A 57671-nucleotide genomic window follows, 5' to 3' on the forward strand; every position below is an offset into this window, starting at 1 on the left:
GATGGTAGTTGGGACACGCGTCCCTGTGAGAGTAGGACGTTGCCAGGCTGTTATAGTATTGTTCCGCAGTAGCTCAGTGGTAGAGCTATCGGCTGTTAACCGATCGGTCGTAGGTTCGAGTCCTACCTGCGGAGCCATTTTTATGTAAACTAATATTTAGCTATGCTTCCATAGCTCAGTAGGTAGAGCACTTCCATGGTAAGGAAGAGGTCAGCGGTTCGAGCCCGCTTGGAAGCTTACCTATTTTAATAATAGTATGGCCCCTTGGTCAAGCGGTTAAGACACCTCCCTTTCACGGAGGTAACACGGGTTCGAGTCCCGTAGGGGTCACCAAAGTTTTTTACGTTAGTAAAAATAACTTTCATTTTTGTGGAGGATTAGCTCAGCTGGGAGAGCATCTGCCTTACAAGCAGAGGGTCGGCGGTTCGATCCCGTCATCCTCCACCATAATCTTATTATGTTAACTACATGTTGACGTTTCATGTATAAATTTAATATTTTTTATACCTATTTGCCGGGGTAGCTCAATTGGTAGAGCAACTGACTTGTAATCAGTAGGTTGGGGGTTCAAGTCCTCTCGCCGGCACTTTCTTTTTTAAAATTAATATGGAGGGGTAGCGAAGTGGCTAAACGCGGCGGACTGTAAATCCGCTCCCTCCGGGTTCGGCGGTTCGAATCCGTCCCCCTCCACCATTATATTTTTAAAAGAGTTGGACATACTAGATATTATCATATAATTATTGGGCTATAGCCAAGCGGTAAGGCATCGCACTTTGACTGCGACATGCGTTGGTTCAAATCCAGCTAGCCCAGCCAGAGAGCCATTAGCTCAGTTGGTAGAGCATCTGACTTTTAATCAGAGGGTCGAAGGTTCGAGTCCTTCATGGCTCATATAATAACAGCAAAGGACTTTGGATATATTATCCAGGGTCCTTTATTCTTTTCGCTATTTAACCTTAAGCCAATCATTGGTTTAAGGTTTTTTTTGTAGAAAATTATGAATTAATTTATTGTGGAAAAATTAAAATAGTTTTCTGAATCGGCTCCAGCCCTTGTACAAAGCGCTTCTGCTTCTGGGTCCGTATATATATACATAATTTTGTCGAGTTGAGTCATCAGTATGAAAGCGGTTAAAATAGGATACATAATGGGGTAGGAGGAAATAATATGAACAAGCTTTCAATAATTGGGATGCCGATGGATTTAGGTCAAATGAGACGTGGGGTTGACATGGGGCCGAGTGCTATTCGTTATGCTGGGATGGTTGAACGACTAAAGCCGTTATTTGATGAAGTACATGATTTAGGAGATATTCCAGTTGGAAGACCTGAAGTAGTAGTAGATAAAGAATCTAATTTGCGAAATTTAGATTTAGTTGCTGAAAAAAGTGCTATGCTTGCTGAAAAAGTAGATGCTGCTGTGGAGTCTGGTGCATTTCCACTTGTGCTGGGCGGAGATCATAGTATTGCAATTGGTACTTTAGCTGGTGTATCGAAACATTATAAGAATCTTGGAGTCATCTGGTATGATGCGCATGGCGATCTTAATACGGCCGAGACAAGCCCATCGGGTAATATCCATGGAATGCCTCTTGCCGTTAGTATTGGGTTAGGACACAGCATGTTAACCGATATAGGTGGCTATGGTCCAAAAGTAAAACCTGAAAATGTAGTCATTATTGGTGCAAGAGCGCTCGATGATGGAGAAAAAGATTTAATAAAAGAAGTTGGTATCAAAGTCTATACCATGCATGAAATTGACCGGATGGGAATGGCTAAAGTAATGGAGGAAACCATCGCTTACTTAAAGGAAAAGACAGATGGTGTCCACTTATCACTTGATTTAGATGGATTAGACCCAAATGATGCTCCAGGCGTTGGCACACCAGTTATTGGTGGAATCAGTTACCGAGAAAGTCATCTTGCCATGGAGATGTTAGAAGAATCAAAAATTATTACCTCCGCAGAATTTGTTGAAGTTAATCCGATTTTAGATGAAAAAAATAAAACAGCTAGAGTAGCTGTTGAGTTGATGGGATCATTATTCGGAGAAAAATTATTATAAAAATAAGCAGCTGCAGATCATCTGTGCAGCTGTTTTTTTATTTTCTGCTTATTATTAAACCTTTTAGCTAATTTTTGTTAATATTAAAGGTATCGCGAAGTTTTTTTCGTTATAAACGAAACTTTTCTGCTATCGATACGTATTATCGGTTAGCAGCAATGGAGCTGAGGTACTTAATGGACGCAATAATAAAAAAGAGAATAAAACAAGTAATCAAGGGTGATCAGGATGCCTTTGGTGAAATTGTTGAAATATATAAAAATAGTATTTATCAACTTTGTTTCCGCATGCTAGGAAATCGTCATGAGGCAGAGGATATTGCACAGGAAGCTTTTATTCGTGCCTATGTTAATATCAAATCATTTAACCAAGATTTAAAATTTTCAACCTGGCTGTTTCGAATTGCAACCAATCTCTGTATTGACCGACTGCGTAAAAAGAAACCGGATCATTATTTAGACGCAGAAGTTGCAGGGACAGAGGGACTAACAATGTATTCACAGATTCCTTCAAATACGCCGCTGCCTGAGACAGAGTTAGAAAGTTTAGAACTGCAGGAGACCGTCCAAAAAGAGATCTTAAAGCTGCCCGACAAATATAGGTCAGCGATCGTATTAAAATACATGGAAGAGTTGTCCTTAAATGAGATTAGTGAAATTCTTGACTTACCCCTAGGGACGGTTAAAACGAGAATTCACCGTGGCCGGGAAGCGTTAAGACAACAATTACGATATGTGTGATGAGAGGTGAAACTGTCAATGTGTCCAGAGCAAATCATCGAACTAATGCATGAGTTTTTAGATGAAGAAATTACACCCGAACAAGAACGTACTCTAAGAGAACACCTCCAGAGTTGTAAAGATTGCGAAATGATATTTAATGAATTAACTAAGACGATTGCTTTTGTTAAAAGCATCTCTCATATGCAAGCTCCTGATGATTTTACCGCTAACGTTTTGGCTCGGTTACCAAAAGAGAAGAGAAAGATATGGGTGCAGCGTTGGTTGAAAAACCATCCCATGCTTGCTGCGGCCTCACTATTTCTCATTTTAATGATGGGCAGTCTCATTTCCACTTGGAATGAAGATCACGAGTTTTCCGTAACAAAGCAAAAAAACTTAGTGGTTCAAAATAATACGGTAATCGTTCCAAAAGGGGAAACCGTTAAAGGCGATGTCATCGTCCGAAATGGCAAATTGAAAATTGAAGGTGAGGTCCAAGGTAATGTGACCGTCATCAATGGTGAAAAGTATTTGGCCTCCGCAGGACATGTTACCGGGCAAATTGATGAAGTAAATGAAGTGTTTGATTGGATTTGGTACCATATTAAAAAGACCACACAAGATGTTGTTCAAATTTTTGACGAACAACCGGAAACTAAATAAAAACAAATCACTCGGACTGGGTGATTTGTTTTTTTACTCAGGTACATATAATAGGTACAAGTGGTATTTATGTTATAATAAATAGATTGTACTGTATATGTGTTAAAGAAAATTACGGAGGAAAAACAATGCCGTTTGCTGATTTCGAACTATGGAAGTATTTAGCTAGTATTGTTGATATTGTCCTCGTTTGGTATGTCATTTACAAGTTGATCAATGTAATTAGAGGAACGAAGGCTGTTCAATTATTAAAAGGCATTCTCGTTATTCTTCTAGTCAGAGTGGTCAGCGAGTTTCTAGGCTTCCAAACGTTAAGCTGGATGATGGAACAGGCGATAACATACGGGTTTCTTGCGATTATTATCATTTTTCAGCCGGAGCTTAGAAGAGCCCTTGAGCAATTAGGCAGAGGGAAGTTCTTTTCGAGAAGCAGTACGCAGGATGATGAAGCTCCAGAAAAAACGGTTGAAGCAATTGTGAAGGCAACTGATTATATGGCAAAACGCCGTATAGGGGCATTAATCTCGATTGAAAGAGAAACAGGAATGGGCGATTACATCGAAACAGGGATCCAGTTAAATTCAAATGTTTCTTCTGAATTGCTCATTAATATCTTTATCCCGAATACACCGCTTCATGATGGTGCAGTAATTATCCAGAAAAACAGTGTCGCTGCTGCCGCATGCTATCTTCCTTTATCTGAAAGCCCGTTTATTTCGAAGGAATTAGGAACAAGGCATCGGGCGGCATTAGGTATCAGCGAAGTTACAGATAGTATAACTGTCATTGTGTCGGAAGAGACGGGGAATATCTCGCTAACAAAGAATGGAGAGCTTCACCGCGGAATAAATCTTGACGAATTAAAAGAATTACTTACGAGTGAACTGTTAATTAACATTAAACTGAAACAAGCTTCTTCAGCTCGTTGGAACTGGAGGGGAAAAAATAATGGATAAATTGATGGATAATCCTTGGTTTATAAAAATTCTTGCCTTGGTATTAGCTGTTCTTCTATATTCTTCTGTACCGCATACTGGGAAAAAAATAACCGATGTGAATGTTCCAGGAGAACAGTCTACGGCAACGATTACGAATATTCCAGTCAATGTTTATTATGATACGGAAAATTTAGTCGTATCTGGCATTCCGAGCAAGGTTGAAATAACCTTAAAAGGCCCATTAACACACATCCAGTCTGCGAAGGCATTAAAGAATTTTGAAGTGTATGTCGATTTAACAAAGGCTAAAGTGGGAAAACAGAAAGTAAAGTTAAAAGTAAGAAATCTGTCTGACAAATTAACGGCAACGGTGAAACCATCCAGCGTGAATGTTTCGGTCCAAGAAAAAATCACAAAGGAATTTAAGGTAGAAGCAGAATATAATACGGGTCAAATTGAAGAGGGGTATTCAGCCGGACAACCTGTTGTTAAGCCAGATAATGTAAAGATTACCGGGGCAAAAAGTGTCATCGACCGGATTACTTATGTAAAGGCAGTTCTTGAGGAAAAAAATAAACTGAGAGAAAGTATTACTGAAGATGCTGACATCCAGGTACTCGACAAAGATTTAAATAAGTTAAACGTAAAAGTGGAACCTGATACAGTTGAAATTACTATCCCAGTAAAAGTTAATAGTAAGACTGTGCCAATCAATATTGTTAGAAATGGAACTGCCCCAGAGGGTGTGACAATTGAATCGATTGATATCGATGAAAAAGAAGCGACCATTTTCGGGAGTGAGACTGTTCTTGATAAGACCGAAAAGGTCCGTGTGGAAGTTGATCTTAGTAAAATTACTGATAATACTACACTTACATTACCTGTCATCATATCTAATGGGATCACAAAGGTTACCCCACAAACGGTGAAAGCAACGGTTGTGGTCAAAAAGCAAGAAGAAAAAACCATTTCGGATGTACCTGTAACCATTAAAGGATTACCGGATGAATATGAAGCAACCATTAATGATCCTGGGAATCAGATGATTGACATCCTTGTTAATGGACCTGCTACTGCAGTTACTCGTGTTAAGCCTAAGGACTTTAATGTCTATATTGATTTGTCAGACCTTGATGAAGGGGAGCATGATGTAGACATTCATGTTGAAGGTCCCCCTGACCTAAAAATGAAACCGACGAAATCATCAGCGAAAATTACAATTAATAAAAATAATGCATAATATCGAGCAATGCACATGTTGAAGGAGAGATTTTTAAAATGGGAAAATATTTCGGTACCGATGGGGTACGTGGAGTAGCAAATAGTGAATTAACACCGGAGCTAGCTTTTAAACTAGGCCGCTATGGCGGATATGTTTTAACAAAGGATAAGGATCGTCCCAAAGTCCTCATCGGACGCGATACCCGTGTATCTGGACATATGTTAGAAGGAGCCCTTGTGGCAGGGTTATTATCGATTGGAGCGGAAGTAATGCGATTGGGGGTTATTTCTACCCCAGGTGTTTCATTTTTAACAAAAGCATTAGGTGCCCAAGCAGGAGTCATGATTTCTGCTTCACATAATCCGGTAGCGGATAATGGAATTAAATTTTTTGGCCCCGATGGCTTTAAGCTTTCTGATGAGCAGGAGTTAGAAATTGAGGAACTAATCGATTTACCTGACGACCAGCTTCCTCGTCCAGTGGGTGCTGATCTGGGTCAAGTTATAGATTATTTCGAGGGCGGCCAAAAGTACCTGCAATACTTGAAAAATACAGTCGATGAAGAGTTTTCAGGAATCCATATTGCCTTAGATTGTGCGCATGGGGCAACGTCGTCGTTAGCAGCCCATTTATTTGCTGATCTGGATGCTGATCTCTCAACAATGGGAGCATCTCCGAATGGTTTAAATATCAATGCTGGTGTTGGTTCAACACACCCTGAAGCATTAGCAGCTGTCGTTCAAGAAAAAGGTGCTGATGTGGGTCTTTCATTTGACGGTGATGGTGACCGTTTAATCGCCATTGATGAAAATGGTGCCATTGTGGACGGCGATCAAATCATGTACATCTGTGGGAAGTATATGAAAGAACAGGGCCGCCTAAAGCATGGAACGATTGTATCAACCGTTATGAGTAATCTCGGTTTCTATAAGGCACTTGAGACTCATGGGATCCAGAGTGTCGCAACAGCTGTAGGTGACCGCTATGTTGTTGAAGAAATGAAGAAAAATGGTTTCAATCTTGGGGGGGAACAGTCAGGTCATATTATTTTCTTAGATTATAACACCACAGGTGATGGATTATTATCAGGGCTGCAGTTAGTCAATATTATGAAGGTAACTGGAAAGCCATTATCTGAGCTGGCTGGTGAAATGAAGAAATTCCCACAAAAGCTTGTCAATGTAAGGGTCACTGACAAGCATCATGTAACCGATAATGAAAGAGTAAAAGAGGTTATTGAGCAAGTTGAAGCTGAAATGGCTGGAGACGGTAGAATCCTTGTGCGACCTTCGGGTACGGAGCCACTTGTCCGTGTCATGGCAGAGGCACCGACGGAGGAATTATGTGAATCCTATGTCAACCGAATTGTTGCAGTGGTCAAAGAAGAAATGGAATTAAAGGAATAATAACATCCATTTGTCTGGCTTCAGCGCCTAGGGGCTGAAGCCTTTCTTATATGCATATGGGAACAATTCGTTCTTTTATGCATATTTTATTATGTATAATTGGTGGGATATTCCTGATTTTGGTTGACGGGAGTCCGTAATCATAGTAGTATTAATTTGCTTTGTTTTTTTAAAGCAAATTACTGCATAATTTTAAGGAAAGGTGGGTAGTGAGAGAATTTATTTAAAAAAAAAGCGCCTGGACTAACCACATGCGGTGGGTTAGTTGACGAGGAGGAGGAGTATCGAAATGTTCGGCGGATACCTCCCGGTTGAGACGCACAACCGAAAATTTCTTCTTTAAAACGCAGAGGCAACTCTGTGCACAAAGAGAAGAGAATGCGCATACTAACAGTAATGTTTCAACAGGTATAGACAGATACCTAATAAAACAGAGATAAGGGGGCAAGCATAAGCCTCCAAAACTTTCTTGCCCCCTATATCAGGGAGGAACAGAAAATGTGTGGAATTGTAGGATATATCGGAAATAATGATACAAAAGAAATTTTATTAAAAGGTTTAGAAAAGCTTGAGTATAGAGGTTATGATTCAGCAGGTATAGCTGTAATGAACGATAACGGTGTTCATGTTTTTAAAGAAAAAGGTCGTATTGCTGATTTACGCCAAATTGTGGATGAAAATGTTTCGGCCAATATCGGAATTGGTCATACTCGTTGGGCAACACATGGTGTCCCTAGCAAGGTAAATTCACATCCGCATCAAAGTGGATCTGGTCGGTTTACACTTGTTCATAACGGAGTAATTGAGAACTATGATCTTTTAAAGCGTGAATATTTAGCAGGTATCACGTTCACCAGCGAAACGGATACAGAAGTTATTGTTCAGATGATTGAGTTATTTGTCAAAGAAGGATTAGAGGTTTTAGAGGCATTCCGTAAAACGCTAACGCTTTTACATGGGTCATATGCTCTTGCCTTATTAGACGCCCAAGACAATGAAACCATTTATGTGGCCAAAAACAAAAGCCCGCTTCTAGTTGGACTAGGAACTGACTTTAATGTGGTTGCCAGCGACGCCATGGCAATGCTTCAAGTAACGAATCAGTACCTTGAATTAGTGGACAAAGAGATTGTTCTTGTTTCTAAAAATGAAGTAATCATTCAAAATCTAAACGGTGAAATCATCAGCCGTGAGCCATATACTGCCGAACTTGATGCTAGTGACATTGAAAAGGGTACGTACCCGCATTACATGTTAAAAGAGATTGATGAGCAGCCGCTTGTGATGCGTAAGATTATTCAAACGTACCAAAATGCTCAGGGTGAATTGACGATTGCAGAGGATATCATTGCAGCCGTAAATGAATCAGACCGGATTTACATTGTAGCTGCTGGAACCTCTTATCATGCCGGACTCGTAGGTAAGCAGTTCATTGAAAACATTGCTAAAATTCCTGTAGAAGTTCACATTGCTAGTGAGTTTGTTTACAATATGCCGCTTTTAACGAAAAAGCCGTTGTTTATTTTCATTTCACAAAGTGGAGAAACAGCCGACAGCCGTGCCGTGCTTGTTAAAGTGAAAGAAATGGGTTACCCAACTTTAACAATTACAAACGTTCCTGGTTCAACTCTTTCTCGTGAAGCGGATTATACACTCTTGCTTCATGCAGGTCCTGAAATTGCCGTTGCTTCTTCTAAAGCCTATACTGCACAACTAGCCGTGCTGGCTATTCTTGCTGAAGTAACAGCAAAGAGACAAAACATCTCTGTTGATATGGATCTGGTCCATGAACTAGGAATTATCGCAAATGCAATGGAAGTGCTTTGTGATTCTAAAGAGTTGATAGAGCACATTTCAAGAGAATTCTTAGCCGTAACGCGGAATGCTTTCTTCATTGGCCGCGGGGTTGACTATTATGTTGGCTTAGAAGGTGCTTTGAAGCTGAAAGAAATTTCTTATATTCAAGCGGAAGGCTTTGCTGGCGGAGAATTAAAACACGGAACCATTGCCTTAATCGAAGAGGGCACACCTGTCATCGCTCTTGCCACACAAGAAAGTGTCAACTTAAGCATCCGTGGAAATGTGAAAGAAGTGGCTGCTCGTGGAGCAAACACTTGTATCATTTCAATGAAGGGCTTAAATATGGACGAAGATAGCTTCGTCATCCCAGAAGTACATGAATTATTAACACCACTTATCTCTGTCATACCTATGCAATTAATTGCTTATTACGCTGCACTTCACCGTGATTGCGACGTGGATAAACCACGTAATCTTGCTAAATCGGTAACCGTTGAGTAAGCGTAAAAAGTCAACATTAAGGACCCTAACTATATTTTAGTTTGGGTCTTTTTTTTATAAAATTTAAATTTAGAATATAAATTCGAAGGAGGAAAAAACTAAGAAAAAAATGAAATGTAGGGTGAAATCATGCAAACGATTAAACCAATTAAATTAGGTTCAAATAAAACAAGCATAACAGAAAAATTAACATCTGCAGAAATGGGTAAACTTTGGGCGACATACATGGGAAACGATATGGCAAAATACATTTTAAGCTATTTTCTTCAGCACGTTGAGGATGAGGATATTAAAACCTTAGTAGAAAATGCTTTGAAATTAAGCGAAGAATTTTTGAAAATAACGACAGAAATTTTCAGCAAAGAAAATTTCCCTATTCCTAAAGGGTTTTCACAAGAAGATGTAAATTTAGGTGCTCCTCGTTTATTCCAGGATGAATTCTATGTCCATTATCTAAAATATACGGCAAAAGCGGGCATGAGTATTTATGGTGTCGCAATACCACTTGTATATAGGAAAGATGTCGAAGCATTTTTTAGATATTGTATGGATTGTACTATGGATCTAATGGAGCAAATCAAAGAAATATTGATGAGTAAAGGGCTGATCATTAAGCCGCCATTAATTCCCGTTCCTGAAAAGGTGGAATTTGTTCATCAGGATTTTTTAAATGGTTACTTTGGTCATGTAAGACCAATGCATGCTTTAGAGATTACCCATTTTTACGATAATATTGAAAATAATGTAACGAGTAAGGCACTCATTATGGCTTTTGCACAGGTTGCAAAGGATAAAAAAATTAAGGAATTGTTTGAAAAAGGCAGAGATATGACAGCTGCAAATATCCAACGTTATATGCAAATGCTACATGATGAAAATTTACCTTCACCATCTTCTCATGACGATTTAGTAACATCATCTACTTTTTCACCTTTTTCGGATAAGATCATGCTATACCACAAAATAGATATGTTTAGTATGAAAATAAGAGCTTTTGGAAATTCAGTAGCAGTAAACGGAAGGCACGATATTGGATTACTTTATACTAAATCATTAATGAAAATTACAGCTTTTATTCAAGAAGCATCAAAAATAATGATTGAGAAAGGCTGGTTTGAACAAGCACCGAATGCAGCAGATAGAGATAAATTAGCTTCTGATTAGTTCGTCACGATTGATTAGCTATACTTCAATAAGAAGTATAGCTTTTTTCTGTTGGTCCGTTACCATACTTGTTTCATAAAATCGCAGTATCACCATCATTACGATTATATAAAAACGGTAAATAAAAGGGGATGGAGACGAATGGCAGAAGCTTGTTTAATTTCTAATCATGGGAATATCAGTAATGGCACGGCAATTAAGCTGCTCAATTTAGGAATAGAGCGCAATGCCTACTAATCCAGAAAGTACGATTATATATGCGGGGTGCCATCGGAATTTCATTAGGGCGACAAGCGACAATCCAAAGATAAGCAATAGGCTCAATACATGCCATGTAAAATTGGGGCTAATGATATTATTTGAAAGGGCAAACCTGATTGCTGCATATAGTATTAAACCAGTTACTATAGGTCTTAGGCCGTAAAACATGGAATTTACGATTGGGTAATGATTAAGCTTAAGAAAAAACGTTGCTACAATAAGAACTAGAATGATAGATGGAAGCAAGATTCCCAGGGCAGAAATGATGGAACCTGTAATGCCAGCAGTAAAATATCCAACAAGAATAGCACTATTGGCAGTAATTGGCCCAGGAGACATTCCAGCAACTGCGATAATGTTAGTAAACTCTTGGGTAGTCATCCATCCATGCTCAATGACCCCTAGTTCTATGGCTGGCATAATAGCATATCCTCCGCCGAAAGACACTAAGCCAACGACAAAAAACGTTTTGAAAAGTTCCCAATATATCATAAGTTTTAGTCCTTCCTACTTAAATTCCTGAGCCCATGAAAAAATCAATGTCATTGATTTCCTTCTCCTGCTGTTTGTTAGTGTTGACTTTGTAACCCAACTTTTCTTTTATATTGGTCAATATAATTCCTGATACAGCACCCGCTAGAATTACTAATATAGGATGAATAAAGAAAAGAACAGGAACCCCGATCACAAATAGCCCAAAGGTAGATTTATCAACAATCGCTGTTTTCCCAGTCTTGATAGCCGCATATACGATGAGAGCAACGATGGAAGCTCGAATCGCTAGGAAGGCAGCCTCTACTTTGGGATTATCCTGAAATAAACTGTACATAGCCCCAAGAAAAAGGACAATTAAAAAGGTCGGCAAGGAAACACCAAGCATTGCGGCGATTGCACCTTTAATCCCGCCCATTCTTTTTCCTATAAATGTTGCCGAATTAATGGCAACAGCGCCGGGCACGGATTGAGCTAAGGCAAAAATATCAGTAATATCTTCTCTTTTTAACCAATTTCGTCTATCTACAACTTCTTTCTCTATTAATGGGATCATGGCGAATCCCCCACCAAAAGTGACGGGGCCAATTTTAAAAAAAGTCCAAAAAATTTGAAGTGTCATTTTCCATTCTTTTCCCATCTTATTGCCTTCCTTCATGGTTATATATTACAAACAATAGTAATCGCGTATTTGTTCTTATACATTACGTTATCAGGAGAAGGAGAAAAGGTAAATTGCAAGAATGGCATGGGGTATAACAGATTATTATAAATAAGAAAACTTTTCTCGAAAATTTGTATGGTACTATCATAGTATAAAGAGCATTTCAATTATTGGGGATGATTTTATTGAATATAGAAAACTTGAAAATGTTTTGTTTGGTTGTAGATGAAGGCAGCATAAGCCAGGCAGCACGATTAAGTTATGTGTCTCAGCCTGGCGTAACAAGGCAGATTCATCAATTGGAGAATTATTACGGAACCCTGTTGTTTGACCGATCAGAAGGAAAGATGACAGTGACAGAGACAGGAAGACTGCTATATCCTTTTGCAAAAGCAATCGTTAATGATTTCAACCGATCTAAAGAAGTGATTAAGCAGGTCATTGGCGAGTCAAATGTCAGCCTCCGGGTAGGTGCTTCCTTGACGATTGGTGAGTATTTATTACCAAGTTTATTGGGTAGTTTTAAAAAACAATCACCAGAAATAAAAGTTACGTTAACCATAAAAAACACACCAAGTGTGTTAGAAGAATTAACAAATGGTGTAATCGATTTAGCATTGGTAGAGGGTATAGTTGAAAGTAAAAATTTTAATGTAGAAAAATTTGCTGAGGATGAATTAGTTCTTGTCTATCCATCTGATCACCCGTGGAGGGGGAGAACAGAGATCAATATTGAAGAGCTGGCAAATGAACGAATGATTTGGCGAGAATCAATGTCCGGAACACGATTAATAGTTGAAAGTGCGTTAAGGGATTATGGGGTGTTAGACAGAATTGAAAGCTATATGGAGATAGGCAGTACACAAGCTATTAAAAGTACAGTAGAGGCCGGACTTGGCGTGAGTATCCTGCCAAGGCTGACAGTGGCCAGGGAACTGGAACAAGGATTTTTAAATGAAATAAAAATGACAGGAGTAAATATCAAAAGAAATTTATGGCTGGTAAAAAAAACGCAAAGATTTCCTAGCAGTGGAATATCTAGTTTTGTTGAATTTATTCAAAGGAAACACTTTTTAAATTAATTTGACCCGTTAAGGCAATTTTCAATATGTTTCAATTGGATTTCATAAAAAAGGTATTGACATGAAGGTTTATCCGTATTATTATTATCTCAGATTCAAGATATTTTAATTCAAGATAAAAACATATAGGAGGATTTTAAAATGATAAATATTGGCTTATTAATAATTCGGTTGGTCATAGGTATATTATTCGTGGGACACGGTGCTCAGAAATTGTTTGGGTGGTTTGGCGGTTATGGATTAAAAGGTACAGGTGGATGGTTCGAATCCATTGGCATGAAACCAGGAGTAACCATGGCTCTTTTCGCAGGATTGGCAGAACTGATCGGGGGAATCTTGTTTGCGTTAGGCCTTCTAACACCACTTGCAGGTATTTTGATTGCAGGAACCATGGTAATGGCTATTGTTAAGGTGCATGCTCCAAACGGATTATGGTCCACATCTAATGGTTATGAATATAATCTAACATTACTTGCAGTGGCAATTGGGATAGCCTTAATCGGTCCCGGTCAATATGCACTTGATGCACTTTTATTCTAAAATATCTCGAATTAGAGAATCTTAAATTAAATAAAAGGGTAAATGACGTTCATTATTGAAGTAGTAAGGTATCAAATGACTTTAAAAAACGGATATTACATGAAAAAGGAGTGTAAAAAAATGGGTAAGAAAACAATGGGGATTCATCATATCACAGCAATTGTTGGTCATCCACAAGAGAACGTAGATTTCTACGCAGGAGTATTGGGGTTACGGTTAGTCAAGCAAACGGTTAATTTCGATGATCCAGGTACGTATCACCTTTATTTCGGGAATGAAGGAGGTAAGCCAGGAACAATTATTACCTTCTTCCCATGGGCAGGAGCTCGTCAAGGGATCATTGGTGACGGCCAAGTAGGAGTCACATCATATGTTGTTCCGAAAGGTGCTATGGGATCTTGGGAACAAAGACTAGAAAAGTTCCATGTTCCTTTTACTAAAATGGAACGCTTTGGAGAACAATATTTAGAATTTGATGACCCGCATGGACTTCACTTGGAAATTGTTGAAAGAGAAGAAGGGGAAATCAATTCATGGACCTTCGGAGGAGTATCACCGGATGTTGCCATCAAAGGTTTTGGCGGAGCAACTCTATTATCTACCCAACCTGACAAAACAGCAGAATTGTTGGAAAAAGTAATGGGACTTGAATTAATCGGTAAAGAAGAAGATTTCGCTCGTTACCGTTCCACTGCTGATATTGGGAATATTATTGACCTTAAATTAACTTCAATTGGACGCGGACAAATGGGTGTGGGAACAGTACACCACATTGCATGGCGGGCTATCGATGATAAGGATCAGTTGGATTGGCAAAAATATGTTGCCTCCAATGGGTATGGTGTCACTCCCGTCAAGGACAGAAATTATTTTAATGCGATTTACTTCAGAGAGCACGGGGAAATCTTATTTGAAATTGCGACAGATCCCCCAGGATTTGCTCATGATGAATCACAAGAGACAATGGGTGAAAAGTTGATGTTACCATCACATTATGAATCCCATAGAGCACAAATTGAGCAGGCTTTGCTTCCATTTGAAGTAAGAGAACTAGATGATTTTATGAAAAGGACTGATTAATTTGCTTTCAATCGATCCCGCCTCAATGTCTGAAAGAGAAATTTATAAATTTCTAATAGGAAGCGTCATACCTAGACCGATTGCTTTTGTCACAACGATTTCAAGAGATGGCATTTTAAATGGCGCGCCATTTAGTTATTTTAATATCGTATCATCCAACCCCCCGATGATTTCATTATCCATTCAACGCTCGGAGGGGAGACAGAAGGATACTGCGAGAAACATCATTGAATCCAAGGAATTTGTCGTCCATATCGTTGACGAACAAAATGTTGAAAAAATAAATAAAACTGCTGCAAATCTTCCTCCTGATCAAAGTGAAATAGAGTTAGCAAACTTAACTCCAGTAGAAAGTACGAAAATTTCAGTTCCTGGAGTGAAGGAAGCGAAAATTAGGATGGAATGTTTATTAGAGCATTCCTTAGAATTGGGTGGTATGGATACGCCAGGTTGTGATCTGATCATCGGAAAAGTAGTTCAATTTTATATCGAAAGCGACATTTATGAAAATGGAAGAATAAATCCAAGGGGCTTAGCTGCGGTAAGCCGATTGGCAGGCAATAGTTATGCAAAAATTGGCGAGATGTTTGAAATCGAAAGACCTAAATAGTTCCTAATAAAATTCCATTGATCAATTGGAGGGGAAGAAATGCAAAATACAGCTGGCATTCATCATATTTCAGCGATGGTAAACGATGCACAAAGGAATATTGACTTTTATGCAGGTGTACTTGGGTTAAGGCTCGTTAAAAAAACGATTAATTTCGATCGTCCGGAAGTGTACCATCTTTATTTTGGGAATGAAACAGGGCAGCCAGGTACTGTCATTACTTTCTTCCCCTGGGCTAAACAGCTAAAAGGTCGAATTGGAACAGGTCAGGTTGGAGTGATCAGCTACATTATACCAAAGGGCTCGGCTCATTTTTGGGAGAATCGATTAAGAAAATTTGGTGTTGAATTTACTTCATCCAATCGCTTTGGTGAGACATATTTAAAATTTAATGATCCAGACGGACTCCAACTTGAACTGACTGAACGAGAGGAAGGACCAACGAATACTTGGGACTTTGGGAGAGTTCAAGCGGAAAATGCCATTAAAGGGTTTGGCGGTGCTGTTCTTTTTTCTGCACAGCCACATAAAACTACCGACGTGTTAGAAAATATATTGGGATTAGAATGTATGGGACAAGAAAAGGAATTTCTTAGATTTAAATCGGAAGGACCGCTCGGAAATACCATTGACATTCATTTAAATCCTTCAGTCCGAGGGCTGATGGGAGCAGGAACGGTTCACCATATCGCGTGGAGAGCAAAGGATGATGAAGATCATCAAAGGTGGAGATCTCTTCTCTTAGAGAAAGGGTATTATCCGACAGAGATTCTTGACCGAAACTACTTCAAAGCCCTTTATTTCCATGAAGGAGGAGGGATCCTCTTTGAAATAGCAACCGACCCACCTGGCTTTTCAGCGGATGAACCAGTAACTGGTCTTGGAAAAAAGCTCATGTTACCATCTTGGTTAGAATCAGAAAGAGAAAAATTAGAGGAAACCTTACCTCATGTGGAGGTTCGTGTTCTGGAGGGAGATAAATAATGAAACATATATTTAATAAAGGAACGGATCCAACAAAACCAACGTTATTATTGCTTCATGGTACGGGTGGCAATGAATTAGATTTGATACCTCTTGCGGGAAGAATTGACGATGAGGCGAACTTTTTAAGCGTGCGTGGTAATGTATTAGAAAATGGAATGCCAAGATTCTTCAGAAGATTAGCTGAAGGAGTCTTTGATGAAGAAGACCTTATTTTCCGAACAAAAGAATTAAACGAGTTTCTTGATGAAGCGTCAGAAAAGTATAGTTTTGAACGAGATAATATTATGGCCATCGGTTATTCAAATGGAGCAAATATCGCAGCGAGTTTATTATTTCACTATCAAAATGCCTTAAAGGGGGCGATTCTTCATCATCCGATGGTACCAAGGAAAGGTATTGAGCTTCCTGACTTATCAGGTAAATCTGTGTATATTACTGCGGGGACAAATGATCCGATCTGCTCGCCAATAGAATCGGCTGAATTACAATCGTTATTAGAAAAGGCACATGCGAAGGTAGAACTTCATTGGGAGAATAGAGGCCATCAATTAACTGCCACAGAAGTCGAAGCCGCAGCAAGCTGGTATCAAAATTTAAAAAACTAATCGGAAATTCTCCGGTTAGTTTTTTGGTAGTAAAAGAGGATAATATTTATTTGGATGGGAAAATTAATTAGTGTCGAGATTGAATCCTTTTGGAAGGATGTTTTTTTGTGGAGAAAAAATTATTAAATCTACTAACAGCTTTGTGTATCGTTTCCTTGCCATTTTTATTCAAAGGTTCAAAAATGAGAGAAAATCTTGTTATTTTTTTCTCAAAAGGTGTTATTGCGACTTTGATCGATGCGTATGTTGTTGGAACCAAAAGACTAGAATATCCGGTTCGTCCTTTTTCAAAAATTTTTAAGACCAACATCATTTATGATATTTTGTTTTTTCCGCTCTTAAGTGTTCTCTGGGTTAAACTGTCTTATAATGATAATTTAAGTAAAATTCTTTTGAAAAGTTTGATATTTAGTGTTCCGATGAGTATCGGTCAATGGTACTTTGAAAAGAATTCTAGATTATTTAAGTGGAAAAGATGGACGCCGTTCCATACTTTTGGAAGTTGTAGCTTTACTTTGTTAACAATTAGAGGTTTGGTTGGATTATTAAAAAAATTAGATAAGTTTAAGAATACTGGTTACAACGCTTCATAGTACCTGCCTTATTTGTCTTTTAGCATATCGAAGAATACCCTGTCGTCCAGCCGGGTGGTTCTTCGATTTTTTTTGTTTTGGAAGAAAAAAATAAATGATGTCAACAATCACTATGACAAAATGCATTTTTGTAAAAATAGAAATGAGTGTGTAAACGCTTTATTATTAAGATACAAAGTTCAACAAATTAATGATTGAGGGGGACAATAGATAATGACTGAAAAAGTTAATGATAAAGTAGATGTTAAAGTAAAAATACAAAAATTTGGCAGTTATCTAAGTGGCATGGTTATGCCGAATATCGGCGCTTTTATTGCTTGGGGATTTATTACTGCACTATTTATTCCAACTGGTTGGTTACCAAATGAAGATTTAGCTAAATTAGTTGGGCCGATGATCACATTCTTACTGCCGCTGTTAATTGGTTTTACCGGTGGTAGAATGGTTTATGATATTCGTGGTGGAGTCGTTGGTGCGACAGCAACAATGGGTGTTATCGTCGGAACGGATATCCCGATGTTCTTAGGAGCCATGATTATGGGGCCTATCGGGGGATACCTCATTAAGAAACTTGATCAGCTGCTTCATGGAAAAATCAAATCTGGCTTTGAAATGCTAGTGAATAACTTTTCTGCCGGTATTCTAGGCGGTGCTTTAACGTTATTAGCCTATAAAGGCGTCGGTCCAGTAGTTGAAGGATTAAGTAAAGTCTTAGCAAATGGCGTACAATTTATTATCGACCATAATATGTTACCATTAGCAAACATCTTTATTGAGCCAGCAAAGGTATTGTTCTTAAATAATGCTATTAACCATGGGATCTTAAGCCCATTAGGAATTGAACAAGCAACAAAAGCAGGAAAATCTATTCTTTTCTTACTAGAAACAAACCCTGGTCCTGGTTTAGGGATCCTTTTAGCCTTTATGTTATTTGGTAAAGGGACAGCAAAACAAACAGCACCTGGTGCCGTTATTATTCACTTCTTGGGTGGTATTCATGAAATTTACTTCCCATATATCTTAATGAAACCTATGTTAATCTTTGCAGCTATGGCTGGTGGTATCAGTGGTGTATTCACATTCAACCTTCTTGATGCAGGTCTTGTAGCAGCTCCATCACCTGGTAGTATCTTTGCCCTCCTTGCGATGACACCAAAAGGCGGTTACTTTGCAACACTCGCCGGCGTAATCGTAGCAACAGCTGTTTCATTTGCAGTTGCCGCATTGATTCTAAAAACAAGTAAGTCAACGGAAGAGGAAGAAGATTTATCTTCTGCAACAGCAAAAATGGAAGAAATGAAAGGAAAGAAAAGTTCTGTTTCTTCCGTGCTTGTAAATGAAAAGCCTATTAGTTCAGAAATGGTTAATAAAGTTGTCTTTGCTTGTGATGCAGGTATGGGCTCAAGTGCAATGGGAGCTTCTATTCTTAGAAACAAAATGAAAAAAGCTGGTATAGATGTAACAGTTATTAATACCGCGATTAATAATTTACCAAGTGATGCGGATGTTGTTGTAACGCACAAGGATTTAACGGACCGTGCGATAGCAAAACTTCCAAATGCCAAACATATTTCAGTAGAAAATTTCTTAAATAGTCCTCGTTATGATGAATTAGTTGAAGCTTTAAAGAAATAATGAAAACAATGAGCCTAGCCACGTGCTAGGTTTTTTGTTTATTTTAATCATGTCAACAATTCATATGACTAACTCTAATTATCCTCTTGTTGTTTAAAGGTTAAAGTGGGATTAAAATTAGATTGTAAGTATGGATCTTTAATTTTGGCAACAACCTATGATTGGGGGACGAGGCTTAAAATACTTTACACGGAGTGAGATCATGTATATTTCCGCAAGAGAAAGACAAATACTTGAAATCTTGTTAACTGAAACAGACGAGATGACCGTGAAAGACCTCGCAGATCAAATTGGGGTGAGCGGCAGGACTGTTCATCGGGATTTAAAGAATATAGAAGATATATTAAAAGAATATGACCTTTCCTTACACAAAAAGTCAGGTGTGGGCGTTCAAATTACTGGAAGCAAGGATAAAATAGGCGAGCTTGAACTATTTTTATTTAATCTTTTTCATACAGAATATACACCAGATGAAAGACAAACGATAATTTTGTGTGCATTATTGGAATCGAATGGACCGGTAAAGCTTTTAGGTCTGGCCAATGATTTAAATGTGACCATCGCTACAGTAAGTGCAGATTTAACGAAATTAGAAGAACGGTTACAAACGTTTGGATTAGCACTGATTCGAAGAAGAGGGTACGGGGTAGAGATCGAAGGCCACGAAGGTGCGAAAAGAAGAGCGATGAGTAACCTGATTACTGAGTATATCGATGAGTCAGAAATCCTTTCACTGGCAAGAGAAAATATTCAAAAGCGGTCAAATCAGCAAATCAATACGATTTCTGAAAGGCTGCTAGGACTGGTAGAAAAGAAAAAGCTGCTGACCGTTGAAAAAATTGTTGAATCAACAATTCAGGATTTGCCTTTTAATATGGCTGATAGTGCCTATATCGGTTTGGTCGTTCATTTGGCCTTGGCGGTTGAACGAATTCAAAAAGGTGAAGGGATTAAGATAAACCAGTCTTATCTGGAGAATCAACAATCCTCCAAAGAATATAAATTTGCTGAAAACATTGTATCTCAACTGGAGCAAGTGTTTCAAATAATCATTCCAGAGGCCGAAGTGGCGTATATTACTATGCACTTAAAAGGTGCGAAGCTGAGACATGATAATGAATATTTAATTGAGGATTCTAGTCTACAGGTTGCCATTAAATCAAGGAATTTAATTGAAATGGTTGGGAAACGAGTAGGATTAGACCTAACAAGTAATCGATCGCTATTTGAAGGCTTGGTTGTGCATTTGAAACCTGCCCTCTATCGAATCAAACAAAAGATGGGGATAAGTAATCCTCTATTAGATAAAATTCAGCGGGATTATGCGGAGTTATTTTCTTCCGTCAAACAAGCGGTTGAACAAGTATTTCATGAATTTTATGTTCCTGACGAGGAGATTGGTTATCTCGTCATGCACTTTGGTGCGGCCATTTTAGCGAACAAGGATCTCGTTCAGTTGAACACATTGGTTATTTGTTCAAGTGGCATTGGTACCTCGAAAATGCTGGCTACGAGATTGCATCAAGAGTTTCCGGAGCTTAAGCAAATTCAAAATGTTTCGGTTATGGAATTCAAGAAAATGAAAAGGGATAATTATCAATTAATTATTTCAACAATTCCGATTCCTGATTATCATTTGGATTATATCTTAGTAAGTCCGATCTTAAATAAAGATGAAATCGAGAAGATCCGCTCTTTTATTAATGAACAGATCATTATCAATGGATCAGAACAGAAATTTCCAATTCCCTTAATGGATAAGGTCAGTAAGAAAAATGCAAATGTGCTTATTGAAGAGATGCATAGCATTCAGGGGTATGCCCAGACTATCGCGGCGATTTTGGAAGGATTTGAATTAACAAAAATAAATGATAACGAAACGGCTGCTGGAATAATCAAACGAGCTAGTAAAGAATTATTTGCTAATCAAAAGATTAATCATATTGAAGCGGTTGTTGAGGCAATCATCGAAAGAGAAAAAATCGGGGGTTTAGGTATTCCAGATACATCAATGGCTTTATTCCATGCGCGGTCCCCCCATGTAATGACACCAACCTTCACAATCTATAGGACTCAAAAACCGATTGAGGTGGTAGGGATGGATCAAAAGGAAATGGAAATAAAGTCAATTTTATTAATGTTATCCCCCCAGGAAACATCCGAGAGCTCATTAGAAGTTCTGAGTTACCTTAGCTCGTTGTTAATTGAAAGTGAAGAAAGTATTTCCTTGTTTCAATCGGATCATCAGGAAGAAATACGTGCCTACCTAACAACAAGATTTGATCAATTTTTTACCGAAAAATTAACCAATATGAGGAGTGTTTAAATATGTCAAAAGCAATCTTAGCAAAAGAAAATATTCTATTAAACGCATCAGTAGGGTCGAAGGAAGAAGCAATAAGGTTAACAGGAAGTATTCTTGTGGACAAAGGCTATGTAGATGTAGACTATATTGAAAAAATGCTTAAAAGAGAAGAACTAACTTCTACGTATATGGGGAATTTTGTTGCAATCCCGCATGGTACCGAAGATTCGAAGTCTTTTGTGAAGGAATCAGGTATTTCTTTCATTCAGGTTCCTCAAGGTGTTGACTTTGGAAATGGAAATATCGTCAAGCTGTTAATCGGCATAGCCGGTAAAGACAATGAACATCTAGATATTCTATCAAGTATAGCAATTGTTTGCTCGGAAGAAGAAAATATCGAAAAACTAGTTGCTGCAAAATCCGCTGAAGAGATTTTATCAATTTTTGAAGAGGTGAACTAATATGTTAGCCGTTCATTTTGGGGCAGGTAATATCGGCCGCGGTTTTATCGGAAATCTATTGTATCATTCAGGCTATGAAACATGTTTTGTCGACGTAAATGAAGTGATCGTAGACCTATTAAATGAAAAGAAGGAATATCGTGTCGTTCTTGCGGAGCCTTCGCAACAAGAGGTTACGATTAAAAATGTAAGAGCAATCAACAGTGCGAAAAATCCAGAACAGGTCATTGCAGCGATTGCAGAAGCAGATCTTGTAACGACAGCGATTGGCCCTAATATTCTTCCGTTTATTGCTGGTATTATCGCGGATGGTTTGCGTAAACGTGTGGAACAAACCAATCGACCACTCAATTTGATTGCCTGTGAAAATATGATTGGCGGAACATCCCTATTAAAAGAGAAGATTTTTGAAAAAATAACGGCCGAAGAAGCCGCACAATTCGAGCAGCGTTTTGGCTTCCCGGATTCAGCCGTGGACCGGATTGTCCCGAATCAAGTCAATGAAGATAAATTGATGGTGAAAGTTGAACCATTTTATGAGTGGGTCGTGGAAGAGCCGAAAATTGTCGGAGAAAAGCCACCGGTTCAGGGCGTCACGTATGTTCAAGAACTAGTACCGTATATTGAACGGAAATTATTTACCGTTAATACAGGCCACGCCCTTGCAGCGTATTTCGGCTATTATTTTGGGATGGAAACGATTAATAGTGCGATGGAAAACGAGGAAATTCGTGGTTTAGTAGAAGGGTCGCTGAAAGAAAGCGGAGCATTCCTAGTAAAAAAATATGGTTTCGATAAAGCTGAACACAATAAATACATTCAAAAGATTATCGGTCGGTTTTCCAATTCCTATATAGTGGATGAAGTAACTCGCGTAGGGCGCTCCCCGATTCGGAAGCTAGGTCCTAATGATCGTCTCGTGAGCCCAGCACGTCAATATGTGGAGGTCATTGGCGAGCAGCCAAGCTATCTCTTGAAGGGGATTGCCGCTGCCTTATTATACGATGTTCCAACAGATGAAGAAGCCGTTCAAGTACAGGCAACGATTCAGGAACAAGGTCTAGAAACTGCGATTACTAAGTATACTCAGTTAGCTGAGACCTCTCCTTTGTTCAAGGGGATTGTGGAGCAATATAACCAATTGAAAAGCAAATAAAAAAATGAGCTTGTTACCATTACCGCATGGGAACAAGCTCATTTTTTATTTAGCTAATAGGAAAGAATAACTTTCCTATCAGGCATAAGTGCAACTACGAAGTGAAGGGGAGGACAAACTAATAAAATAAGTAAAGGGGACTTGAGCCAGGTTAGAGAAACTAATCAAACGTTTGATTAAATGAGATGAAGCTTTAAAAAAGTGGGATTTTTCCCATTAGAGAAATATTTTTATATACAGGTAAATAATTGTTGACATTTTTAAGTAAAAATGATATAATATTATTTTTATTGACTAATTTAAATAAACCCCATACAATAGACTCCTAGTAAATATTTACTGGGAGTTTTTTTATTGAGGGGGAGATTGTTTGGAAAATCAAAAAGGAAGTTTAACAGCTTTAGTTAGTTGTTTTGCCCGAGGATACCATGCTGCTTGTAGCCGACATCCTATTTTTAACGACTATATTGCTAGTTCACTTTTAAAGGAAGAGGAAAAACAATTAATCTCCAGCAATTGGGCCAATTCCATCGCTTTCTTTGATCCCGACAAGGATCAATCCATTTTGACTGTTGATGAAAAATTGGCATGGGTGATGAACAATCAAACGGTTCCCCAATTGGTTAGCCGGGCCCGCTATGCAGAAAATGGCCTGTTGGCTGCAATTGACAGAGGTGTGAGACAATATGTAGTGTTAGGCGCTGGGTTCGATACCTTTGCTTGGAGGCAACCGGACCATCTTCCTGATGACTTTATCATCTATGAAGTGGACCACCCTGCAACCCAAGCCTTTAAAAGGATGCGTCTCGAAGAAATAGGGATCGGTATTCCTAAAAACATTCAGTTTGTATCTGTAGACTTTAGCGATGATTCCTTGGGTGATGAGTTAATCAAACATGGGTATGATAACAGTCAATATAGCTATTTTAGTCTGTTGGGAGTCGTGATGTACTTAGATAAGGGGGATTTTTATAAATTGCTCACGACTATTTCGAATATAGCTATGAACGGCAGCTCGTTTGTTTTTGATTACCTCGACGATACTGCTTTTCAAGAACAAAAAGCCTCTAAAAAGATGACACAAATGAGACAAATAACCGCGCAAACCGGTGAGCCCATTATTACGGGTTTCGATCCGTTTGAACTGGACCGTGAGCTGCAGGATTACAATATGCTTGTGTTCGAGAATCTTGCTCCAGCCAATATTAACGACACGTACTTCACAGATAGGGATGATGACTTGCGTGCTTTTCCTCATTTTCATTTCGCACATTTAGTTGTTCATAAATAGGGTCAAGGATAAGAATACCGTCAAATCAGGCTTTTGGCCATTATAATTAAACGATTGATTAGTTATTAGAAGAATGAAAAAGATAATAATTTTGATTTTACAAAATGAGAATCTTTTTAAATAGAACTTATTCGCTTTCCAGTCGGTAATAATGCCAGTTTAAATAAATGATTCATGTTATCAAAACAAGCCAATCTCCAAATCGGAAATTGGCTTGTTTTTCGTTTTATTGGAGAACATTTCAATAATTAGTCGGGTCGACTAATGCCCGAAGCAGTCCATTTTTTCTTTTTTCGAAATATTACTTTGACAGATAGAGTAATTTCGAGTAAGATTACTCTATCAGATAGAACAATTAGCATGCAAGGAAGTGAAAAAATGATTAGAAGCGATATCATTCGAGGTCATTTGGATTCGATAATCTTACGCCTGATTTTTGAACAAGACAGGTACGGTTATGAAATATCGAAAGAAATCAGCTTACGCACAGACAATCGATTCCAGATAAAAGAGGCAACATTATATGCTGTTTTTCAGCGGCTTGAGAAAAAGGAATTAATTGAATCGTATATGGGAAGTGTTTCCCAGGGAGGGAAAAGGAAGTATTACAGAATCACCTCGCTTGGAAAGGCCTATTTAAAAGAAATGATTGAAGAATGGATAGAAACGAAAGAAGTAATTGATTTATTTATGGAGGGATTAAAGTGAAGAAGTTAAAAAATCATGTAGATGAATTATTTAAAGAAGTTCCAGACAGTGAGCAAAAACAGGCGATTAAACAAGAGGTTTTGGAAAACCTTGAGGAAAAGGTATTTGACCTAATCCAACAAGGTAAGGAAGAGGAGGATGCAATCAATAAAGCCATCGTGGATTTTGGTGATATTGACGATTTAAAAAAGGAACTGGGCGTAAAGCAGCCAGTGAAAAAGAATAATTCCAAATTAAATCTGGGCTTCTCCATCTGGGGGAGTATTCTCATCATCGCTCTATTTATTTTTATTAATGTTGCTTATTCACCTCAGACGATCTGGTTTGTCTATCCGACTTTTGCTGTATTATGGTGGCCGTTAGCGATGTATTTCAATTGGCTGCGTTCAAAGTAAGGAGGGGTTCCAATGAAAAGAATTGATCCAGGCTTTGCGATAGCGGGCAGTGTCATGACGATTGTCTTTATTATCCTAGTGAATTATTTAACCAGCAGTCACTACCCGTGGTTTATTTATCCAACCTTTGTTCTTTTGCTGTGGCCCATTGGCGTGTATTTTGCGAAACAAGGGAAACACAAACAACTTGCTTTGTCCTATTGTGTGCTGATTATTGCCTTTTTGACGGTCGAAAACTTCCTTCATTCACCACGGAATCCATGGTCACTTTATGCGTTTTATCCCATCTTTTGGTGGCCGATTCTTACCTACTTAGAAAAGCGCGCTTTGACTTTGAACGTTGCCTTGATCGGAAGCACCAGCATCATCCTCTATTATGCTGTCCTTAATGTGCTTTTATCACCACAGTATCCATGGGTGATCTTTCCGGCCTTTGCTGTATTATGGTGGCCGCTGTCCATTTACCATGCAAAGAAAAAGACCTATTTTGCCTTCTCGATCCAGGCAAGCCTATTGATCGCCATCTTTTTTATAGGAGTTAATGCCGTTTCAAGCCCCGACACCATCTGGGCCGTCTATCCAATCTTTTGTGTCCTCTGGTGGCCGCTCAGCATGTATTATTACGTCTATAAACGAAGATTTATAGAATAATCCATTTAGTGTCAGGCACCACAAAAAGACATTTGTCTTTTTGTGGTGCCTGACACTTTATTTGTGTAAAAGAAAGAACAAGCTTATCCTATAGATATAAAAATGGCGAATAAAAAGGTGAAGTGGGTATGAAGCGAATTAATATTTTAGTGGTGGAAGATGATAATGATATTAATCAATTATTATGCAATATTATTAGAAAAAGCGGCTACAATGCGCAGGCAGCCTATTCTGGCACGGAAGCGATGATTTACTTAGAAGCCTCTCAGTGGGATATGGTGTTACTGGATTTAATGCTTCCAGGATTAACGGGGGAGGAGATTCTCGCGAAAATCAGTGAAAAAAATCCTATTCCTGTCATTGTTATCTCAGCAAAGCTCGAGCAGCAAACGAAAATAGAGGCACTCAGAGCAGGGGCCGATGACTACATCACAAAGCCCTTTGATATAGATGAGGTGTCAGCTCGAATTGATTCTCATCTCAGAAGGTCACGTCGGACATGGGCACCATCACAGCCCAAAGAATTAACACATAAGGATCTCTCCGTCGATACAGAGGCGAAAAAGGTCTTGGTAAATGGACAGGAGTTACCAGTAACGGCACGTGAATATGCAATTTTGGTCCTCCTCCTGTCAGCTCCGAAAAAGGTTTTTACAAAGGCAAATGTGTTTGAAAGTGTTTGGGAGGAAGACTATCGTGGGGACGATAACACGATTAATGTCCATATGAGTAATCTCAGAAGCAAGCTTGCTAAGGCTAATCCCGATGAGGAATACATTGAAACTATCTGGGGAATGGGCTACCGCTTAAAAACTTAAGGTTTTCTTAAGGATTCATTTAAGCCTTTCTTATGTATTACGACCTATACTACAGTTATCGCATAAGGGAGGTACATGTGGATGAATGAAAATGTATTAAAAACAAATCAACTATCCAAGACATATAAACAGCAACTGGCCTTAAACAAAGTTAATCTTACAATTCAAAAAGGGGCTATCTATGGCTTTATTGGGCAAAATGGGGCCGGTAAATCTACATTGATTCGGATCGTGTCAGGATTGGCGTTTCCAACTGCGGGTACAGTCGAATTATTTGGAAAAACAACCGAAGCAGAGCTTGTCGAGGCAAGAAAGCGGATAGGGACGATGATCGAGGGCCCGGCGTTATATCCCCAGATGACCGCTGCCGAGAATTTGGAAGCACATCGACTTCTTAAAGGGATTCCAGGGAAGGACTGTGTTGGAAAACTGCTAGAATTAGTTGGCCTACAGGAAACGGGCAAAAAGAAAGCAAAAAACTTTTCCTTAGGAATGAAGCAACGGCTTGGGCTTGCTATCGCCCTATTAGGGGATCCAGAATTTTTAATTTTAGATGAGCCGATCAATGGTCTAGATCCAATGGGGGTTGTCGAAATCCGTGAACTTTTAAAGAAACTCAATCGTGAATATGGGATTACCATCCTGATATCCAGTCATATTTTGAGTGAGCTCCATTTATTAGCTACCCATTATGGGATTATTCATAAAGGAGTATTATTGGAGCAATTAACAGCACAGGAACTCAATGAGAAGTGTCAGCAATTTTTGCATATTAAAGTGGATAATCCTAATAAAGCAGCCACTGTTATAGAAACGGATCTCTCGACAACGGATTTTGAGGTCATGCCAGATGGTGTAATTAAGCTATTCGCCTATTTAGATGCTCCGGGGAAGGTTTCGACAGCCTTAACAAAGCATGGTCTGGTCATCGAACAATTTATGCCGATGGGTGAAGAACTGGAAGGCTATTTTATGAATCAGATCGGGGGCATTCAGCATGGGTAATGTCATCAAGTCAGAATTATTTAAGTTGCGGAAGGATCGTTCGTTCAGGACACTGACATGGCTCTTGATCGCTGTCTCTGTTTTGTATCCTTTGTTAATGGTAGTGGATGATGGTCCAACGCTGGTGAACGTGGAAGAGTTTTATATGTACAACATTATTGGCGGAAATAACTATATAGTAAAGTTAGTCCCATGTATTTTAGCAGGCTTCTTTATTTCTAGTGAATTCTCCATCGGTACTATGAAAAGCATGGTTGCTTCCGGCAATAGTAGAATCCGGATTTATTTTGCAAAATTAATTGTGTACGCGATCGGCGCAATTGTGATCTCGTTAATCCTGCCGCTTGTGTTGACAGGGGCAAGTGCACTTTATTTTGGGTTTTCACACCTGCCAGAGCTAAGTTATTATCTCGAGACGGTTGGTTGCATCGCGCTTTATGCCGCTGCATTTGCCTCGATCATGGCTATTTTTTCGACGATCTTTACGGATAGTGGGAGGACAATTGGGTTTTTGCTTCTGTTTTTCTTACTGTTTGATAGTATCCTTTATATCTTAAGTAATAAGATCTCATTCTTTGAGCCGATATTTAACTATTCTGTGTTCAAGCTTCTCCTCGACATTGTCAACATCCATTCGATGGATGGCGGTGAAGTGTTTACCTTAGTGCTCGTACCAATTGTTACGTTTATCGTGTTTGGCGTGATTGGGAGCCTTATTTTTAAGAAAAAAGAAATAAAATAATTTAGGAAAAGCGGGTGAGCAGCATGCTCTTGATCACCATTATTTCAATTGTAATAGCATTATTTTTGCTCACTCGGCTTTTTTTGATAAAAAAAGAAATCAAACACATTACCAGACAGCTTAACGAGGTGAATTCCCGTCAGACCGAAAAGAAGCTCGATTTGGCCTTTTTTGAAAAAGATCTAGAACAGCTGGCTAAGTCTATTAACGACCAAGTTGCTTTCATGATGCTCGCGCGTGCAGAAAAACGCCGGACGGAAAATGAGCTAAAGCAGGCGGTTGCCAATATCTCACATGATATTCGGACACCGATGACCTCTATTCTTGGGTATATTCAGCTGCTCGAATCAGCCGATGTATCATCAGAGCAAAGAAATGAGTATACGGCCATTGTCAAAAATGGGGCACTGCGTTTAAAGGTACTATTAGAGGACTTTTTTGAGTTATCGATTATCGAATCCGCTGATTATCCATTAAAAATGGAAACCATCAAACTAACTCATTTGCTGTTGGACGTATTGGTTGGGTTTTATGAAGCCTTTCACCAACGAGGCATTGAGCCAATTGTGACGCTCCCTGAAGAAGAAATGACTATAAAGGCAGATGCTTCGGCACTCAAGCGTGTCCTTGAAAATTTACTTGGTAATGCCGTGAAACATTCGCGCGGCCATGTCACCATCTGTCTGCAGAAAAAGCCATCCACGATTGAATTAGTAATCAGTAATCCAGTGCAACAATTAACAGAGGCGGATGTTTTACTCCTGTTCGACCGCTTTTATAAAGCCGACCAAACGAGAACAGGGAAAGGCACGGGGTTGGGTTTATCGATTGCGAAAAGTCTAATGAAAAAAATGGATGGGAACTTGACCGCCCAACTAATGGACCAACAATTAGTAATGACATGTGAATGGAAGGTATAAAAACGACCCCTTAGGCTACTTGCTTAAGGGGTTTCTCATGTCAAGCCCCAATACTCGTAAGTCTCAAGCCTTAGGAAAAGACACACCCCTAGCCTAATTCAGGAACGGTGATCCATCTCTAAAATAGACAGTATACGAGACAAAAGGGGAAAGGAAGAGAGTATGAATTTTTTAATTAAGTTTAGTTTGAAAAACGTTGCCGCTATTTTTATCATTACCTTCTTATTAATTACCGGGGGCCTCTATTCATTTTCTCAGTTAAAAATGGATATGCTTCCGGACATTGAAGATCCTGTTTTAACGGTTGAAGCCATCTATCCTGGTGCCTCACCTGACGATGTAAATGAAAATGTCACCGCCAAGTTGGAGGAGCAGTTCAAAACCATCCAAGGCATCAAGAAAATGGAAAGCTCCTCCTATGAAAGTATGGCCATCTTCACCTTGAATTTTCCGACTGATACGGATTTAGACAAAATGGAGCAGCAGGTCAGTAAATCGATTGAGGATGCTCATCTTACAGAGAACGTTAAGACTGAAGTGAAACGTTTCTCGCTCAGCATGATCCCGATTTACGATATTTCTGTGTTTGCGAAAGGGAAAACTGATCTTAACGAGTACATGGAAAAGGAAGTTGTTCCTGCACTTAAGAAGATTGATGGAGTACAAACGGTCGCGGTCGGCGGACAAGTTGAGCAACTGGTACAAATTACTGTCGATCAAGCGAAGGCTTTAAAAAGCGGGCTAACCATTAGCAGTATCAATAACCAAATTAAACAGAAGTATTTTTCCTTCCCTGCTGGCCAAGTTCAGGCAGATGATCTGAAAATACCAATTCGCGTAGAAGAAAAGCTAAAAACGATCAAAGAACTAGAAAACCTCCCATTACAACAAGAAGCCCTGGGCCCACAAGGAAAGGCGAGTCCGATACTATTAAAGGAAATTGCCAAAGTAGAAGAAGTCACGATTCAAGCAGAAAAGACGCGTTACAATCTAAAAGATGCACTATCACTTGTTATAACAAAGAAACAAGATGCGAATACCGTTGAGGTCTCAGATAAAGTGATCAATGAATTAGCTAAACACGATCACAAACTAAATTACCATATAAGCTTTGACTCAGCTGCGTCAGTGAAGGACTCTGTCCAAACGTTAGTGCGCGAAGGACTGATGGGAGCAATCTTTGCCTCACTTGCCGTACTGTTATTTTTACGTAACATTCGCGCGACATTTATTGCGATTATCTCGATCCCGTTATCATTATTATTTTCATCGATCTTCTTAAAGTAAATGGACATTTCGCTAAACATGATGACCTTAGGTGGAATGGCTGTGGCCGTCGGTCGAGTCGTCGATGATAGTATTGTCGTGATTGAAAATATTTTCAGGCGTGCCCGTAAATCTGGTGAAGCGAAGCTCTCGAATGAGCTTATTATTGATTCAACGAAGGAAATTACCAAGGCCATTGTATCGTCTACCTTAACAACGATCGTTGTTTTCTTGCCATTAGGATTCGTTGAAGGAGATACGGGTGGATTCTTCCTGCCATTTGCCTTAACGGTTACCTTTGCCTTAATCGCTTCACTGCTTGTCTCGGTCACGCTCGTCCCTATCTTAGCCAAGTATTCCTTTGCCAAGGTTCCAAGGGAAGAAAAGGAAGGCTTTTTACAAAGAACCTATGCCAAATTAATTGAGCGCTCCTTAAATCATAAGGCGATCGCGATTGTTATTTCGGTTTTATTGTTAGCAGGGTCAGTCATGCTAGTTCCCGGTTTAGGTTTTGTATTTATGCCAAATGAGACGCAAAAGACATTAACGGCGACGATTGAAATGCCTGCATCCACCTCGATGGAAAAAACAAATGAAGTCTCATTCAAAATGGAAGAAATGTTCCGTGCGAAAAAAGAAATCAAAGACATTACAGCTGCAGTCGGAAGCCGTGATATGTATACGGGTCTAAAAGCGGAAAATAAAGCAAGTTATTTCCTCACGTTAGCGGAAGGTACAGAAGTGAACAAGTTTTTACGTGACCTTCGAAAAGAGATGGCCGCTACGATGGAAAAGGAATCAAACCAAGGCTTGTTTACTGTTCAGGAATTCTCAGCAGCAGGTCCGCCAACCAATAATAATATTATGATTGATTTATATTCGACAAATCTTGAAGATTTGCAAGCAACGGCTAAAAACGTGGAAGAATATATGAAGAAAAACAAAGATTTAAAAGATGTCAAAAATAATATTACGGATAAACAAAAACAGTTTTTAGTAGAAATTAATTCGCAAAAAGCAGCAGAGTACGGGATTGCGGGTATGCAGGTCCTCGGAATGATTGCTGATCAAACGACTCCTGTGAAAGTAGGGGATCTTACGTTAAATAATGACCTGAAAACGGTCCAATTATCGTATGACAAAGCGATTACTGCGAACGATCTTCAAGAATTACAGGTCTTTAGTCCAAAAGGTCCAGTAAAATTAACGGACATTGCGACGATTAAGGAAATCGACAGTTTCACTTCGATTCAAAAACTTGATGGAAAGATCTTTGCCCGGGTTAGTGCCCAAGTCAAAGGGAATGACATCAGTGCCGTCACAACAAAAGTAACGGAAGGGGTCAAAACGGATATTGATTTACCGAACGGTATTTCATTTGAAAGCGGGGGCGGAAGTGAAGAAACCGCTGCTGAATTTCAACAGATGGGAATTGCCATGACGGCAGCCATCGGCTTAGTCTATCTGATTATGTTGATTACCTTTGGGAAAGCGCGTATTCCTGTTCTGATCCTGTCATCGCTGATCTTTGTACCAATTGGCTCATTCACAGCACTATTTATTGCGGGAGAGCCCTTATCGATGAGTGTGATGATCGGCTTCTTGATGCTGATTGGAATTGTCGTGACGAATGCGATTGTCTTGATTGATCGGATTACAAGAAACAGAGATCAACAAGAATTAACTGTTCGTGCGGCATTGATAGAAGCAGGAAAAACGCGTTTACGACCTATTTTAATGACCGCTGTCGCAACGATTGCCGCTCTACTGCCACTGGCCTTTACCACCTCTTCAGGCACGTTTATCTCAAAAGGTCTGGCGCTTACCGTTATTGGTGGTTTAACTTCATCGACGCTGTTGACACTAGTGTTAATTCCTGTTCTTTACGAGTTATTCTTCTTTAAACAAAGTAAAAAAGAGCGTCTGAATCATTCGATCGAATAAATAAATGGCAAAAGAACATGACGTATGAATTGACATACGTCATGTTCTTTTAAATGGCTGCGCTTTTGTTTACTTTAATATTCTCCTTTAATTACAAAATACGAACCACGAATTGTTCCAGCTAGTTTAGACTTCTGCCTAGCAAACTTAAATTTCCCTTCTAACTCTTTTGGTACCTCCATCCCATCAGAAAGCTTAAAACCAACAGCCCGCTTCGGCTTAGGGTCATCAATTGTATACATGACGTTGACCTCAAGGCCATCCTCATAAAAGACGTAGGCCATTTTAATATTTTCCACTTGAAAACGCGATGTTTCTAAAGGTTTGGCCGCAAACTCAATATCACGTTCTTCTTTCAAAATTCGGTTCACATAATCAAGGGTCTCGCAGGACTCGCTAGCTGGTACAACCGTAAATTCATGCTTGTATTTGTTCATAAAGTAACGGGCTTCGTTCGCACGTAAACCAGCAAGCGCTTCTACTACAGGCGAAGACTCTAAACCAACCGTAGACACATTTTTAAAATCAACGATATAGGACATTTCCATCCCTCCTATCTCTTTATTTCCTAACAACAGGAATCCACATTTCACCAAAAACTAAGCCGTTTCGCTGCCCCATCTCAACCGTTGCATTTGGCCCGCCAACATAGGCAAAATTCGTTGCTTCTGACAAGACTTGACCAAAGGCAATACCGGCAAGCGTATTATGCAATTCATCAGCCGTCTTCCCTTCGCCTTTCACAACTAGGTATTCCCCCTTAGGAAATTGGATAATTCTATCTCCTTCAGATGCCGATGCCTCTGTCATGACGCCAGCATAATGCATCATCTTGTTATTCACCGCTTCGTTCACGGCAAAAACGTAGTCATTTATGGCTTTTGTCTTTAAAGTGTCAAGCCTTCCGTCTTGGCTGACGGCCTGCCAAAAGTCAGACTTTTCCTTGTTTATGCCTGCATAGTCTGTGTAATCGCTCTTAAGCTCAGTTCCCAAACCTAAAACGGTAAAACTGTCTTTTTCTTTTAGAGTATAATCTGCCATTTTCAAAACCATCCTCTTTTTATAATTTTCAAATGACTTGTTTTCTTCACTTGATAGATATATCATAGCCTTAAATCGTGTCAAAAAATGATACTGTTTAGGAGTCCTGATGAAAAAAGTTGAACGGATTAATATCATCATGCGGTATATCAACAACCGCAACCACTTTACAATTTCTGAAATCATGCAAGAATTTAACATCTCTCGTTCGACAGCTATTAGAGATATCAGAGAAATTGAGGCCATGGGGATGCCGCTTGTCGCTGAAGTTGGAAGGGATGGGGGCTATTTTGTCATGCATAACTCTGTCCTGCCCGTTGTTCGCTTTACCGATAATGAGGTCAAAGCTCTTTTTATTGCCTTTATGGCCACAAGAAATCAACAACTCCCCTATCTAAAGAGTCGTCAGTCTTTAGCTGAAAAATTAATAGGCCTCCTCTCGGAAAATCAGCAAGATGACCTTGTTCTGTTAAATCAGATCTTGCTTTTTGAAGGGACCAACCCCCATAATCCGGACTTACTTGATCTGTCAGACCTCCCCCATCCCATGTTAGAAAAACTCATCCAAAGCCTTCTTTTGGATCGCTATTTATTAATGACCATCCAAGAAGAGAAGGTAATAAAGTCTTATCCAATTTATCTCTTGCACCTTTATCGTGAAAAAAGCTTTTGGCTGATTGAAGGTTTTGACTTAATCGAAGAAAAGAAGCAGATTTTTCTGGTTGATCATCTCACCAATGTCGAGCCTTACCCGACGAAAAAAAGGTTAAGTAAGAAAAAGATTTTAGAAAAACTAAGGAAGCAGGAAGAAGAAATCAACCTTGTCCTTGAGCTTGGTCCAAAAGCGATTGCCCAGTTCAAAAAATACCACCCTTTAAAAGTTTCAATTTCCTATACGAATCCTTACCAAACCACAGCCATTCTAAAGACTTTTATCAATGTTAAAAAGCCCGAAGAATTGTCCGAAATAACCAATTGGCTGCTTTTCCTAGGTGGGGATATCAAGGTCAGGGAAGTGCCTGAAGTAGTCTTAGAAGTTTTACAAAAGAGATTATCCTTATTTTGCCCATAATAGGCACGAATTATAAATATAAGCGCACCTTTCCGGTCCGCATCACAAAAATCTTTTGGTCACAGGAATTTTTGCCATTGATCATAATATCTAAATGAATATCCTCATTTCCAATGCTTCCCTTCTTTTTGATACAATCAGTAGTACGATAGGGGGAATGACCATGTTTAAACTATTTATTATTGAAGATGATAAACAACTAGTTAGCTTGCTGAAAGAGCATTTACATAAATTTGGCTATGATACAAAGTCTATTGAAAATTTTGAGACGGTCCGAGCAGAATTTGAGCACTATGAACCACACCTCGTCCTACTAGATGTGAACTTGCCTAAATTTGATGGCTATTATTGGTGCCGGCAAATTCGCAGCATTTCTACCTGTCCGATTCTATTTATCTCGGCTCGGGAAGGGAAAATGGACCAAGTGATGGCGCTTGAAAATGGGGCGGATGATTATATCACGAAACCATTTGACTATGAAATTGTCACAGCGAAAATTAATAGTCAACTGCGAAGAGCGTATGGCTCTTATGCTAGTTTACAAAACGAGCGGACTACTTCGGTGGAAGGACTGACCTTGGATGTGGAACGTTTGAGTCTTGCATTACACGAACAGGAAATTGATCTGAGTCATACCGAAGCGAAAATATTAGATGAGCTTATGAAAAAAGCAGAGAAAGTCGTCAGCCGCGATCGATTATTAGAGAAAATATGGGATGATCAAGCCTTTGTGGATGATAATACACTGAATGTCTATGTCACTCGTGTTCGGAAAAAATTAGCTGCATTAAATATCCTGGATGCCCTTCAAACGATTCGCGGTCAAGGGTATCGGCTTGTTCCAAACTGGGGGCAAAAGCCATGAAGCTTTTTTTTCGGGAACAGTTTGCCCTCATTTTCTTTTATATCCTTCAGTTGGTTGTCATTACGGTTATTTATTGGCTGGATGGTTATCATCATTTAAAGATAAGTCTTTATGCGGCCTTCCTAAGTGGCTGTCTTCTGGGGGGGTACCTCTTTTTTCGGTACATTACGAATCGATCGTTCTACCAGCGTTTGGAAGAACCTTTAACCTCAATGGAGGGTTTTACATCCATTGTCCAGAAAAGCCCACTGGCAGAAAGCTTGCAACAGCTTCTGAAAAGCCAATTCCGCCATTATAAAACAGACCTGCATAATTATAAGTACAAGCTGGAGGGACATATTCAGTTTATTAATCAATGGGTGCATCAAATGAAGACTCCATTGTCTGTTATTCATTTAATCGTCCAGGATGAGGATGACCCCCGATTCCATGCGATTGGTGATGAATTGGATCGGTTGAAAAAGGGCTTGGACATGGTTCTATACACAGCGCGTTTAGATACCTTTGAACGCGATTTTTATGTGGAAACCCTTGATTTGCAAACCGTTGTCCGCTCTGTCACTTCAAGTCAAAAACGATTATTTATCCGTAAGAAGGTGTTTCCATTGATACAAATGGACGGGGATTTAAGCGTGGCATCAGATGAAAAATGGTTATCCTTTGTGATTACGCAGGTGATGACAAATGCGATTCGTTATACAGTCGAGGAAAATCGAAAAATTTATTTCAAGGGCTTTACACGTGGTATTAACACCGTTTTAGAAATTCGTGATGAAGGTGTCGGGATTCCTCCAAGCGATCTACCTCGTGTTTTTGATCCTTACTTCACAGGTGAAAATGGCCGAAACTTTCAAGAATCCACCGGAATGGGCCTCCATCTAGTCAAGCAAATCTGCGAAAAACTCGGTCATCACCTCGAAATCGAATCCATCATCAACCAAGGCACCACCGTACGCATCGTGTTCTAGCAGGTGTCATTAGCAGGTGTCAGGCACCGTTCGTGGACACTTTCTTGTTTTGTCCTCCCGTGGCGGACACTCGGGATCACTCCCTCATTCACTTGACTAACCTAACCTTACAATTGTGTAAGCTAGTTGTAAGTTTGTGACATGGCAGGGGGTGTGAGTTTCTAGGTACAATATGGGTACAAATGTGACAGGGAGTGAAGTTGATGTCGATTTTAGAAGTGAGACATTTAGAGAAGATTTATGAAGGTAGAGTTGCTCATAAAGCAATTGAAAATATAAATTTTACAATTGATAAAGGCGAATTCGTCGGAATTATGGGGCCGTCTGGAAGTGGAAAGACCACCCTTTTAAACTTAGTTGCCACAATCGACAGACCCACAGCTGGTGAAATTACAATTAACGGGAAAAATCCTCATGTGTTAAATAGGAAAGATACCGCGTTATTTCGACGCCATCAGCTTGGGTTTGTTTTCCAACATTTTAATTTACTGGATACCTTAACCGTGGAAGAAAATATCGTTCTGCCGCTCACCCTTGATGGCGAAAGTGTGAAGGAAATGGATCAGAAGCTCAATCAGGTCGCAAAAAAACTAGGGATTGACCAAATCCTGAAAAAACGCACCTATGAAATTTCTGGAGGACAAATGCAGCGAACAGCAATCGCCCGTGCCATTATTCACAACCCCGCCCTTATTTTGGCGGATGAGCCAACTGGTAACTTGGATTCAAAATCAGCCAAGGATGTCATGGAAACACTGACAGCGATCAACAAGGAAGATGGGGCTACAGCATTAATGGTTACCCATGATGCTGTTGCTGCCAGCTATTGTCACAGGGTTATTTTTATTAAGGATGGACAACTCTATAACGAAATCTACCGCGGCGATAACCGCCAGGCGTTTTTCCAAAAGATTATTGATATGCTTGCCTTGTTAGGAGGGGACAGCCGTGACCTTTCCACAGTTCGTTTATAGAAATGTAGTCCGCAATAAACGGACCTACTCCGCTTATTTTTTTAGCAGCGCCTTTTCAGTCATGATCTTTTTTATTTATGCCCTGTATATCTTCCATCCTGATATAAAAAAGGGTGTCACTTCGGCGCTAGCAGCTGAATTAATGACCGCCGCAGAAGTGATAATGTACGTGTTTTCCTTCCTATTTGTACTATACTCTGTCAGCACATTTCTAAAATCAAGGAAACGTGAATTTGGGATTTTACTGATGCATGGCATGACGAAAAAACAATTAAATAGTATGGTGTTTTTAGAAAATATGATGATTGGGCTGGGAGCCATTATCACTGGGATTGGAGCGGGAATGATCACTGGGAAACTATTCTTAATGATTGGCTCAAAGATGATAGGGATTCCGCCGTTGCCATTTTATTTATCCGCAAAAGCGCTCATGCTAACCGTTGGTGCCTTTTTAATCCTTTTCTTTAGTATTTCGTTATTTACGACCATCCTAGTCCGGGTAAATAAATTAATTGATTTATTTCAAGCGGGGGAAAAGCCGAAAAAAGAACCCAAAGTATCAGTTTTCTTATCATTTCTCTCGGCAATTTTATTGATCGCCAGTTATTATTTAGCAGCGACAGCAACCATGCAGACGTTAATTTTCCTAATACTGCCTGTAATTGGCATGACGATTATAGGAACCTACTTTTTCTACACCCAGCTATCGGTGTGGATTACGAAAATGCTTCAAAAAAATCGCTTCTTGTTTTGGAAAAAAACGAATCTGATTACAATTTCTAGTCTAACCTACCGCTTGAAGGATAATGCTCGGATGTTTTTCATGGTAACGATTGTTTCTACAGTGGCATTTTGCGCAGTAGGCTCGCTTGCCTCTATGAATGTGATGAATAAACAAATCGACGTACAATTTCCAGCAGAAATCAGTTATCTAGCCAAAGATGGCCAACCGGTTCACCAGCAAAATTTACAGCAAATCAAAGCGGAATTAAAGCAGAAGAAAATCAAGTATACGACCAATCAGGTCCCAATTAAATACGTTGCAGTTGCTTCTTCCACGGATGCTTATGCACAGGAAAAAATACCGGTAGTTTCTTTCACCAGTTATAAAAAGATTGCCGAAGCGGCCGGCTTTGAATTTAATGAAACTCCTCTTGCAGGAAATGAAACACTAGATATGCGCACATCGACTTTTAGTAACTCGGAAGAAATAACCTATATCTTAAAACAGGATCAGATAAAACTTTATCATGACCAAGCAACTAAAAACGCTGTCTTTCCGGTTCAATTGATTCATAGTCAGGGTGTTGTTGTCAGTGATCAAATGTTTGACAGGCTTACCCCAGTTAATACAGAAATATTTACAGGTTTTTACACAAAGGAACTTAAAAAAACAGCAGGGATGGCAGAGAGTCTAGTAAAAAATGGTTCCACCATGTCGTTAGAACATATTCCCTACTCGATGACTGTCAGCGGAACTTTATTAGAATTACAAATAGGTATGTATAAAATGATGCTGTTCGTGGCCTTACTCATTGGGGCTGTATTCTTTATAGCTGCAGGAAGCTTTTTATACTTCCGGCTTTATGCTGATCTGGAATATGACCGCCGTCAGTATTTAACGATCACAAAGGTTGGCTTAACAGAACAAGAATTGAATAAGATTGTTACGCAACAGCTTGCCTTGCTTTTCTTCGTTCCGATTGTCGTGGCCTTTGTGCATAGTGGATTTGCCTTTATGGCCCTGCAAAGTTTTTACGAATTATCCATCGCCAAAGACATGATCATCGTTTTGGCTGGTTTCTTTCTGGCCCAATGTATTTATTTCTTTTTCATCCGTTATCGTTACTTGCGGAACTTAAAAAAATCATTAATCTAGTAAAAAGCCCATCTGAATTTATGCTTCAGATGGTTCTTTTTGAAAAATAAGAAAGTATAAAAAGGACCGGGCGGTTTTTTGCCCGGTTTTTCATAGGTTGAGCGGATTTCGACATTCTTTTCTCCATTTCCCGGGAAAAAATCCTTTTATTAAAAGGGTTTATCCCCTTACTAATCAAACGTTTGGTTAGTAAGGAATGTTCGGGAATCGTGTCGAAGCAGGGGAGTTTAGCTACAATACTCCTAAATTTGACTTGTTTCTACTTTTTTATAGAGGAAAAATACAACTGAGTCGACAAATACATTTCACAATATAGGGCTGAAACCCTTTATCTATATGGTCCCCACACAAACTAATCAAACGTTTGGTTAGTTTTTTTGAAGAGTGTAAATTCAACAATTTTTTTATAGGATTTTTGAGTAAAGGCTGGATTGTAGAAGGGAATTTAGCCGATTTAATTAAACGTTTGATTAGTTTGAAGCAGGTCGAAGGATGTAAAATGAAAAAGAAAGATGGTACTTAGGAGACTTCGTTGTCCCAATTACCAACAAACTTTTCACCTGATAACTGATAAAAGCCCTTAATATAAAAGGGCTGAAACCGGTTTTAATCAAACGTTTGGTTAGTAACGAATTTGTAGGGAAAATAGTCGAGGTATGTAAAAGAAAAACCTAAAGTTCAATAAAAAGGTATCTAGGGATGGTTTAGATACCTTTTTTAGGCTTTAAACACTGCCGCTCCTGAGCAGTTAGTTCTTTCGTAAAGGAAGAATTATTCTCACAATCGTCCCTTTGTTGACTTCACTTTCATATTCAATTGCCCCGTTCAATTCACGGATGATTTTGTTGGTCACCATGCTGCCTAGTCCTGTTCCTTTTGTTTTTGTAGTATAAAAGGGCAGGCCAATCTGCTTTAACTGTTCAGGGGTCATCCCTTTTCCATTGTCTTTGATTTTAATTTCAACGGTATTTTTAAAATGGTCAGCATACAATTCAATCGTAATGGCTCCCTGATTTGTAATCGATTCGATCCCATTTTTGATGATATTCATGATGGCTTGTTTTAAATGAGCTTCATCACCACTTACATAAAGTGCATCTTTATTTTCATAGTTAATGATGACATTAGAATAAGCAGCAAGAGGACTCATTAATTGGACGCAGTCACTAATCACTTCACTGATCAAAACAATGGAAGGTTGAAACGGTTCAGGCTTTGCAACTTTCAAATAGTTGGTAATAATACTATTGGTTCGATCCAGTTCTTCCATAATTAACGAAGAATACTTTCTAAACTTCAAATCCGTGGTATCTGTACTTAAAAATTGGATAAAGCCTCTAATCGTCGCAAGCGGGTTTCTAATTTCGTGTGCAATCGAAGCCGCTAGTTGGCCGATCATCGTCAACTTATCCAGATAAACCATTTCCTCGAATTGCTTATTAATTTTTATCAACTTTTCAATGACAAAAATAAGCGCTATATTTGTAAAAAATAGAGCAATAAAATAGATGAAATAAAAGGGCAATTTTAAAAAATTAATGTTGAAATAAAGAATCGTTATATAAACAATAAAATAACAAACAACCACCAGTGTCCCTGCCGAAAGCCTAGAATGTGATTTAAGAAAAAATCTCCTGAAAACAATGGAGATTAAAAAGGCGACAACATTTACCAGAATGCCGGTTATGAGGAATTTTCCGCCAATTATATAGCGGACAAGACATACGCTTACTAAAACGATGCTTCCGGGAAGCCAGCCGCCATACAGTGTCAGGATGAGGATGGCGCACATTCTTAAATCAAAATGGGTGGCCCCTAAGGTTTCAATGGGATAATACATACAGAAAAGAGCACCAAAGGAACCGATTAATCCATAGATCACCTTTTGTTTTAAGGAAGAAGGAACTTTCGTTTGAAACGGGAAAAATAAATTTGCATTAAAAGTAAAAGATAATAAAATCGTAATATTAACCAACAGTGGTTTGATTAGAGTAATCAAGAAACATCCTCCAGAATCATAAATGATATGCTTCTATATTTATCTTTCCCTCCAGAACCGATAAACTTTCCGCACAAAAAGCATCTAGTAAGAATCATACCCCACTCGAACCAGTATTGCAGTATAACAATAGAAAAAATGTGGATTTCTGTTATCATCTAAACAAAAAAGCTCTTCTCTTATTTGGAGAAAAGCCTTTTATTATAGGATTATCTAGTTTCTGCTGATTGTCCGTCTCCTTGTAATTTCCGGTATTTAACAAAGCTTCCAAATCGCCAGACGCAAATATAAATGAATGCTAATGTCATCGTCAGAATTGTAAACTCGATATAATCCATGCTTTTGAAATACTGACTTAAAGCGATGCGAATGCCAATGATGGCAATGATTACATATTTAAACGTTTTGTTTGGTTTGGAATAAATCAATCCATCGTCGCGGATTTCATAGGAAGTTTGGGTAAGCATAACCGCCCCAAAACATAGGCCAAGCAGAGCCGCGATGAGCATTTCCCAATAGGCGGGAAGATGAAATGGTTTACCTGGAATGTGGAGCAGCTGGCTAATACTAAGCGAAAACATAACCAGCATAAATAAGACGGGAGATATGATTCCTAAACCTCCTCTTTTAATCGGACCCTTTCTACCTTTCATTTTGAAAAAAAGAACAAGTCCGATAATGACCAGGACAACCACGGAAATTACTAGTATTTTCAATCTGCTTCAATCCCTTTCGGAAAGCTTCTGAATCTTGCTATATTGTATGGTTATCATAATGCAAAGTTACGTATGTACGGTAGTGTGATATTTCATGTTTTTCACATGAGAATGTTCATGAATCGATTGTGAAAATTTGTTATTTTATTATTCAGAAAATTATTGACACCAACAATTACAAGATGTTATTATTTTCCTCTGTGACTCATAATAGATCAGGAGGGGAAAACGATTGATTTATTTACAAGGCATAAGCAAATCTTTCAAGATTGCCAAACGTCAATCTGGCTTTCGGCAAGCAGCCAAATCTCTTTTTTATCGAGAGCATACGATTGTGGACGCACTAAAGGAAATCTCTTTTTCTATTAATCCAGGGGAAATCGTTGGCTACATTGGTCCAAATGGGGCAGGAAAATCGACCACGATCAAAATTATGAGCGGGATACTGGTGCCTGACACCGGGAGTTGCTCTATCATGGGCTTTACACCGTGGAAGGACCGGGTTCAATATGTACAGAATATTGGGGTTGTCTTCGGCCAGCGTTCACAGTTATGGTGGGATGTCCCAGTCATTGATTCGTTTGAACTGCTAAAAGACATCTACAAGGTACCAGAGCAAGAATATCAAACTTCAATCGAACTACTCATTGAAACGCTAGAGTTGCAAAACATCCTTTATTCACCTGTCCGTCAACTAAGCTTAGGACAGCGGATGCGCTGTGAAATAGCGGCTTCTCTTCTACATAATCCCAAAATCTTATTTCTAGATGAACCGACTATTGGTCTTGATGCTGTCTCTAAAATTGCTGTCCGCCAATTCATCAAAACGATTAACAAAGAAAAGGGAGTCACGGTGATCCTCACTACCCACGATATGAATGATATTGAGGCATTGGCTGACAGGGTAATCTTAATTGGAAAAGGTAGTTTATTATACGACGGCCAGTTAGAGGAATTAAGAAAGCAATTTGGCTCCCAGAAAACGATCACCGCAGATTTCCGCAAAAATGCTAAACCTATCGATATCCAAGGGGCGACCGTGCTCTCGCGGTCACCGGAACAAGTAGTCCTAAGTATTGATACAGAGCAGGTAAACACTTCTGAAATCATTACCCAATTATCCAATAACCTTGAGTTGATTGATGTCTCGATTGAAGCCCAACCAATTGAGGAAACCATTCTTAAGCTTTATAAGGAGTACCAAATATGAGGGTGCATCTATCCGTTTTGAAATTGCGGATGAATATCGGGATGCAGTACCGAACAGCGGCTTTAGCAGGGGTAGCTACTCAGTTTTTCTGGGGGTTTATCACAATCATGGTTTTTGAAGCCTTTTATGAACATGCCTCCACTACACCACCTATTTCCTTAAAAGAATTAATTACATACATCTGGCTGCAACAAGCCTTTCTTGTTTTTATAACGATGTGGTTTCGCGATAATGAACTATTTGATTTGATCACAAGTGGCAATATCGCCTACGAACTTTGCCGTCCCTGTGAACTTTATGGTTTTTGGTATGCCAAGCTCTTGGCACAACGGTTATCCAGTGCCTTTTTGCGCTGCTTCCCCATCTTGATTATTTCTTTCTTTTTACCAAAACCATACAACATGACTATGCCGCCAAGTTTCTTAGCCTTTCTATTATTCTTATGCGCTTTAATCCTAGGATTACTTCTTCTCGTTTCCATCTCAATGTTCTTATATATATCCGTATTTGTGACCTTGTCTCCAATGGGATCTCTGCTAGTATTTAGCGTCCTCGGTGAATTTTTTGCCGGATTAATCATCCCTGTACCTCTCATGCCAGAGTGGCTCCAAATTGCCGCCAATGTGCTTCCATTTCGCTGGACGGCAGATTTCCCGTTTAGGGTGTACTCAGGCCATATCTCTCAGCATGACGCCATCATCGGTATTATCATCCAGCTTATTTATTTGTTGGGTTTGATTTGGTTAGGGAGAGCGGCATTAAATAAAGTGTTAAGGAAAGTTGTCGTCCAAGGAGGTTAATTTAACGATGAGAATATACTTTAAGTACCTATGGATTCACTTTAAATCACAAATGGAATACCGGACGTCCTTTTGGTTATTATCGATGGGACAATTTTTTATCCCTTTTACGGTTTTTGCGGGACTCTACTTTTTGTTCGAACAGTTTGGACAAATTAAAGGATGGCAATTCTTCGAAGTGGCGTTTTGTTTTGGGATTATCCACATGGCCTTTGCCTTAAGTGAATGTTTTGCCCGCGGATTTGATGCTTTTTCTAGTTTAGTAAGGAATGGTGAATTTGACCGCTTACTAGTCCGCCCACGGACTACGTTTATCCAAGTACTCGGATCGAAGTTCGAGTTTACGAGATTTGGCCGACTTCTTCAAAGTGCGGTTGTTTTGGTCTGGGCCCTGAACAATCTCAACATCGAATGGAGTGTGGTAAAAGCCGTGACCTTGCTTCTGATGATGGTTAGTGGAATTTTTATTTTTACAGGTATCTACATCCTTGCTGCTACCTTGTGTTTTTGGACGATTGAAGGTCTTGAGGTGGTCAACATCTTTACCGATGGCGGAAGGGAAATGGCGCAATACCCATTAAATATTTATCAAAAATGGGTGACCCGTTTTTTTACCTTTGTAATTCCTTTTGGAACAGTAAACTACCTGCCTCTATTCTATATTTTAGGAAAGAACAGTGGGAACGAGATCTATTACATGCTAATTCCTCTTGCAGGCAGCTTGTTTATTCTTCCTTGCCTCCTTGTCTGGCAATTTGGTGTAAAGCATTATCGCTCCACGGGTTCCTGATTGGGAGCCCGTTTTTAGTAGTGAAATTGCAGAGGAAAATAACATATGGTATATTTGAAGAAAAGTGACCAAAAAACTAAAATGGTCAGTGGAGGTTGACATGGCAACCGATCGTAGAAAGATGATTGTAGAGGCAGCAACCAAGTCTTTTTCATTATTTGGCTACAAAGCAACAACAATGGATCAAGTCGCAAAGCTGGCCAATGTGGGCAAAGGGACGATTTACACCTTTTTTAAAAATAAAGAAGAGTTATTCGAAGAGATTATATCAGCCCTGGTCAAGGAAATGATTGCTGAGGCAGAATCGGTCATCCGGCCAGAGTTACCATTTACAGAAAACGTGCATCAGGCTCTTTATCGCTTATTAGAGTTTCGTTCTCAGCACCAACTGATGATTAAACTGGTGCAAGAGGAAACAGAAATGGGGACTTTAGCGGTTTCGGAAATGCTGCAGCACGTGGAGGATGAAATTATTGCTTATATCAAGCAGAAAATGGATGCGGCCATTGCCAAAGGAGCGATCCCACCGGCTGATACCGAAATTACTAGTTTTCTCCTTTTAAAAATGTATATTGCCTTAGTTTCAGACTGGGAAAAGCATCATCAGCCACTAAGCTCTGAACAAATCGCGGAAATCATGAAAGTGCTTTTAGTAAATGGTTTGTCCACATAAAAAAAGACTTGTATCCAAGTCTTTTACTGTAATGGAGCGTCAATAAGTGCCGCTCCTTTTTTCTTATTTTAAAAGATAATAATTTTTTGAAGCAGTCGCAATTTTTGGTCCATTCTTACGGCTGCCAGTTAATTCTTCCATTAAACTTAAAAATGTTCCAAAAAGGTAATTGACCACCGAACCGGCGAGAATTCCAAATCCTAGTGCTGTTAAGAAATAAGCAGTATTGTAACCGCTTGCAAATTGACCTAACAAAATAAGAATAATTCCTAAACCGCTTCCGAAGATAGCTGTTTTCTTAAAAGTAAAAATACTCTTTAAGTGTTTTTCCTGCATCATTATCAACTCCCCTGTAAGAATATTCTATCAATTGTCACAAATTTGTCAAACTTTTTTTAAAAAATTTTGCTTGTTGAATTTATCTGTTGACTTTTGCTTCTGGCGCTCACGTTTAAAAACGGGGCCACACATATTAGGCCCCGGGCATTACTATTTCTTTGCTAAGTTTTCTTGTGCCATTTTCACCAGCTCGCGGACCATACTGCCGCCTAGTCGGCCGCCTACTTTTCCGGCCTGCTCTGACGTGAGTTGGCCATTATACCCTTTCTTTAATGGAACCCCAACCTCTTCAGCTGCTTCAAATTTTGCATCCTCTGGGTTCCCGGTATTTGCGACTTTTGCCTTCAACGCATCTAAGCCAGATCGCGCCTCTGGGACAAGGATTTTATTTCTTCTTCTCGCCATGCAAAATCCCTCCTTTAGTAGTAGGATTACCTGAATGTAAAAAATAATCAGCAAACACTGGAAAAACCCATAATAATCCAGTATAATAACTGATAATAAATTCGGAAAAAATCAATGATAAAGAGAGTAGTTATCTAAAATGGTGCAGCGATTCAGGGGTGGTGAGAGCCTGAGACAGAATAGATAATGAAGCGCACTTTTGAGATGCGTACCTGAATGAAAACAGTAGGGTATGCCGGAGATCCTCCGTTACAAAGGAAAGTTGGTTCTTTTTGAACAATTAGAGTGGTACCGCGGGATTATGAACTCTCGTCTCTTTTATTAGAGACGGGAGTTTTTTGCTTTTTAAAAATAAATTGGAGGACAAAAAGATGAATTTTAAACAGGAGCTTGCTTCAATTTTATATGACTTGCTTGATCAAGCGATTTCACGGACAGACCTGGAACTGATGATCGAAAAACCTAAGAATCAGGACCATGGCGATTTAGCTTTTCCTTGCTTTACGTTAGCGAAACTAAAAAGAAAATCGCCCAATTTGATTGCAGAAGAGTTAAGGGAAAAGATTACTTCTCCGATTTTTGAAGAAGTGACAGTGGTGGGGGCGTATTTGAATCTCTTTTTAAACAAAAAGACGGCTTCCGAAAAAGTAGTGGGAGATATCATCGCACAAAAAGGAAACTATGGTGCGCTCGCATTTGGGAACGATGGGGCGGTCACGATTGACATGTCTTCTCCGAATATTGCTAAACCCTTTTCGATGGGTCATTTGCGTTCAACGGTAATCGGCAATTCACTCGCATTAATTGTTGAGAAATGTGGCTATAAGCCGATTAAGATTAATCATCTCGGGGACTGGGGGACACAGTTCGGGAAGCTTATTACGGCCTATCAATTATGGGGAGATGCCGAACTGGTCAAGAAAAACCCGATTAAGGAGTTATTAACCCTTTATATAAAATTTCATGAGGAAGCGGAGAGCAAACGAACCCTTGAAGATCAAGGGCGCAGTTGGTTTAAGAAGCTTGAAGATGGGGACGAACAAGCATTAGAGCTTTGGAAATGGTTTCGAGATGAGTCCTTAACAGAGTTTTCAAGAATTTATGAGTTAATGAACGTTCAATTTGATTCCTATGCTGGCGAGGCCTTCTATAATGATAAAATGGATCGCGTTGTTCAGCTTCTAGAAGAACAACACTTACTAGTTGAATCCGAACAGGCGCAGGTGGTTGAACTAAACGAAGAACAGCTCCCGCCGTGCCTGATTAAAAAGTCTGATGGGGCCACGCTGTATGCGACCCGTGATTTAGCCGCGGCACTTTATCGACAGGAGGAATATCAATTTGTCCAATCCTTATATGTGGTTGGCCATGAACAAAGTCTTCATTTTAAACAGTTAATTGCTGTGCTGGCAAAGATGGGCTACGATTGGTCAAAGCAAATGCACCATATTCCCTTTGGAATGATGCTAAAAGACGGAAAGAAAATGTCAACACGGAAAGGGAAGGTTGTTTTACTAGAAGAAGTTTTAAACGAATCAATTGCAATGGCTCGGCATAATATTGAAGAGAAAAATCCTAATCTTTCTAACAAAGATGAAGTTGCTAAACAAGTAGGCGTTGGTGCAGTCATTTTCCATGATTTAAAGAACAATCGAATGAATGATATTGAATTTTCGTTAGAAGAAATGCTTCGCTTTGAAGGAGAAACCGGTCCTTATGTACAATATACCTATGCAAGGGCCTGTTCCATTTTACGAAAAGCAACGGGGAACACTGAGTTAGCTGCTACAACCTACACCAATTCATGGGAGAAAGAGTGGAAGGTCACCAGTCTCCTTATGGAATTCTCGCCTGCAATTAAAAGAGCATGTGTCAACTTTGACCCGTCTCAAGTGGCAAAATATATTATTGATCTCGCGCAGGCCTTCAATAAATATTATGCAGAGGTTAAGATCCTTGAGGAAAGTCCTGAACAACAGGCACGGTTGGCACTGGTCTATTCGGTAACGGAGGTTTTAAAAGAAGGATTACGATTATTAGGATTGGAAGCTCCGGTCGAAATGTAGTTTCTATAAAAGGAAACAAACTAAAGTTATACATGTGAAAGGGAGGCAAAGAGGGATGAGTGAACTATTAATAAAAAATTTTAAATTTACAAGGGGAAGATTTGTTAACTATGTGGTGGATTTAGAAGAAGGAATCGTCGGTGTACAGCCAGAAGGGTTTAATAATACGATCCACTGGCATGTGGGCCATGTCCTCACGGTAGCCGAGCAAATGATGTTTGGTTTTCCAAAAAAATCAACCCAGCTGCCCGCCAACTATATGGCGTTGTTTGCGTCGGGTACGAGTCCTGCTGATTGGGAAGGGGATGTTCCTTCTGTACAGGAATTAATTGGCCAGTTGCAAGAGCAATTAACAAGAATTAACGAAATTCCAGTCGAAAGTTTTAACCAAAGACTGAAAACCCCATTCCTTGGTCAAGAAACCTTTGGGGAATTAGCGAATTTTGCAATTTTCCATGAGAGCATACATCTGGGACAGATGCAAGCAATGAAACGTGTCATTAAAACTGCTGTTAAATAATTATATTAAAATGACTGTCAAAGCATGGAGACTAAATACTGTCTCCATGCTTTTTTTGTTTAAAACGGAAATCATTTATCAATATTTTTTAAATAAATTAGAAAAGTGGGGAAAAACTGAATAGTATTACTTTCTTTAAATGAATTGACACATAATGTTAGCGCTTTTATAATCAAAAACATGTCTGGAAATTGTCGGTTTTTGTCGGATAACTTTCTTCAACCGCTTACACATCAAGATAGACACCTAGAAAAGGGAGAGAATTGTTTTGAAATACGTATTATTTCTAGCAGCAGTGGTCGTTATTTTTTTACTTGCGTTTATTGCCAGCTCTAATAAAAAAGGAATTAAAATCAGGCCAATTATCACCATGCTTGTTTTGCAATTGGTCTTAGCCTTTTTACTTTTAAATACAGAAGTCGGCCTTGTGTTAATCAAAGGCATATCAAGCCTGTTTGAGCATATTCTGCAATACAGTGCCGATGGGGTTAATTTTGTGTTTGGTGGAATCGCTAACAAAGGGGAAGGACCATTTTTCCTTAACGTCCTGATGCCGATTGTTTTTATTTCTGTTCTAATTGGGATTGCTCAGCATATCAAAATCCTGCCTGTCATCATCCGGTTCCTTGGTTTGGTGTTAAGTAAAATCAATGGACTTGGTAAATTAGAGTCCTATAATGCCGTAGCATCAGCTGTATTTGGTCAATCGGAAGTATTTATTTCGGTAAAAAAACAGCTTGCTTATCTGCCTGAACATCGTCTTTATACATTGTGTACCTCTGCAATGTCAACGGTCTCAGCCTCAATTTTAGGGGCCTATATGACCATGATTGAACCAAAGTATGTTGTTACCGCTCTAGTATTAAACCTTTTTGGCGGCTTTATCATTGCGAATATCATTAATCCTTATGAGGTTTCAGAGAAGGAAGATATTATTGATATTCAGGAAGAAGAAAAACAAACCTTTTTTGAAATGCTTGGGGAGTATATTTTTGATGGATTCAAAGTAGCAATCATCGTTGGAGCGATGCTGATTGGATTTGTGGCCTTAATCAGTCTGATCAATCATGTGTTTGCGGCGATATTCGGTATTAGTTTCCAGGTGGCTCTTGGGTATGTGTTTGCACCGTTTGCTTTTATCATTGGTGTACCAGCATCAGAAGTAGTAAAGGCCGGAACAATTATGGCGACAAAATTATTATCCAATGAATTTGTCGCGATGATGGATTTAGCAAAAATAACGGATACGCTTTCAACAAAAACAATTGGAATTGTTTCTGTCTTCCTTGTTTCGTTTGCCAACTTCTCTTCAATCGGAATTATTACCGGAGCAGTGAAAGGACTGAACGAAAAGAAAGGGAACCTCGTAGCTAAGTTTGGACTTAAACTGCTTTTTGGTGCTTCACTTGTAAGTTTATTAACAGCGGCAATTACGGGTGTAATGCTTTAATGGATAGGAAAACTGCCTGGCTTGTAACAAGCTAGGCAGTTTTTTTTCGACCATCGTCGGATAAATTCCTTCATTAATCGTACAAATTAGGATAAGACTAAGTAGTAATATTTATAGGAAGTGGCAAGTGCATGAAAAGTTTGGTACTTCGTCAACAGAAAACACTTCATATTATCTAAGGTGTTGTGTTAAAATCAATCGGTAATTCTACTTCAAATTGGTGGGTGAATCAAGTGCTCTCTTCTTTTAAGAGATTCTTAATCGGCCGGCCGTTAAAATCCACGGCATTAGGCGAACAAAAATTAAATATTCTAAAGGCTTTAGCGATTCTATCTTCCGATGCCTTATCATCTGTGGCTTACGGTACTGAACAAATTTTGATTGTATTGGCAACGGTAAGTGTCATTGCCTATTGGTACTCCATTCCAATTGCAGTAGGAGTATTATTTCTATTAGCAGCCCTAATTTTATCGTATCGACAAATTATCTTTTCCTATCCTCATGGTGGTGGAGCCTATATTGTTTCGAAAGAGAATATCGGCGAGAAAGCGGGGTTAATTGCCGGAGGATCTCTTTTAGTCGATTACATATTGACGGTGGCAGTAAGTGTCACTGCTGGTACAGATGCGATAACGTCAGCATTTCCAACCCTGCATGAGCATACCGTTGGAATTGCTTGTGTCCTTGTCATCTTTATTACGATCCTCAATCTTCGCGGTTTAACGGAGTCAGCGTCCATCTTAGCTTATCCCGTCTATTTGTTTGTGATCGCGCTGTTCATACTAATTGGTGTGGGTCTATTTAAAATCATGACCGGTAATGTTTCGCCAACTGCCTCGCATGCAGCGATCGGGGCACCTGTTCAAGGTATTACGCTTTTCTTGTTGCTTCGCGCGTTTGCGTCAGGATGCTCGGCTTTAACTGGGGTGGAAGCCATTTCGAATGCGATTCCAAGTTTTAAAGATCCGGCACCAAAGAATGCGGCCAAAACATTAATTTTAATGGGGACGCTGCTAGCCTTGTTATTTACAGGGATTACATTTCTAGCTTATTATTACGGCATTTCACCAAAGCATGATGAAACGGTCGTCTCGCAAATTGCCCAAGAAACCTTTGGACGCAATTACCTCTACTTTTTTGTCCAAGTCACGACTGCCCTTATCTTAGTTCTTGCTGCTAATACTGGTTATTCAGCGTTTCCTTTATTAGCCTATGCACTTGCCAAAGATAAGTATATGCCAAGGATGTTTACTATTAGAGGAGACAGACTTGGATATTCAAACGGAATTGTTTCTTTAGGCGTAGCCTCCATCATCCTAATTATTGTTTCTCGTGGTAAAACGGAGTACTTAATCCCACTTTATGCGGTAGGTGTATTTATCCCATTCACCTTGTCACAATCGGGCATGATTATTAAGTGGCTCCGGGAAAAACCTGCTGGATGGGTGGCAAAACTTAGTGCCAATTTAGTCGGGGCACTCATTACCTTAGCCGTATTAATTATTTTCTTTTTAACAAAATTCAGCCAAGTCTGGTTTGTGATCATCTTTTTACCGATCATCGTGTTTGCCTTCAAACGAATTAATAGTCATTACGAAGCCGTTGGCGAACAATTAAGGATTCATCCTGACAATCCTGCTCTTCCGATTGAGGGAAATGTTATCATTGTACCTGTTGCAGGAATTACAAAGGTTGTCGAGAACTCAATTAATTATGCAAAATCATTAACCGATCAAATATTTGCCGTGTATGTGTCTTTTGACCGGGAGGATGAAAAACGGTTCGAAGAAAAATGGCAGCAATGGCAGCCGGATGTGAGGCTCGTAACCTTACAATCACATTATCGAAGTGTACTTATCCCTTTATCGAAATTTATCGATACGGTTGAATACAAAGCAAGTGAGAACAATTACCGTGTGACGGTGTTGATTCCGCAATTTATTACAAAGAAGAGCTGGCACAATATATTGCACAACCAATCGAGTTTATTGATTCGTACCTATCTTATTTTTAAAAAGAGGGTTATTGTGTCAACACTGCCATTTCATTTTAAAAAGTAAAGGGTGGGGTGGACAGTGGATTTTTTGGTTGAGAATAAGTGGGCTATCTTAGTGAGTTTAGAAGTATTAGCCTGGTCGTCCACATTCTTTATGTTGTATGCCAGGTATGGTTTGAAATCGAGTTTTTGGTTTAAAATAGCTACGGTTCTCTTTGCATTAACAGGGGTTATTCCACAAGTGTTGATGGGAATCGTTAACTTTATCGCGACAAAGAAAGTGGATGTCTTTACGTTAATCATTGTTTTACTGATTTTATATGGATTCACACTAGGGAAAAACCATGTGAAAAAGCTCGATGCGTGGGCACAAAGAAAATTTTCAACAAAAGAAAACCACCGGGATTAATCGGTGGTTTTCTTTGTTTTTTTGATGAGGAAGTAGATTGCCCCTAAAACAACGGCGGCAATGATGGTTGGTAATACATATGGTTGTGCGTACTCTTTGATATGAGCCCAATTACTGCCTAAGACTTTTCCTAAGTAAAGAAATAAGATCGTCCATGGGACAACTGCTGCCACGGTGTAAAGAGTAAATTTAGTTGCTGACATTTTGGCAATACCAGCAGGAATGGAGATCGCGTGTCTTACAACAGGAATGAACCGTGCGGAGAAGATTACTCCTGCTCCATATTTTTGAAACCATGATTCAGCAATATCAATATGACTCTTTTTAATCAGGACATATTTTCCGTATTTTTCTAAAAAAGGTCTGCCCCCAAAATAGCCAGCCCAATATAAAAACAATTGAGCGATTGTTCCGCCAACTGTTCCCGCAATAACTGCCCCGAAAAAATTGAGATTCCCTTGTGAAATCATGTATCCACCATAGCCTAAGACAATTTCACTTGGGATGATCTCAATCATTAATCCTAAAGCAATCCCGAGATATCCTAATTGAGACAAGAACTCTAAAATCGATTTAATAAAGTCTGACATAATTCACCTTCGCTTATATAAATGTTTATTTTCTCTTTTCCTAGTTTAAACCAGTTTGTCTATTTAAGAAATAATTATGGTACTTTTCTTTGGGGCATTCCTAAAAAATCAAAAAAGCAACGGAAAAACCGCTGCTTTACTTTTTAACTATAGGTGGAAGACTACATAAGATATTTTAAGAACATGGTGGCAATCCCAAAGTAGGTAAGCAAGGAAAAAATATCATTCAATGTGGTAATTAGAGGTCCTGAGGCAACGGCAGGATCAATGTTTAAGCGAAAAAGGATGAGTGGAATAATCGTCCCTGCAAGTGTTCCGATGATGAGCGTGAAAAATAACGAGCTGCCGACCACCGCCCCTAAAATGATACTTCCTTGCCAAATGAAAGCAATCACTGCAATGAGAAGGGAGCATATTAGGCCAATAGTTATTCCCACCCCAAGTTCCCGTATAATTAAGCGCGTAATCACACCTTTATCAATATCGTAGGAAATCAGCCCTCTTACTACGACCGCAAGAGATTGAGTTCCGGTGTTTCCGGTCATCCCGGCAATCATGGGCATAAAAAAGGCAAGAGCCACAACCTGCTGAAGGGTATCTTCAAAACTGCTGATAATCCGCCCAGAAATCACACCGATAAATAATAGCAAGATCAGCCAAGGGAGTCTTCTGGCTGCCGCAACTAAAGTTTTTGTTTCAAAGTCAATAGATTTCCCTGTTGCTGACAATTTCTCGATATCTTCATTGGCTTCCTTAATGACGATGTCAATAATATCATCAACCGTGACAATCCCGACTAGGATATTATTTTCATCAACGACTGGGATGGCTAAGAAATCATAGCGTTCCACGATTTGTGCGACAACCTCTTGATCTGTCGTCACTGTAACCGAAATGATCCGTTCATACATAATCGTACTTATTTTTTCATCGGGCTCTGCTAATAGTAAATCACGATATGAAACCACGCCGACTAGCTTCCGGTCTTCATCTATAACGTATAAGTAGTTAATAGATTCGGCAAATTCAGCGAAAACCTTAAACTTATCCACTGCTTCTCTAACTGTAAAATAGCTGCGGATCCATACAAAGCGATTGGTCATGATTCTTCCGGCAGTTTCCGGAGGGTAATTCATAATATCCTGGACGGCATTAGACTCTTCTGCCTTCATCCCAGAAAGGAGGGAATCCTTCTTCTCTGGAGATAATTCATGGAGCAATGACGCCAAATCATCATTATCCATTAAATCAAGGACTTTACTAGACTTTTCAATTCCTAAAATATTTAATAAGCCCAGTTGCTCTTCCTTATCAAGTTCTTCCATTAAGTCAGCGAGAACGTCAAATTTTAAAAACAGGAGAAATCGTGCTTTATGCTTTTCAGGGAGATCTTCATATATTTTGGCGACATCATAGGGCTGGAGTTCATCGAGTATATTTTCAAATTCCGTTTTTTTATTTTCCTTTAACGTTTTAATGATATATAGACTTAATTCATCTTGAGTCATATCTTTAATCATAGAGGATAGCCAGCTCCTTATCTCGCTAATGCATGGATTCTAATTGGATAAAGCTCTTTTCGTAAACTTTGTTGCTTTTGGAACTTTATAAGTGTCATAACTTAAGTTTCTAGGCAATTTTCGCAAAGGTTCTTACGAAAAGATGCTACGAGGCATATAGTTATACAGGTTGATGAACTTATACGAAAATCAACAATCTATGCGAAAATAGCCTTTGCTAAAGAAATATAGATGAAAAGGGAAAGTTAACAAATAATAATCCATATAGATAAATCTAGTATGTGTCAATCAAACTTATTATTTGTAAAAGAATTGAAATAAGCTATTTGGACTATTATTTGATAAAATAAGGAAGTATTGACTAATTTCATGTGTTGATCGGAGGAGTTTTGCTTTGAAGAAGCATCATCAAGACATACAGGATCTCATCTATGTCCATTTAAACCAAACAGACCAGTATGTAATGTCTTCCGGTATCGAATTTGCAGAATTCGCTGCTGCTTTTTCAGGTTCATTAAATCACTTGCTTTTATTAAAGCACAACTTTGATGATGCTGATTTTAATTTGCATACTCAACTTGAATACTGTCCTGATGAGAGAATTAACAAATTAGCTGAAGAAGATGTCTATAGTTACGGGAATTTCTGTTGGATTGATTTTATAGAGGAAGAAGTGCTGAATGAACTGACTGGACAGGAAATGGCTGAACTATTGTACTTAGGTCATCAAAAACACCATCTTAAATTACCTTTTTATAATAAACTTGGGAACCGTTTTGTGTATTTGGCTCATGATGATGGTTGGTTTAACAAGACGTATTATCGAAGCTTCAAGGATTTTTTCCATGTTCTAAGCGAAGTAGTGGCCGGAAAACTAGGGGATCTTAAAATTGAAAAATCAATTCTTGGATTTCGAAAGAAAAAGACCTATCCTCAAGTAAATAAGGAAATCCTTCTGTCCTTAACACCGTTCATTAAGGAAGGGATTTGTATTTCGTTACGAGCTGCCGACCATCAACGGAGCCGCATTGAAATTCCTATCTGGGTGATTGGCGATTTCGCGAATATGGATGATATGGTAGAGGAATATGATCAGATCTCATCGAAACCGTGTCACGCAAAAATCATTTTTGATAAAAAAACAAAAGAATGGAAGTTAATCGTCGTCTAAACTTCTGTTGGATAAAAACAGTCCCACTCTCTTTGGGTGGGACTGTTTCTTTGAAATAAGAAAAATACGGACTCGTCCGCGTTTGTTATGAAAACCAAAGGCTGAATAATCCTTCGTTCACTCCTAAATTATACATATAATAAATTCCGAATAATATGCTGATAATGCCTGCGAGGTTATTCAAATAACTATTCATTTGCTTCCCGGATGTCAACACAAAGGGGATCCCGATAACGGTTGAAAAACTTAGCATCCCAACGATCGTGCCACAGCCGAAAATTAGTATGTATAAAGCACCTTGCCATGCAGTCGAAACAGTACTCATTGTTAAAAGAACCATTGCCGCACTGCCAGCAAGCCCGTGAATAAGCCCGATGAAAAAAGATTTAAGATGGGTTCGAGATTTTTTTCTATGGTCCGAAGTGTTATGGGAGTGAGGATGACGATGTTTCATAAATCTTAAAACACTATTTAAGCCGAGACTAACGAGCATGATCCCTACGATAAATTCGAGGCTAAGTGCAACAGTATCTGTGATGGTGTTTTTGGCGACAATCAAAATCATTCCGACAAGAAAAAGGGTGGCAGTGTGACCAATACCCCAGTAGACACCAGCGAAGATGGAGCGCTTTAAGTTTTTAGATTCGCTCGCGATGGTTGAGACTGCAATAACATGATCAGGTTCAATGGCATGCTTTATTCCTAGCAAAAAACCTAATAATAATATGGATAAGAGTGATCCTGTCATTAACTCGCCTCCAAAAAAACATTTCAAAATAATTATACAGGATAATTAAAAAAAGAATAGAAAATTGACAAATTAACCTGCGCCAGTATTTAAGCAAGCTATCGTCATCATAAAATATTTAATAGGAAAAAAACTTAAAAAAACTTGGGTAACTACATTTCCCTTCTTTTTAAAATAGGTTTAAAATATAACCGTGAATGAGAAAATGGAGGTTTCATATGAAAACAAAATTAGGTTTATTATATGGAGGAAAATCAGCAGAACATCAAGTATCCTTGCAAACAGCACTAGCTGTTATTCGGGCATTGGACCTTGAAAAATTTGATATTCATCCTATTTACATAAATACCGACGGAAAATGGATTAAAGGACCACAATTAAGTGAGCCAGTAGAAAACGTGAAGGCGCTTGAATTTTCAGAGGGGAATCAATTATCTCCTTTATCACTAGCTCCAGCACTTTTCCATTCTGAAAAGCAAGAAACACTGGATGTGATTTTCCCGTTATTGCACGGGCCAAACGGGGAAGACGGAACCGTCCAGGGTTTATTGGAATTGTTAAACTTGCCATACGTAGGCAATGGAGTACTTGCTTCTGCTGCAGGTATGGATAAAGTCATGATGAAAAATGTGTTTGCACAAGCAGGGCTTACCCAGGTGAACTTTGTCGCCTTTATTAAAAGCGAATGGGAAAAAGCTAAAGCTGAGGCCTATAGCAAGGTCGAAACAGAGCTTGGTTACCCTTGCTTTGTGAAGCCAGCCAACTTAGGTTCAAGTGTG

General features: G+C 39.1%; 54 protein-coding genes, 8 tRNA genes, 1 pseudogene and 1 other annotated feature (1 of these 64 running past the window's edge). Of the genes and pseudogenes, 52 read left to right on the plus strand and 11 right to left on the minus strand.

What is annotated here, in order from left to right; translation table 11 throughout:
• Nucleotides 1–62 precede the first annotated feature (62 nt).
• The 16 genes from ACJ004_RS26325 to ACJ004_RS26400 all read left to right on the plus strand — a co-directional run bounded on the left by ACJ004_RS26325 (nucleotide 63) and on the right by ACJ004_RS26400 (nucleotide 10480).
• Nucleotides 63–137 (plus strand) — tRNA-Asn (locus ACJ004_RS26325).
• A gap of 27 nt (nucleotides 138–164) precedes the next feature.
• Nucleotides 165–237, plus strand: a tRNA-Thr gene (locus tag ACJ004_RS26330).
• Between the two features lie 21 nt (nucleotides 238–258).
• A tRNA-Glu gene (locus ACJ004_RS26335) sits at nucleotides 259–333 on the plus strand.
• Between the two features lie 38 nt (nucleotides 334–371).
• A tRNA-Val gene (locus tag ACJ004_RS26340) sits at nucleotides 372–447 on the plus strand.
• A 66-nt stretch (nucleotides 448–513) separates the two neighbouring features.
• Nucleotides 514–586, plus strand: a tRNA-Thr gene (locus ACJ004_RS26345).
• 22 nt (nucleotides 587–608) lie between these two features.
• A tRNA-Tyr gene (locus ACJ004_RS26350) sits at nucleotides 609–693 on the plus strand.
• 48 nt (nucleotides 694–741) lie between these two features.
• A tRNA-Gln gene (locus tag ACJ004_RS26355) sits at nucleotides 742–816 on the plus strand.
• Nucleotides 817–818: 2 nt separating this feature from the next.
• A tRNA-Lys gene (locus ACJ004_RS26360) sits at nucleotides 819–891 on the plus strand.
• A 276-nt stretch (nucleotides 892–1167) separates the two neighbouring features.
• Nucleotides 1168–2064: an arginase gene (rocF, locus tag ACJ004_RS26365; RefSeq protein ID WP_410896073.1), complete on the plus strand. Its 897-nt coding sequence runs from the start codon at nucleotides 1168–1170 to the stop codon at nucleotides 2062–2064.
• Between the two features lie 176 nt (nucleotides 2065–2240).
• Entirely contained in the window at nucleotides 2241–2804 is a 564-nt protein-coding gene (sigW, locus tag ACJ004_RS26370; protein ID WP_410896074.1) for an RNA polymerase sigma factor SigW, read from the plus strand.
• Nucleotides 2805–2822: 18 nt separating this feature from the next.
• Entirely contained in the window at nucleotides 2823–3449 is a 627-nt protein-coding gene (locus ACJ004_RS26375; RefSeq protein WP_410896075.1) for a zf-HC2 domain-containing protein, read from the plus strand.
• A gap of 128 nt (nucleotides 3450–3577) precedes the next feature.
• Nucleotides 3578–4405, plus strand: a complete 828-nt coding sequence (gene cdaA, locus ACJ004_RS26380; protein WP_410896076.1) for a diadenylate cyclase CdaA — start codon at nucleotides 3578–3580, stop codon at nucleotides 4403–4405.
• Nucleotides 4398–5627 (plus strand): CdaR family protein, encoded by a 1230-nt coding sequence (locus tag ACJ004_RS26385; RefSeq protein WP_410896077.1) that lies wholly within the window; start codon nucleotides 4398–4400, stop codon nucleotides 5625–5627. Before cdaA ends, ACJ004_RS26385 begins: the two co-directional genes overlap by 8 nt.
• A gap of 38 nt (nucleotides 5628–5665) precedes the next feature.
• On the plus strand, nucleotides 5666–7015 hold the full coding sequence (gene glmM, locus ACJ004_RS26390; protein WP_410896078.1) for a phosphoglucosamine mutase: 1350 nt from the start codon (nucleotides 5666–5668) through the stop codon (nucleotides 7013–7015).
• A gap of 498 nt (nucleotides 7016–7513) precedes the next feature.
• On the plus strand, nucleotides 7514–9316 hold the full coding sequence (gene glmS / locus ACJ004_RS26395; RefSeq protein ID WP_410896079.1) for a glutamine--fructose-6-phosphate transaminase (isomerizing): 1803 nt from the start codon (nucleotides 7514–7516) through the stop codon (nucleotides 9314–9316).
• A gap of 129 nt (nucleotides 9317–9445) precedes the next feature.
• Nucleotides 9446–10480: a DUF3231 family protein gene (locus tag ACJ004_RS26400; protein WP_410896080.1), complete on the plus strand. Its 1035-nt coding sequence runs from the start codon at nucleotides 9446–9448 to the stop codon at nucleotides 10478–10480.
• 210 nt (nucleotides 10481–10690) lie between these two features.
• On the opposite strand, the gene ACJ004_RS26405 is transcribed toward ACJ004_RS26400, so the two are convergent.
• Together ACJ004_RS26405 and ACJ004_RS26410 are read right to left on the minus strand one after the other, a co-directional pair.
• Nucleotides 10691–11233, minus strand: coding sequence for a chromate transporter (locus ACJ004_RS26405; RefSeq protein ID WP_410896081.1), 543 nt, complete (start codon nucleotides 11231–11233; stop codon nucleotides 10691–10693).
• 19 nt (nucleotides 11234–11252) lie between these two features.
• On the minus strand, nucleotides 11253–11891 hold the full coding sequence (locus ACJ004_RS26410) for a chromate transporter (RefSeq protein ID WP_410896082.1): 639 nt from the start codon (nucleotides 11889–11891) through the stop codon (nucleotides 11253–11255).
• A gap of 191 nt (nucleotides 11892–12082) precedes the next feature.
• On the opposite strand from ACJ004_RS26410, the gene ACJ004_RS26415 reads away from it, so the two are divergent.
• The 20 genes and pseudogenes from ACJ004_RS26415 (at nucleotide 12083) to ACJ004_RS26510 (ending at nucleotide 32691) form a co-directional block, all read left to right on the plus strand.
• Complete coding sequence (locus ACJ004_RS26415; RefSeq protein WP_410896083.1) at nucleotides 12083–12979, plus strand: LysR family transcriptional regulator; 897 nt, start codon at nucleotides 12083–12085, stop codon at nucleotides 12977–12979.
• A gap of 141 nt (nucleotides 12980–13120) precedes the next feature.
• Complete coding sequence (locus ACJ004_RS26420; RefSeq protein WP_410896084.1) at nucleotides 13121–13519, plus strand: DoxX family protein; 399 nt, start codon at nucleotides 13121–13123, stop codon at nucleotides 13517–13519.
• A 120-nt stretch (nucleotides 13520–13639) separates the two neighbouring features.
• Nucleotides 13640–14599: a ring-cleaving dioxygenase gene (locus ACJ004_RS26425; protein WP_410896085.1), complete on the plus strand. Its 960-nt coding sequence runs from the start codon at nucleotides 13640–13642 to the stop codon at nucleotides 14597–14599.
• A 1-nt stretch (nucleotide 14600) separates the two neighbouring features.
• Nucleotides 14601–15209 carry a flavin reductase family protein gene (locus ACJ004_RS26430; protein WP_410896086.1) on the plus strand — a complete coding sequence of 203 codons (609 nt, stop codon included), beginning with the start codon at nucleotides 14601–14603 and terminating at the stop codon, nucleotides 15207–15209.
• A 39-nt stretch (nucleotides 15210–15248) separates the two neighbouring features.
• Nucleotides 15249–16193 (plus strand): ring-cleaving dioxygenase, encoded by a 945-nt coding sequence (locus tag ACJ004_RS26435; RefSeq protein ID WP_410896087.1) that lies wholly within the window; start codon nucleotides 15249–15251, stop codon nucleotides 16191–16193.
• A complete protein-coding gene (locus ACJ004_RS26440) occupies nucleotides 16193–16801 on the plus strand; it encodes an alpha/beta hydrolase (RefSeq protein ID WP_410896088.1) in 609 nt (202 codons plus the stop codon). Before ACJ004_RS26435 ends, ACJ004_RS26440 begins: the two co-directional genes overlap by 1 nt.
• A gap of 107 nt (nucleotides 16802–16908) precedes the next feature.
• Nucleotides 16909–17394, plus strand: coding sequence for a CBO0543 family protein (locus tag ACJ004_RS26445; protein ID WP_410896089.1), 486 nt, complete (start codon nucleotides 16909–16911; stop codon nucleotides 17392–17394).
• Between the two features lie 213 nt (nucleotides 17395–17607).
• Nucleotides 17608–19029 (plus strand): PTS mannitol transporter subunit IIBC, encoded by a 1422-nt coding sequence (locus ACJ004_RS26450; protein ID WP_410896090.1) that lies wholly within the window; start codon nucleotides 17608–17610, stop codon nucleotides 19027–19029.
• Nucleotides 19030–19186: 157 nt separating this feature from the next.
• The gene (locus ACJ004_RS26455; protein ID WP_410896091.1) at nucleotides 19187–21355 is read left to right on the plus strand and encodes a BglG family transcription antiterminator; all 2169 of its coding nucleotides are present in this window, start codon (nucleotides 19187–19189) and stop codon (nucleotides 21353–21355) included.
• 2 nt (nucleotides 21356–21357) lie between these two features.
• Nucleotides 21358–21795, plus strand: a complete 438-nt coding sequence (locus tag ACJ004_RS26460; protein ID WP_410896092.1) for a PTS mannitol transporter subunit IIA — start codon at nucleotides 21358–21360, stop codon at nucleotides 21793–21795.
• Between the two features lies 1 nt (nucleotide 21796).
• A complete protein-coding gene (locus ACJ004_RS26465; protein ID WP_410896093.1) occupies nucleotides 21797–22951 on the plus strand; it encodes a mannitol-1-phosphate 5-dehydrogenase in 1155 nt (384 codons plus the stop codon).
• A 370-nt stretch (nucleotides 22952–23321) separates the two neighbouring features.
• Nucleotides 23322–24242 (plus strand): class I SAM-dependent methyltransferase, encoded by a 921-nt coding sequence (locus ACJ004_RS26470; RefSeq protein ID WP_410896094.1) that lies wholly within the window; start codon nucleotides 23322–23324, stop codon nucleotides 24240–24242.
• Nucleotides 24243–24620: 378 nt separating this feature from the next.
• Complete coding sequence (locus ACJ004_RS26475; protein ID WP_410896095.1) at nucleotides 24621–24950, plus strand: PadR family transcriptional regulator; 330 nt, start codon at nucleotides 24621–24623, stop codon at nucleotides 24948–24950.
• Nucleotides 24947–25345, plus strand: a complete 399-nt coding sequence (locus ACJ004_RS26480; RefSeq protein ID WP_410896096.1) for a permease prefix domain 1-containing protein — start codon at nucleotides 24947–24949, stop codon at nucleotides 25343–25345. The genes ACJ004_RS26475 and ACJ004_RS26480 overlap by 4 nt, the downstream gene beginning before the upstream one ends.
• Before the next feature lie 12 nt (nucleotides 25346–25357).
• Entirely contained in the window at nucleotides 25358–25996 is a 639-nt protein-coding gene (locus ACJ004_RS26485; RefSeq protein WP_410896097.1) for a hypothetical protein, read from the plus strand.
• Nucleotides 25997–26124: 128 nt separating this feature from the next.
• Nucleotides 26125–26814, plus strand: coding sequence for a response regulator transcription factor (locus tag ACJ004_RS26490; protein WP_410896098.1), 690 nt, complete (start codon nucleotides 26125–26127; stop codon nucleotides 26812–26814).
• Nucleotides 26815–26895: 81 nt separating this feature from the next.
• A complete protein-coding gene (locus tag ACJ004_RS26495; RefSeq protein WP_410896099.1) occupies nucleotides 26896–27819 on the plus strand; it encodes an ABC transporter ATP-binding protein in 924 nt (307 codons plus the stop codon).
• Complete coding sequence (locus ACJ004_RS26500; protein WP_410896100.1) at nucleotides 27812–28561, plus strand: ABC transporter permease; 750 nt, start codon at nucleotides 27812–27814, stop codon at nucleotides 28559–28561. Before ACJ004_RS26495 ends, ACJ004_RS26500 begins: the two co-directional genes overlap by 8 nt.
• Nucleotides 28562–28644: 83 nt before the next feature.
• Nucleotides 28645–29481 carry a sensor histidine kinase gene (locus ACJ004_RS26505; protein WP_410896101.1) on the plus strand — a complete coding sequence of 279 codons (837 nt, stop codon included), beginning with the start codon at nucleotides 28645–28647 and terminating at the stop codon, nucleotides 29479–29481.
• A gap of 162 nt (nucleotides 29482–29643) precedes the next feature.
• Nucleotides 29644–32691: pseudogene (locus ACJ004_RS26510) on the plus strand (efflux RND transporter permease subunit).
• A 74-nt stretch (nucleotides 32692–32765) separates the two neighbouring features.
• Here the strand turns inward: ACJ004_RS26510 and ACJ004_RS26515 are convergent.
• Together ACJ004_RS26515 and ACJ004_RS26520 are read right to left on the minus strand one after the other, a co-directional pair.
• The gene (locus tag ACJ004_RS26515) at nucleotides 32766–33233 is read right to left on the minus strand and encodes a phage tail protein (RefSeq protein WP_410896102.1); all 468 of its coding nucleotides are present in this window, start codon (nucleotides 33231–33233) and stop codon (nucleotides 32766–32768) included.
• Between the two features lie 19 nt (nucleotides 33234–33252).
• On the minus strand, nucleotides 33253–33732 hold the full coding sequence (locus tag ACJ004_RS26520; protein WP_410896132.1) for a GyrI-like domain-containing protein: 480 nt from the start codon (nucleotides 33730–33732) through the stop codon (nucleotides 33253–33255).
• A 109-nt stretch (nucleotides 33733–33841) separates the two neighbouring features.
• Here ACJ004_RS26520 and ACJ004_RS26525 point away from each other — a divergent pair, with 109 nt between their 5' ends.
• The 5 genes from ACJ004_RS26525 (at nucleotide 33842) to ACJ004_RS26545 (ending at nucleotide 39490) form a co-directional block, all read left to right on the plus strand.
• Nucleotides 33842–34804 (plus strand): helix-turn-helix transcriptional regulator, encoded by a 963-nt coding sequence (locus ACJ004_RS26525; protein WP_410896103.1) that lies wholly within the window; start codon nucleotides 33842–33844, stop codon nucleotides 34802–34804.
• A 163-nt stretch (nucleotides 34805–34967) separates the two neighbouring features.
• Entirely contained in the window at nucleotides 34968–35669 is a 702-nt protein-coding gene (locus tag ACJ004_RS26530; protein ID WP_410896104.1) for a response regulator transcription factor, read from the plus strand.
• Complete coding sequence (locus ACJ004_RS26535; protein ID WP_410896105.1) at nucleotides 35666–36637, plus strand: ATP-binding protein; 972 nt, start codon at nucleotides 35666–35668, stop codon at nucleotides 36635–36637. The genes ACJ004_RS26530 and ACJ004_RS26535 overlap by 4 nt, the downstream gene beginning before the upstream one ends.
• Nucleotides 36638–36840: 203 nt before the next feature.
• The gene (locus ACJ004_RS26540) at nucleotides 36841–37611 is read left to right on the plus strand and encodes an ABC transporter ATP-binding protein (protein ID WP_410896106.1); all 771 of its coding nucleotides are present in this window, start codon (nucleotides 36841–36843) and stop codon (nucleotides 37609–37611) included.
• On the plus strand, nucleotides 37586–39490 hold the full coding sequence (locus ACJ004_RS26545; protein ID WP_410896107.1) for an FtsX-like permease family protein: 1905 nt from the start codon (nucleotides 37586–37588) through the stop codon (nucleotides 39488–39490). The genes ACJ004_RS26540 and ACJ004_RS26545 overlap by 26 nt, the downstream gene beginning before the upstream one ends.
• Nucleotides 39491–40238: 748 nt before the next feature.
• On the opposite strand, the gene ACJ004_RS26550 is transcribed toward ACJ004_RS26545, so the two are convergent.
• Entirely contained in the window at nucleotides 40239–41489 is a 1251-nt protein-coding gene (locus tag ACJ004_RS26550) for an ATP-binding protein (protein WP_410896108.1), read from the minus strand.
• A gap of 209 nt (nucleotides 41490–41698) precedes the next feature.
• A complete protein-coding gene (locus ACJ004_RS26555; protein ID WP_410896133.1) occupies nucleotides 41699–42190 on the minus strand; it encodes a CcdC protein domain-containing protein in 492 nt (163 codons plus the stop codon).
• A gap of 247 nt (nucleotides 42191–42437) precedes the next feature.
• Here ACJ004_RS26555 and ACJ004_RS26560 point away from each other — a divergent pair, with 247 nt between their 5' ends.
• The 4 genes from ACJ004_RS26560 (at nucleotide 42438) to ACJ004_RS26575 (ending at nucleotide 45678) form a co-directional block, all read left to right on the plus strand.
• Nucleotides 42438–43415, plus strand: coding sequence for an ABC transporter ATP-binding protein (locus ACJ004_RS26560; RefSeq protein WP_410896109.1), 978 nt, complete (start codon nucleotides 42438–42440; stop codon nucleotides 43413–43415).
• Entirely contained in the window at nucleotides 43412–44215 is an 804-nt protein-coding gene (locus ACJ004_RS26565) for an ABC transporter permease (RefSeq protein ID WP_410896110.1), read from the plus strand. Before ACJ004_RS26560 ends, ACJ004_RS26565 begins: the two co-directional genes overlap by 4 nt.
• 7 nt (nucleotides 44216–44222) lie before the next feature.
• A complete protein-coding gene (locus ACJ004_RS26570) occupies nucleotides 44223–45005 on the plus strand; it encodes an ABC transporter permease (protein WP_410896111.1) in 783 nt (260 codons plus the stop codon).
• Nucleotides 45006–45105: 100 nt separating this feature from the next.
• Nucleotides 45106–45678, plus strand: coding sequence for a TetR/AcrR family transcriptional regulator (locus ACJ004_RS26575; RefSeq protein WP_410896112.1), 573 nt, complete (start codon nucleotides 45106–45108; stop codon nucleotides 45676–45678).
• Nucleotides 45679–45741: 63 nt separating this feature from the next.
• On the opposite strand, the gene ACJ004_RS26580 is transcribed toward ACJ004_RS26575, so the two are convergent.
• Together ACJ004_RS26580 and ACJ004_RS26585 are read right to left on the minus strand one after the other, a co-directional pair.
• Complete coding sequence (locus tag ACJ004_RS26580) at nucleotides 45742–46017, minus strand: hypothetical protein (RefSeq protein WP_410896113.1); 276 nt, start codon at nucleotides 46015–46017, stop codon at nucleotides 45742–45744.
• 150 nt (nucleotides 46018–46167) lie between these two features.
• On the minus strand, nucleotides 46168–46422 hold the full coding sequence (locus tag ACJ004_RS26585) for an alpha/beta-type small acid-soluble spore protein (protein ID WP_410896114.1): 255 nt from the start codon (nucleotides 46420–46422) through the stop codon (nucleotides 46168–46170).
• A 105-nt stretch (nucleotides 46423–46527) separates the two neighbouring features.
• Nucleotides 46528–46742 (plus strand) — a binding site (T-box leader).
• Between the two features lie 51 nt (nucleotides 46743–46793).
• Here ACJ004_RS26585 and argS point away from each other — a divergent pair.
• The 5 genes from argS (at nucleotide 46794) to ACJ004_RS26610 (ending at nucleotide 52863) form a co-directional block, all read left to right on the plus strand.
• Complete coding sequence (gene argS / locus ACJ004_RS26590; RefSeq protein ID WP_410896115.1) at nucleotides 46794–48488, plus strand: arginine--tRNA ligase; 1695 nt, start codon at nucleotides 46794–46796, stop codon at nucleotides 48486–48488.
• 55 nt (nucleotides 48489–48543) lie between these two features.
• Nucleotides 48544–49008, plus strand: a complete 465-nt coding sequence (locus ACJ004_RS26595) for a DinB family protein (protein WP_410896116.1) — start codon at nucleotides 48544–48546, stop codon at nucleotides 49006–49008.
• Between the two features lie 268 nt (nucleotides 49009–49276).
• Entirely contained in the window at nucleotides 49277–50458 is a 1182-nt protein-coding gene (locus ACJ004_RS26600) for a NupC/NupG family nucleoside CNT transporter (RefSeq protein WP_410896117.1), read from the plus strand.
• Between the two features lie 233 nt (nucleotides 50459–50691).
• Complete coding sequence (locus ACJ004_RS26605) at nucleotides 50692–52518, plus strand: APC family permease (protein ID WP_410896134.1); 1827 nt, start codon at nucleotides 50692–50694, stop codon at nucleotides 52516–52518.
• A gap of 15 nt (nucleotides 52519–52533) precedes the next feature.
• Nucleotides 52534–52863 carry a hypothetical protein gene (locus ACJ004_RS26610; RefSeq protein WP_410896118.1) on the plus strand — a complete coding sequence of 110 codons (330 nt, stop codon included), beginning with the start codon at nucleotides 52534–52536 and terminating at the stop codon, nucleotides 52861–52863.
• Here the strand turns inward: ACJ004_RS26610 and uptA are convergent.
• Together uptA and mgtE are read right to left on the minus strand one after the other, a co-directional pair.
• Complete coding sequence (gene uptA, locus ACJ004_RS26615; protein WP_410896135.1) at nucleotides 52860–53456, minus strand: undecaprenyl phosphate transporter UptA; 597 nt, start codon at nucleotides 53454–53456, stop codon at nucleotides 52860–52862. The genes ACJ004_RS26610 and uptA overlap by 4 nt on opposite strands.
• Before the next feature lie 158 nt (nucleotides 53457–53614).
• Nucleotides 53615–54973, minus strand: a complete 1359-nt coding sequence (gene mgtE, locus ACJ004_RS26620) for a magnesium transporter (RefSeq protein ID WP_410896119.1) — start codon at nucleotides 54971–54973, stop codon at nucleotides 53615–53617.
• A 394-nt stretch (nucleotides 54974–55367) separates the two neighbouring features.
• Here mgtE and ACJ004_RS26625 point away from each other — a divergent pair, with 394 nt between their 5' ends.
• A complete protein-coding gene (locus ACJ004_RS26625) occupies nucleotides 55368–56144 on the plus strand; it encodes a hypothetical protein (RefSeq protein ID WP_410896120.1) in 777 nt (258 codons plus the stop codon).
• An 85-nt stretch (nucleotides 56145–56229) separates the two neighbouring features.
• Here ACJ004_RS26625 and ACJ004_RS26630 read toward each other — a convergent pair whose 3' ends face one another.
• Entirely contained in the window at nucleotides 56230–56892 is a 663-nt protein-coding gene (locus tag ACJ004_RS26630) for a sulfite exporter TauE/SafE family protein (protein ID WP_410896121.1), read from the minus strand.
• Between the two features lie 218 nt (nucleotides 56893–57110).
• Between ACJ004_RS26630 and ACJ004_RS26635 the strand changes: the two genes are divergently transcribed.
• A protein-coding gene (locus tag ACJ004_RS26635) for a D-alanine--D-alanine ligase (protein ID WP_410896122.1) crosses the window boundary here: on the plus strand, nucleotides 57111–57671 show its 5' portion. 513 nt of this gene lie beyond the right edge of the window; 561 of the gene's 1074 nt are visible here — the first part of the coding sequence; it begins with the start codon at nucleotides 57111–57113; its stop codon lies beyond the right edge, outside the window.

The organism is Neobacillus sp. 204 (genome assembly GCF_046562815.1).
Classification (GTDB): domain Bacteria; phylum Bacillota; class Bacilli; order Bacillales; family Cytobacillaceae; genus Neobacillus.

What these genes read in the sequence shown, in the direction of transcription:
- ACJ004_RS26410 (WP_410896082.1), bottom strand. Translation starts at nt 11,891, where the DNA reads ATGAAGGAAGGCAATAAGATGGGAAAAGAATGGAAAATGACACTTCAA.
- ACJ004_RS26385 (WP_410896077.1), top strand. Translation starts at nt 4,398, where the DNA reads ATGGATAAATTGATGGATAATCCTTGGTTTATAAAAATTCTTGCCTTG.
- ACJ004_RS26520 (WP_410896132.1), bottom strand. Translation starts at nt 33,732, where the DNA reads ATGGCAGATTATACTCTAAAAGAAAAAGACAGTTTTACCGTTTTAGGT.
- ACJ004_RS26375 (WP_410896075.1), top strand. Translation starts at nt 2,823, where the DNA reads ATGTGTCCAGAGCAAATCATCGAACTAATGCATGAGTTTTTAGATGAA.
- ACJ004_RS26630 (WP_410896121.1), bottom strand. Translation starts at nt 56,892, where the DNA reads ATGACAGGATCACTCTTATCCATATTATTATTAGGTTTTTTGCTAGGA.
- ACJ004_RS26515 (WP_410896102.1), bottom strand. Translation starts at nt 33,233, where the DNA reads ATGTCCTATATCGTTGATTTTAAAAATGTGTCTACGGTTGGTTTAGAG.
- ACJ004_RS26405 (WP_410896081.1), bottom strand. Translation starts at nt 11,233, where the DNA reads ATGATATATTGGGAACTTTTCAAAACGTTTTTTGTCGTTGGCTTAGTG.
- ACJ004_RS26565 (WP_410896110.1), top strand. Translation starts at nt 43,412, where the DNA reads ATGAGGGTGCATCTATCCGTTTTGAAATTGCGGATGAATATCGGGATG.
- ACJ004_RS26435 (WP_410896087.1), top strand. Translation starts at nt 15,249, where the DNA reads ATGCAAAATACAGCTGGCATTCATCATATTTCAGCGATGGTAAACGAT.
- ACJ004_RS26420 (WP_410896084.1), top strand. Translation starts at nt 13,121, where the DNA reads ATGATAAATATTGGCTTATTAATAATTCGGTTGGTCATAGGTATATTA.
- ACJ004_RS26580 (WP_410896113.1), bottom strand. Translation starts at nt 46,017, where the DNA reads ATGATGCAGGAAAAACACTTAAAGAGTATTTTTACTTTTAAGAAAACA.
- ACJ004_RS26535 (WP_410896105.1), top strand. Translation starts at nt 35,666, where the DNA reads ATGAAGCTTTTTTTTCGGGAACAGTTTGCCCTCATTTTCTTTTATATC.
- ACJ004_RS26500 (WP_410896100.1), top strand. Translation starts at nt 27,812, where the DNA reads ATGGGTAATGTCATCAAGTCAGAATTATTTAAGTTGCGGAAGGATCGT.
- ACJ004_RS26475 (WP_410896095.1), top strand. Translation starts at nt 24,621, where the DNA reads ATGATTAGAAGCGATATCATTCGAGGTCATTTGGATTCGATAATCTTA.
- ACJ004_RS26530 (WP_410896104.1), top strand. Translation starts at nt 34,968, where the DNA reads ATGTTTAAACTATTTATTATTGAAGATGATAAACAACTAGTTAGCTTG.
- ACJ004_RS26595 (WP_410896116.1), top strand. Translation starts at nt 48,544, where the DNA reads ATGAGTGAACTATTAATAAAAAATTTTAAATTTACAAGGGGAAGATTT.
- ACJ004_RS26490 (WP_410896098.1), top strand. Translation starts at nt 26,125, where the DNA reads ATGAAGCGAATTAATATTTTAGTGGTGGAAGATGATAATGATATTAAT.
- ACJ004_RS26425 (WP_410896085.1), top strand. Translation starts at nt 13,640, where the DNA reads ATGGGTAAGAAAACAATGGGGATTCATCATATCACAGCAATTGTTGGT.
- argS (WP_410896115.1), top strand. Translation starts at nt 46,794, where the DNA reads ATGAATTTTAAACAGGAGCTTGCTTCAATTTTATATGACTTGCTTGAT.
- ACJ004_RS26450 (WP_410896090.1), top strand. Translation starts at nt 17,608, where the DNA reads ATGACTGAAAAAGTTAATGATAAAGTAGATGTTAAAGTAAAAATACAA.
- ACJ004_RS26455 (WP_410896091.1), top strand. Translation starts at nt 19,187, where the DNA reads ATGATTGGGGGACGAGGCTTAAAATACTTTACACGGAGTGAGATCATG.
- mgtE (WP_410896119.1), bottom strand. Translation starts at nt 54,973, where the DNA reads ATGATTAAAGATATGACTCAAGATGAATTAAGTCTATATATCATTAAA.
- rocF (WP_410896073.1), top strand. Translation starts at nt 1,168, where the DNA reads ATGAACAAGCTTTCAATAATTGGGATGCCGATGGATTTAGGTCAAATG.
- ACJ004_RS26585 (WP_410896114.1), bottom strand. Translation starts at nt 46,422, where the DNA reads ATGGCGAGAAGAAGAAATAAAATCCTTGTCCCAGAGGCGCGATCTGGC.
- cdaA (WP_410896076.1), top strand. Translation starts at nt 3,578, where the DNA reads ATGCCGTTTGCTGATTTCGAACTATGGAAGTATTTAGCTAGTATTGTT.
- ACJ004_RS26485 (WP_410896097.1), top strand. Translation starts at nt 25,358, where the DNA reads ATGAAAAGAATTGATCCAGGCTTTGCGATAGCGGGCAGTGTCATGACG.
- ACJ004_RS26570 (WP_410896111.1), top strand. Translation starts at nt 44,223, where the DNA reads ATGAGAATATACTTTAAGTACCTATGGATTCACTTTAAATCACAAATG.
- ACJ004_RS26400 (WP_410896080.1), top strand. Translation starts at nt 9,446, where the DNA reads ATGCAAACGATTAAACCAATTAAATTAGGTTCAAATAAAACAAGCATA.
- glmS (WP_410896079.1), top strand. Translation starts at nt 7,514, where the DNA reads ATGTGTGGAATTGTAGGATATATCGGAAATAATGATACAAAAGAAATT.
- ACJ004_RS26525 (WP_410896103.1), top strand. Translation starts at nt 33,842, where the DNA reads ATGAAAAAAGTTGAACGGATTAATATCATCATGCGGTATATCAACAAC.
- ACJ004_RS26540 (WP_410896106.1), top strand. Translation starts at nt 36,841, where the DNA reads ATGTCGATTTTAGAAGTGAGACATTTAGAGAAGATTTATGAAGGTAGA.
- ACJ004_RS26440 (WP_410896088.1), top strand. Translation starts at nt 16,193, where the DNA reads ATGAAACATATATTTAATAAAGGAACGGATCCAACAAAACCAACGTTA.
- glmM (WP_410896078.1), top strand. Translation starts at nt 5,666, where the DNA reads ATGGGAAAATATTTCGGTACCGATGGGGTACGTGGAGTAGCAAATAGT.
- ACJ004_RS26495 (WP_410896099.1), top strand. Translation starts at nt 26,896, where the DNA reads ATGAATGAAAATGTATTAAAAACAAATCAACTATCCAAGACATATAAA.
- ACJ004_RS26465 (WP_410896093.1), top strand. Translation starts at nt 21,797, where the DNA reads ATGTTAGCCGTTCATTTTGGGGCAGGTAATATCGGCCGCGGTTTTATC.
- ACJ004_RS26460 (WP_410896092.1), top strand. Translation starts at nt 21,358, where the DNA reads ATGTCAAAAGCAATCTTAGCAAAAGAAAATATTCTATTAAACGCATCA.
- sigW (WP_410896074.1), top strand. Translation starts at nt 2,241, where the DNA reads ATGGACGCAATAATAAAAAAGAGAATAAAACAAGTAATCAAGGGTGAT.
- ACJ004_RS26575 (WP_410896112.1), top strand. Translation starts at nt 45,106, where the DNA reads ATGGCAACCGATCGTAGAAAGATGATTGTAGAGGCAGCAACCAAGTCT.